The 57,671-nt window shown below is 62.2% G+C and carries 48 protein-coding genes (2 of these 48 running past the window's edge); 21 read left to right on the plus strand and 27 right to left on the minus strand.

The genetic code is table 11. From position 1 onward, the window contains the following. Both V5F23_RS25700 and V5F23_RS25705 read left to right on the plus strand, forming a co-directional pair. Window positions 1-860: the 3' portion of an MFS transporter gene (locus V5F23_RS25700; protein ID WP_042729612.1), read on the plus strand. Its footprint begins 439 nt before the window's first position; 860 of the gene's 1,299 nt are visible here — the last part of the coding sequence; its start codon lies off the left edge, out of view; it ends in the stop codon at window positions 858-860. Window positions 861-957: 97 nt separating this feature from the next. Next, a complete protein-coding gene (locus V5F23_RS25705; RefSeq protein WP_042729611.1) occupies window positions 958-1,587 on the plus strand; it encodes a glutathione S-transferase in 630 nt (209 codons plus the stop codon). 193 nt (window positions 1,588-1,780) lie between these two features. On the opposite strand, the gene creD is transcribed toward V5F23_RS25705, so the two are convergent. The 4 genes from creD to V5F23_RS25725 form a co-directional block, all read right to left on the minus strand. After that, window positions 1,781-3,154 (minus strand): cell envelope integrity protein CreD, encoded by a 1,374-nt coding sequence (gene creD, locus V5F23_RS25710; RefSeq protein WP_042729609.1) that lies wholly within the window; start codon window positions 3,152-3,154, stop codon window positions 1,781-1,783. Window positions 3,155-3,293: 139 nt separating this feature from the next. Then, entirely contained in the window at window positions 3,294-4,712 is a 1,419-nt protein-coding gene (creC, locus tag V5F23_RS25715) for a two-component system sensor histidine kinase CreC (protein ID WP_042729608.1), read from the minus strand. Further along, window positions 4,712-5,392, minus strand: coding sequence for a two-component system response regulator CreB (creB, locus tag V5F23_RS25720; protein WP_042729607.1), 681 nt, complete (start codon window positions 5,390-5,392; stop codon window positions 4,712-4,714). The genes creC and creB overlap by 1 nt, the downstream gene beginning before the upstream one ends. 69 nt (window positions 5,393-5,461) lie before the next feature. After that, entirely contained in the window at window positions 5,462-5,968 is a 507-nt protein-coding gene (locus V5F23_RS25725) for an ATP-dependent zinc protease (RefSeq protein WP_042729606.1), read from the minus strand. Window positions 5,969-6,276: 308 nt separating this feature from the next. Here V5F23_RS25725 and V5F23_RS25730 point away from each other — a divergent pair, with 308 nt between their 5' ends. After that, window positions 6,277-7,170 carry an acyltransferase gene (locus V5F23_RS25730; RefSeq protein WP_042729605.1) on the plus strand — a complete coding sequence of 298 codons (894 nt, stop codon included), beginning with the start codon at window positions 6,277-6,279 and terminating at the stop codon, window positions 7,168-7,170. A gap of 136 nt (window positions 7,171-7,306) precedes the next feature. Here V5F23_RS25730 and V5F23_RS25735 read toward each other — a convergent pair whose 3' ends face one another. Continuing rightward, entirely contained in the window at window positions 7,307-7,885 is a 579-nt protein-coding gene (locus V5F23_RS25735) for a DUF2780 domain-containing protein (protein WP_042729604.1), read from the minus strand. A 181-nt stretch (window positions 7,886-8,066) separates the two neighbouring features. Between V5F23_RS25735 and V5F23_RS25740 the strand changes: the two genes are divergently transcribed. Both V5F23_RS25740 and V5F23_RS25745 read left to right on the plus strand, forming a co-directional pair. Further along, a complete protein-coding gene (locus V5F23_RS25740; protein WP_212803106.1) occupies window positions 8,067-8,645 on the plus strand; it encodes a hypothetical protein in 579 nt (192 codons plus the stop codon). Window positions 8,646-8,982: 337 nt separating this feature from the next. Then, window positions 8,983-9,195, plus strand: a complete 213-nt coding sequence (locus V5F23_RS25745) for a cold shock domain-containing protein (RefSeq protein WP_042729602.1) — start codon at window positions 8,983-8,985, stop codon at window positions 9,193-9,195. A 174-nt stretch (window positions 9,196-9,369) separates the two neighbouring features. Here the strand turns inward: V5F23_RS25745 and fdhA are convergent, their stop codons facing one another. The 8 genes from fdhA to V5F23_RS25785 all read right to left on the minus strand — a co-directional run bounded on the left by fdhA (window position 9,370) and on the right by V5F23_RS25785 (window position 19,567). Further along, window positions 9,370-10,569, minus strand: coding sequence for a formaldehyde dehydrogenase, glutathione-independent (gene fdhA, locus V5F23_RS25750; RefSeq protein ID WP_042729601.1), 1,200 nt, complete (start codon window positions 10,567-10,569; stop codon window positions 9,370-9,372). Window positions 10,570-10,775: 206 nt separating this feature from the next. Further along, window positions 10,776-11,633, minus strand: a complete 858-nt coding sequence (gene purU / locus V5F23_RS25755) for a formyltetrahydrofolate deformylase (protein ID WP_042729600.1) — start codon at window positions 11,631-11,633, stop codon at window positions 10,776-10,778. A 206-nt stretch (window positions 11,634-11,839) separates the two neighbouring features. Then, the gene (soxG, locus tag V5F23_RS25760) at window positions 11,840-12,472 is read right to left on the minus strand and encodes a sarcosine oxidase subunit gamma family protein (protein ID WP_042732033.1); all 633 of its coding nucleotides are present in this window, start codon (window positions 12,470-12,472) and stop codon (window positions 11,840-11,842) included. 190 nt (window positions 12,473-12,662) lie between these two features. Then, entirely contained in the window at window positions 12,663-15,680 is a 3,018-nt protein-coding gene (locus V5F23_RS25765; RefSeq protein WP_047735910.1) for a sarcosine oxidase subunit alpha, read from the minus strand. Continuing rightward, window positions 15,677-16,006 carry a sarcosine oxidase subunit delta gene (locus V5F23_RS25770; RefSeq protein ID WP_042732031.1) on the minus strand — a complete coding sequence of 110 codons (330 nt, stop codon included), beginning with the start codon at window positions 16,004-16,006 and terminating at the stop codon, window positions 15,677-15,679. The genes V5F23_RS25765 and V5F23_RS25770 overlap by 4 nt, the downstream gene beginning before the upstream one ends. Before the next feature lie 18 nt (window positions 16,007-16,024). Continuing rightward, on the minus strand, window positions 16,025-17,275 hold the full coding sequence (locus tag V5F23_RS25775; RefSeq protein ID WP_024779446.1) for a sarcosine oxidase subunit beta family protein: 1,251 nt from the start codon (window positions 17,273-17,275) through the stop codon (window positions 16,025-16,027). A gap of 21 nt (window positions 17,276-17,296) precedes the next feature. Next, entirely contained in the window at window positions 17,297-18,550 is a 1,254-nt protein-coding gene (gene glyA, locus V5F23_RS25780) for a serine hydroxymethyltransferase (RefSeq protein WP_042732030.1), read from the minus strand. Between the two features lie 300 nt (window positions 18,551-18,850). Beyond that, the gene (locus tag V5F23_RS25785; RefSeq protein ID WP_212803109.1) at window positions 18,851-19,567 is read right to left on the minus strand and encodes a TraX family protein; all 717 of its coding nucleotides are present in this window, start codon (window positions 19,565-19,567) and stop codon (window positions 18,851-18,853) included. Between the two features lie 196 nt (window positions 19,568-19,763). Between V5F23_RS25785 and V5F23_RS25790 the strand changes: the two genes are divergently transcribed. After that, window positions 19,764-20,804 (plus strand): low specificity L-threonine aldolase, encoded by a 1,041-nt coding sequence (locus V5F23_RS25790; protein WP_047735908.1) that lies wholly within the window; start codon window positions 19,764-19,766, stop codon window positions 20,802-20,804. A 220-nt stretch (window positions 20,805-21,024) separates the two neighbouring features. On the opposite strand, the gene gbcB is transcribed toward V5F23_RS25790, so the two are convergent. Then, a complete protein-coding gene (gbcB, locus tag V5F23_RS25795) occupies window positions 21,025-22,125 on the minus strand; it encodes a glycine-betaine demethylase subunit GbcB (protein WP_042730734.1) in 1,101 nt (366 codons plus the stop codon). 281 nt (window positions 22,126-22,406) lie between these two features. Here gbcB and gbcA point away from each other — a divergent pair, with 281 nt between their 5' ends. Next, window positions 22,407-23,702 carry a glycine-betaine demethylase subunit GbcA gene (gbcA, locus tag V5F23_RS25800; protein WP_042730735.1) on the plus strand — a complete coding sequence of 432 codons (1,296 nt, stop codon included), beginning with the start codon at window positions 22,407-22,409 and terminating at the stop codon, window positions 23,700-23,702. Window positions 23,703-23,804: 102 nt separating this feature from the next. Here gbcA and V5F23_RS25805 read toward each other — a convergent pair whose 3' ends face one another. From V5F23_RS25805 to V5F23_RS25815, 3 genes are all read right to left on the minus strand, one after another. Next, the gene (locus tag V5F23_RS25805) at window positions 23,805-25,049 is read right to left on the minus strand and encodes a metallophosphoesterase (RefSeq protein ID WP_123579705.1); all 1,245 of its coding nucleotides are present in this window, start codon (window positions 25,047-25,049) and stop codon (window positions 23,805-23,807) included. A gap of 27 nt (window positions 25,050-25,076) precedes the next feature. Further along, complete coding sequence (locus V5F23_RS25810) at window positions 25,077-26,945, minus strand: hypothetical protein (protein WP_042730740.1); 1,869 nt, start codon at window positions 26,943-26,945, stop codon at window positions 25,077-25,079. A gap of 138 nt (window positions 26,946-27,083) precedes the next feature. Next, window positions 27,084-30,536, minus strand: a complete 3,453-nt coding sequence (locus V5F23_RS25815) for an alpha/beta fold hydrolase (RefSeq protein WP_338496962.1) — start codon at window positions 30,534-30,536, stop codon at window positions 27,084-27,086. 1,104 nt (window positions 30,537-31,640) lie between these two features. Between V5F23_RS25815 and V5F23_RS25820 the strand changes: the two genes are divergently transcribed. Then, entirely contained in the window at window positions 31,641-33,044 is a 1,404-nt protein-coding gene (locus tag V5F23_RS25820) for a hypothetical protein (RefSeq protein ID WP_052497384.1), read from the plus strand. Between the two features lie 149 nt (window positions 33,045-33,193). Here V5F23_RS25820 and V5F23_RS25825 read toward each other — a convergent pair whose 3' ends face one another. The 6 genes from V5F23_RS25825 to V5F23_RS25850 all read right to left on the minus strand — a co-directional run bounded on the left by V5F23_RS25825 (window position 33,194) and on the right by V5F23_RS25850 (window position 41,109). Beyond that, complete coding sequence (locus V5F23_RS25825; RefSeq protein WP_123579709.1) at window positions 33,194-33,964, minus strand: electron transfer flavoprotein subunit beta; 771 nt, start codon at window positions 33,962-33,964, stop codon at window positions 33,194-33,196. Between the two features lie 15 nt (window positions 33,965-33,979). Beyond that, window positions 33,980-35,200 carry an electron transfer flavoprotein subunit alpha/FixB family protein gene (locus tag V5F23_RS25830; protein ID WP_047735903.1) on the minus strand — a complete coding sequence of 407 codons (1,221 nt, stop codon included), beginning with the start codon at window positions 35,198-35,200 and terminating at the stop codon, window positions 33,980-33,982. Further along, a complete protein-coding gene (gene dgcB, locus V5F23_RS25835; protein ID WP_338496965.1) occupies window positions 35,200-37,149 on the minus strand; it encodes a dimethylglycine demethylation protein DgcB in 1,950 nt (649 codons plus the stop codon). Before dgcB ends, V5F23_RS25830 begins: the two co-directional genes overlap by 1 nt. 163 nt (window positions 37,150-37,312) lie before the next feature. Next, complete coding sequence (dgcA, locus tag V5F23_RS25840; RefSeq protein WP_042732529.1) at window positions 37,313-39,373, minus strand: dimethylglycine demethylation protein DgcA; 2,061 nt, start codon at window positions 39,371-39,373, stop codon at window positions 37,313-37,315. 15 nt (window positions 39,374-39,388) lie between these two features. Beyond that, window positions 39,389-39,919 (minus strand): DUF5943 domain-containing protein, encoded by a 531-nt coding sequence (locus tag V5F23_RS25845; RefSeq protein ID WP_030139308.1) that lies wholly within the window; start codon window positions 39,917-39,919, stop codon window positions 39,389-39,391. A gap of 212 nt (window positions 39,920-40,131) precedes the next feature. Next, entirely contained in the window at window positions 40,132-41,109 is a 978-nt protein-coding gene (locus V5F23_RS25850) for a dipeptidase (protein WP_042732528.1), read from the minus strand. A gap of 236 nt (window positions 41,110-41,345) precedes the next feature. Here V5F23_RS25850 and V5F23_RS25855 point away from each other — a divergent pair, with 236 nt between their 5' ends. Together V5F23_RS25855 and V5F23_RS25860 are read left to right on the plus strand one after the other, a co-directional pair. Beyond that, window positions 41,346-41,747, plus strand: a complete 402-nt coding sequence (locus tag V5F23_RS25855; RefSeq protein ID WP_042732527.1) for a lysozyme inhibitor LprI family protein — start codon at window positions 41,346-41,348, stop codon at window positions 41,745-41,747. A 58-nt stretch (window positions 41,748-41,805) separates the two neighbouring features. Further along, window positions 41,806-42,222 carry a DUF3010 family protein gene (locus tag V5F23_RS25860; RefSeq protein WP_047735901.1) on the plus strand — a complete coding sequence of 139 codons (417 nt, stop codon included), beginning with the start codon at window positions 41,806-41,808 and terminating at the stop codon, window positions 42,220-42,222. Between the two features lie 146 nt (window positions 42,223-42,368). Here the strand turns inward: V5F23_RS25860 and V5F23_RS25865 are convergent, their stop codons facing one another. Together V5F23_RS25865 and V5F23_RS25870 are read right to left on the minus strand one after the other, a co-directional pair. Then, window positions 42,369-43,544, minus strand: coding sequence for an AAA family ATPase (locus V5F23_RS25865; protein WP_338496969.1), 1,176 nt, complete (start codon window positions 43,542-43,544; stop codon window positions 42,369-42,371). Between the two features lie 68 nt (window positions 43,545-43,612). After that, window positions 43,613-44,572 (minus strand): GlxA family transcriptional regulator, encoded by a 960-nt coding sequence (locus V5F23_RS25870; protein WP_042732675.1) that lies wholly within the window; start codon window positions 44,570-44,572, stop codon window positions 43,613-43,615. A gap of 167 nt (window positions 44,573-44,739) precedes the next feature. On the opposite strand from V5F23_RS25870, the gene V5F23_RS25875 reads away from it, so the two are divergent. From V5F23_RS25875 to V5F23_RS25900, 6 genes are all read left to right on the plus strand, one after another. Next, complete coding sequence (locus tag V5F23_RS25875) at window positions 44,740-45,684, plus strand: choline ABC transporter substrate-binding protein (RefSeq protein WP_338496971.1); 945 nt, start codon at window positions 44,740-44,742, stop codon at window positions 45,682-45,684. A gap of 70 nt (window positions 45,685-45,754) precedes the next feature. Continuing rightward, window positions 45,755-46,642: a 3-keto-5-aminohexanoate cleavage protein gene (locus V5F23_RS25880; protein ID WP_338496972.1), complete on the plus strand. Its 888-nt coding sequence runs from the start codon at window positions 45,755-45,757 to the stop codon at window positions 46,640-46,642. 139 nt (window positions 46,643-46,781) lie between these two features. Beyond that, window positions 46,782-47,747, plus strand: coding sequence for an L-carnitine dehydrogenase (locus V5F23_RS25885; protein WP_047735899.1), 966 nt, complete (start codon window positions 46,782-46,784; stop codon window positions 47,745-47,747). Window positions 47,748-47,923: 176 nt separating this feature from the next. Further along, window positions 47,924-48,400 (plus strand): thioesterase family protein, encoded by a 477-nt coding sequence (locus V5F23_RS25890; RefSeq protein WP_042731610.1) that lies wholly within the window; start codon window positions 47,924-47,926, stop codon window positions 48,398-48,400. Window positions 48,401-48,419: 19 nt separating this feature from the next. Then, window positions 48,420-49,583: a gamma-butyrobetaine dioxygenase gene (locus V5F23_RS25895; RefSeq protein WP_338496976.1), complete on the plus strand. Its 1,164-nt coding sequence runs from the start codon at window positions 48,420-48,422 to the stop codon at window positions 49,581-49,583. A 299-nt stretch (window positions 49,584-49,882) separates the two neighbouring features. Further along, window positions 49,883-50,146, plus strand: a complete 264-nt coding sequence (locus tag V5F23_RS25900) for a hypothetical protein (protein ID WP_042731608.1) — start codon at window positions 49,883-49,885, stop codon at window positions 50,144-50,146. 44 nt (window positions 50,147-50,190) lie between these two features. Here V5F23_RS25900 and V5F23_RS25905 read toward each other — a convergent pair whose 3' ends face one another. Both V5F23_RS25905 and V5F23_RS25910 read right to left on the minus strand, forming a co-directional pair. Next, a complete protein-coding gene (locus tag V5F23_RS25905; RefSeq protein ID WP_042731607.1) occupies window positions 50,191-51,294 on the minus strand; it encodes a GlxA family transcriptional regulator in 1,104 nt (367 codons plus the stop codon). Window positions 51,295-51,885: 591 nt separating this feature from the next. Then, window positions 51,886-53,262, minus strand: a complete 1,377-nt coding sequence (locus V5F23_RS25910; protein ID WP_042731606.1) for an L-serine ammonia-lyase — start codon at window positions 53,260-53,262, stop codon at window positions 51,886-51,888. 424 nt (window positions 53,263-53,686) lie between these two features. Between V5F23_RS25910 and V5F23_RS25915 the strand changes: the two genes are divergently transcribed. The 5 genes from V5F23_RS25915 to betB all read left to right on the plus strand — a co-directional run. After that, on the plus strand, window positions 53,687-54,634 hold the full coding sequence (locus V5F23_RS25915; RefSeq protein WP_042731605.1) for a choline ABC transporter substrate-binding protein: 948 nt from the start codon (window positions 53,687-53,689) through the stop codon (window positions 54,632-54,634). 70 nt (window positions 54,635-54,704) lie between these two features. Beyond that, window positions 54,705-55,550 carry a choline ABC transporter permease subunit gene (gene choW, locus V5F23_RS25920; RefSeq protein WP_042731604.1) on the plus strand — a complete coding sequence of 282 codons (846 nt, stop codon included), beginning with the start codon at window positions 54,705-54,707 and terminating at the stop codon, window positions 55,548-55,550. Beyond that, window positions 55,547-56,725: a choline ABC transporter ATP-binding protein gene (choV, locus tag V5F23_RS25925; RefSeq protein WP_042731603.1), complete on the plus strand. Its 1,179-nt coding sequence runs from the start codon at window positions 55,547-55,549 to the stop codon at window positions 56,723-56,725. The genes choW and choV overlap by 4 nt, the downstream gene beginning before the upstream one ends. Before the next feature lie 222 nt (window positions 56,726-56,947). Next, window positions 56,948-57,568 carry a transcriptional regulator BetI gene (betI, locus tag V5F23_RS25930; protein ID WP_042731602.1) on the plus strand — a complete coding sequence of 207 codons (621 nt, stop codon included), beginning with the start codon at window positions 56,948-56,950 and terminating at the stop codon, window positions 57,566-57,568. Between the two features lie 80 nt (window positions 57,569-57,648). Next, window positions 57,649-57,671: the 5' portion of a betaine-aldehyde dehydrogenase gene (gene betB, locus V5F23_RS25935; protein WP_123579715.1), read on the plus strand. The gene runs 1,450 nt beyond the window's last position; 23 of the gene's 1,473 nt are visible here — the first part of the coding sequence; the start codon lies at window positions 57,649-57,651; the stop codon falls past the right edge of the window.

Consider the following 57,671-nt stretch of genomic DNA (forward strand, 5'->3'; position numbering starts at 1 on the left):
TCCTGGCCCCGCCGCTGGTCGTCTGGGCGATCCTGAACAGTGGCTGGGAACTGGCCTTCCTGATCGTCGGCGGCCTGGGCATCGCCTGGACGTTCCTGTGGCTGATCCTCTACAAGCACCCACGTGACCAGAAGCGCCTGAGCGACACCGAGCGCGACTACATCCTCAACGGCCAGGAAGCCCACTTCAAGGACCAGGCGCCGAAAAAAGGCAGCTGGAAGACGATCATTGCCAGCCGCAACTTCTACGCCATCGCCAGCGCGCGGATTCTCTCCGAGCCGGCCTGGCAGACCTTCAATGCCTGGATCCCGCTGTACCTGATGACCGAGCGGCATATGAACATCAAGGAAATCGCGATGTTCGCCTGGCTGCCGTTCCTGGCCGCGGACCTTGGTTGCGTGCTGGGCGGTTACCTGAGTCCGTTCTTCCACAAGTATTGCAAGGTGTCGCTGTTCACCTCCCGCAAGATGGTCTTGCTGTTCGGCGCGTCCTGCATGATCGGCCCGGCCTGCATCGGCCTGGTCGAGAGCCCGTACACCGCCATCGCCCTGCTGTGCATCGGCGGCTTCGCCCACCAAACCTTGTCCGGCGCGCTGTACGCCATCACGTCCGACTCGTTCGGCAAGCATGAAGTCGCCACCGCCACCGGCATGGGCGGGATGTTCGGCTACCTCGGCGCTGCGGCCTTCACCCTGGTGTTTGGCGTGATGGTGACCAAAATCGGCTACAGCCCGCTGTTCGTGATGCTGGCGATCTTCGACGTGGTCGCGGCGTTTATCGTCTGGACCGTCGCCCGGGAACTCAAGCCACAACCGACGACACCGTCAGCGCAACCCCAGGCGCTGCAACCGGCCGCTTGACCCGCGACGACCGGGCCACCACGGCCCGGTCGCACTGCCTTGGGCACGGATGACGCGCTATGCTGCGCAACACGTGCCACTGACCCGAGACGTTGCCATGTCCACCCCCAGCATGACGCTGTTCCACAACCCCGCTTCACCTTTCGTTCGCAAGGTCCTGGTGCTGCTGCACGAAACCGGCCAGCAGGACCGCGTGGCGTTGCAGCTCAGCCAGCTCACACCGGTCAAGCCGGACCGGGCGCTCATCGACGACAACCCGTTGAGCAAGATCCCGGCCCTGCGCCTGGCCAACGGGACGGTGATCCATGACAGTCGCGTGATCCTCGATTACCTCGACCACCAGCATGTCGGCAATCCACTGATCCCCCGGGACGGCGCGGCCCGCTGGCGACGCCTGACCCTGGCCTCCATGGCCGATGGCATCATGGATGCGGCAGTCATGATTCGTTATGAAACCGCCCTGCGCCCGGTGGAAAAGCACTGGGACGAATGGCTCGATGCGCAACGGGACAAGATCCGCCGTGCCGTGGGCGTGCTTGAAGCCGAGGCCATTGCTGAGTTGGCCAGTCATTTCGACGTAGCGTCCATCAGCGTGGCCTGTGCCTTGGGCTATCTCGACCTGCGCCACCCGGACCTGGAATGGCGCAAGGCCAACCCGCAATTGGCGGCGTGGTTTGCCGAGGTGAGCTTGCGGCCTTCAATGATTGAAACAGTGCCCAAAGTCTAGTTCTGCCCTGGCTGCACCGGCCCCATCGCGAGCAAGCTCCCACATTTGGCTTCGTTGCCTGGGTAAACGAGGTCTCCTGTGGGCGCGAGCTTGCTCGCGATAAGGCCAATGCGACCCATCGGAAACAACCCGGCAATCCGCGTCACCAGCACCTCTGCCAATCGCTGATCCTCCCGCAACCCCAGCGACCGGCTCATTTCACCTCTCCCAGCTCGAAGGACATGGCCGCTGCCGGCTTCGCCCCCACCCCGTACCAGTCCAGCTTGCGGGTCAGCACCATGAACACACCGAGCAGGGCGAACAGCAACAACGAGCCCATCAGCAAGGCGTAGTCCTCAGCGCTCAGCAAACCGTAGAGCAGGCCATACAACGCTGCCAGCCCCACCGAAAAGGCCACGCCATGGCTCACGCTGCGCAACACATGGCACACATAGAAACCGATCAACACCACGCAGGCACTGGCGGATGCCAGGTAGGCCAGGGCGAAGCCGATGTGCTCGGATAACGACAACAACAGCAGGTAGAAGAACGCCAGCGCCACGCCTACCAATGCGTATTGCACCGGGTGCACCGCCAGGCTCTTGAGCACCTCGAACAGGAAGAAGCCGGCGAAGGTCAACGCGACGAACAGCAGCGCATATTTGATCGCCCGGTCGGTCTTGAGGTACTGGTCCACCGGATCGATGAAACTCACGCCGAAAGCCCGGCTGCGGAACGCCTCGCAGCTGTCGCTGGTTTCACAGCTTTGCAGCGCTTCTTCGAGGTTGGTGGAAAAAAACGACGTCTGCCAGTCAGCACTGAAGCCTTGCTCATTGATGTCACGCTGGACCGGCAGGTAATTGCCGATGAAACTCGGGTGTGGCCAGTCGGCCGACAGATGCACCTTGGTAGACTTGCCCACCGGCAGGATCTGCAGCTCGCCGGTGCCTTGCAGGCGCAGGTCGAAACCAAAGGTCAGGTCGGCACTGCCCTGGGCAGTGATCATCGGCAGCGGCACGTGCACGCCCTGCCCCAGCCAGCCGACTCGCGAGCCGGGCAGGAAATCGACGGTTTGCTGATTGAGCGTCAGGGTCAGCGCATTCTCGATGCCACGGATGTCACTGATACCGACCGTCAGGTACGGCTGGTCGAAACGGTAGTCGGCCAGGTCCTTGGTCGCGACGCCATAGTGTTCAGGCACCTTGAAGCGGCCGTCGATACGATTATCGGCGTGGAACAGCCGCGCCTCGTAGATTCCCCGGGCGCGGGTCTCGGTGCGGACCTGGCCGTCGAGTTCGAACTGCTCTGGCAAGAAATACAACTCGCCGCTTTGCTCGACGGTTTCCAGGAAACGCACGCCGGTCTTCTCGTTGGTGTTCCAGACCCGCACGTCCTTGCGAAACGGCACGACGATCATCGGCCCAATGAGTTGCTGGCTACGGCTGGAACTGCGGGCAATGTCTTGCAGCACACCGTCACGCAGTTCCTGGCGCTCGTCGATGAGGCCGTTGATCATCAGCAAGGGGATCATCAGCAGGAGGATCAAGAGGGCAATCATGCCCAGTTTTATAGCGAGGCTGCGGTTCATGTGGGGCTCTCCCTGTTCGAATGAGGGAGAGTCTGGGGGGGCTGTGTGGGGCGTTCATGGGGGCAATGTGGAGATTGTGTGGAGACTCGACCGCTCTTGCCCTCGCCACAACGGTATTCCTTCAGGGAGAACTCGCTCTTCAGGGCAACCGCAGCACTACTTCCACCCCACCCTCGACATTGCCGATGGTGAACGCCCCGGCATGCAACTGCACCACTTCCTCCACGAAGTTGAGCCCCAGGCCCGTGCTCTTGCGGCCGGTGCCAGGGCGCGGCAGGGAATAGAAACGCTCACTCAGGCGTGGCAGCGCATAGTCGGGGATCGGCTCGGCCTGATTGAACAGGCGGATCTCCACCCGCTGGCCGGTACGCTCGGCGCTGAGGCGCAGCAGCCCTTCGGCCGGGGTGAAGTCCAAGGCGTTCTCCAGCAGGTTGCCCAGCGCCTGGCGCAGCAGGAACGGCTCGCCCATCAACACCAGGTCGGCCGCGATGTGCCGTTCGATTCGCAACTGACGGCCCTCGATCCAACCGCTGCGCGCCTCCAGCAGTTGATCGAACAACGCCGCCAGCGGGACCGCGATGACTTCCTCCAGGCCCTGGCGCTGTTCGACCTGGGCCAGGTTGAGCAGGCGTTCGATCAACTGCTGCATGCGCACGCTTTCGCTGTCGATGTTGCTGACGAAGCGCTGGTGCTGGGCCGCGGGCATGTCGCTTTGCAGCAGCTCGGCGGCGCCGCGAATCGCCGCCAGGGGGCTCTTGAGTTCATGCGTCAGCGTGTGCACGTAGCGCTCGACATAGGCCTTGCCTTCCAACTGCGTGCGCATGTGCTCCACGGCGCCCGCCAGTTGCTCGAACTCGCCGCCGCGATAATGCGGCACTTCCACCCTTTGCCCCTGGCTGACGGCCTGGGCATAACGGGTCAGGCGACGCAGCGCCGAACTGAGCCACCACGACAGCGCAGCACCGAGCAGCAGGCCCAGGCCGATCAAGCCAGCGCCATACAACAGCAGGCGCCGCTCCGTGCGGTCGATATAGGGCTGCAGCGAGCTGTTGGGCTTGGCGACGGTGACCACGCCGATGATCCGGCCGTTGTCGCGAATGGGCGCGCCGACGTGCATCACCGAGGACGCCGGGTCATCCGGATCGCTGCGGCTCGAACGGGCGCCGTAATGGCCGCGCAAGGTCAGGTACACGTCGTTCCAGCGCGAATAATCCTGGCCCACCGCCACCCCACTGGAGTCGAGCACCACGATCCCGTTGGCATCGGTGACGTAGATCCGATGGTTGACCTGGTTCTTCGGCAAGCCCCAGATCGACGCCGCCGGCTGGCGCTCGCCGTAGGCCTTGAGCAGTTGCGGCCAGCGATTCTGGTTGAGGGTACCGGCCTTGAAATCGTCCCGCAGGATCTCGGCCATCAGGTTGGCCGTGTCCACCAGGGTTTCTTCGGTGGACTGGCGCACGCCAGGGCGGATCTGCTCGATCACCGTGCCGAGCACGAAATACCCGGTCAGGCCGATAAACAGCACGTAGACCAGGAAAATCCGGATCCCCAGCGACATCAGCTGTGCCCCGGGCTGTAGCTGTAGCCGAGGCCGCGATGGGTCTGGATCGGCTCGGCCTCGGCCCTGACCAGGCGCAACTTGGCGCGCACGCTCTTGATGTGGCTGTCGATGCTGCGCTCGTAGCCGGCATCGCTGGCGACACCCAGGGCGTCGAGCAACTGTTCGCGGCTGAAGACCCGCTCCGGCTGCTCCAGCAGGCAGTTAAGCAGGCGGAACTCGTGGCGGGTCAGGTTCAGCGGCTTGCCGCGATAGCTGATCTGCACCCGGTCGTTGTCCACCTGGAACAGCGCCGTGCCCAACTCCGGCGCCGGGCGCGGGGCCACGCGCTTGAGAATCGCGCGGACCCTGGCCGCCACTTCCCGGGGGCTGAAGGGCTTGACCACGTAATCGTCGGCGCCGATCTCCAGGCCCACGACCCGGTCGATCTCGCCATCCCGAGCTGTCAGAAAAATGACCGGAACGTCGCTGAAACGTCTGAGATTCTTGCAGGTTTCAAATCCACTGATATCCGGCAGGCCCACATCGAGGATGATCAGGTCCGCCGGCGTGTGCTTCTGGTGTTCGAGGGCCGCCGCGCCGAGGCTCAGCCAGGTGGTGTCGAAACCCTCTCCTTGCAGCGCAAACACCAGCGTATCGGCGATGGCGGCTTCGTCTTCGACAATCAGAATATGAGGCATGTCTTGCGCGCCCGACAGTAAAGTTGCCGGAACGGTGCCCCAACCCCAGGGGCACGTCAATCGGGGAAATCAGCAGTCCGGCTTGTCAGCCGTATAACGCCGAGCCGGGTTCACCGCTGCACCAAACTCGCGCAGGGCCTTGGCGCCGATCAGCAACGGGTAGTTGAAGCTGCTGCGGTCGGTCAGGTTGACCTCCACGGTACGCTTGACGTTACCCAGGCACATTTCCAGGTCCACCACCGGGCGCTTGCTCGGGGCGATGGTTTCGTTGTCGTCGTCATCTTCTTCGGAGCGGGTCTTGATCTTGCTGATGCGCGCGATCTTGTGCTCGTAGACCTTGTTGCTCGCATCCTTGGTGGCCAGGCGGAAGCGCACCCAGTCATCGCCGTCGCGGGTGAAGGTCTCGATGTCCTTGGCCGACAGCGAAGCGGTCAGCGCGCCGGTGTCCATCTTGGCCTTGAGCACTTCACCGCCGATTTCCGGCAGCGCGATGTATTCATAGCGCCCGTACAGGGTCGGCTCGGCGGCCAGCACTGGAAGGGCCACCAGGGAGAGCAGGGCGAGAATGGATTTCATGCGATAGGGCTTCCTGTGTGGGTTGGGATTTTAGACCGTTGCCGATAAATTCGTTCGGTTGCCCTCGACACCACTGTGCTGCCTTTGTGGCGAGGGGATTTATCCCCGTTCGAGTGCGAAGCGCTCGCCATGGTGCTGGATCGCTGCACAGCATTCGGGCAGCTGCGCTGCCCAACGGGGATAAATCCCCTCGCCACAGAAGCAAACCCAGCATACCGGCCAAAAAGTGAAACATTCGTCCACGCCTATTTGGCCTGCCGCCCGAAGCTGCTTATCATGGCCCGCCCATCTGTCTGCAAGAGTCATTTATGCGCCGCTTGCTCACCGGCTGTCTCGTCACGCTGCTGCTGTTGCTCAACACCCTGGTGCTGTTCGGCCCATTGATGGTGTTCGCCCTGCTCAAGCTGATCCTGCCCGGACGCTTTCGTGACTACGCCTCCTGGGCGGTGATGTGGATCGCCGAGACCTGGGCCGAAATCGACAAGCTGATCTTCGCCCTGTGCATCCCCACCCGTTGGGACATCCGCGGCGGTGCCGACCTGCGTGGCGACACGTCCTACCTGGTCATCAGCAATCACCAATCCTGGGTGGACATCCCCGCCCTGATCCAGACCCTCAACCGCCGCACGCCGTTCTTCAAGTTCTTCCTCAAGAAGGAGCTGATCTGGGTGCCGTTCCTCGGCCTGGCCTGGTGGGCGCTGGACTACCCCTTCATGAAGCGCTACACCAAGGCCTTCCTGGCCAAGAATCCGGAACTGGCCGGCAAGGACCTGGAAATCACCAAGGCCGCCTGCGAGCTGTTCAAGCGCCAACCGGTCACCGTGGTCAATTACCTCGAAGGCACCCGCTTCACCACCGCCAAAAGCCAGCAGCAACAATCGCCCTTCACCCACCTGCTCAAGCCCAAGGCCGGTGGCGTGGCGTTCGTACTGGCGGCGATGGGCGAACAACTGGACGCGATCCTGGACGTCACGGTGGTCTATCCCCAAGACCGGATCCCCGGGTTCTGGGACCTGATCAGCGGCGCCGTGCCCCGGGTCATCATCGACATCCAGACCCGCGAGCTGGACCCGGCGCTGTGGCAGGGCGACTACGAAAACGACCCGGTATTTCGCCAACAAGTGCAGGACTGGGTGAATCAGCTGTGGACCGACAAGGATCGGCGGATTGCAGTTTTGCGTGACGAAAGGCAAAGCGACTGACACTTCTGATTAGTAGGCAGCGCCTGGAAAGCCGCCGATGCAAGGTCCTGATGACTGGACCTTTCATCGAACCTGGGGACAAGCCGGCCGCATCCTCACAGAACCGTGTGCATGGCCTTATAGCGAAAACCACTGATCAGACACCCGTTCCACCGCCCCAGATGCCACCCAAATTCTGCAACAACGAACTCCCCACTCCCTGCTGCCCAAGATACTCAAGAATCACCGGCGCAAACTGGCCAATCATCCCGGTGTCCATGCCCAGCGCACTGAAAGCGTTGTTCAAGTCCCGAGTATCCTTGACGTTACCCAGCAAACCATCGAGCAAGGCACTCTTGTCCGAGCCACCACCCAGCAACCCACCCAAACCATTGAGCCCACCCAGGGCATGGTTACCGGCGATCTGATCAAGGCCCGGCACGCTTCTGCTCAACTCGGAAAACTGCGGCTCGCTAAGTCGGTTCTTCGCCAGCCCGAGCATTGCACCGGCACCGCCAATGGCCTGTTCCGGGGTGATCTTGAGTTCCGAACCGAGCGTATTGAGCAATCCGGCGGCTTTTGGCGCCGCGGCCACCGCGCCCTCCCCTTGCCCATTCTGATTGCCCTGCATCGCCGACAACACGTTGGCCGCATCATCGAGGCTGAATTGGGCGAAGGCCGGGCTCGCCGCGAACGAGAGCAGGCAAGACAGGGCGAAACCGCGTGAAACCTTCATTTGGGGGAACCTCTCGGGGCAATGAAAAACCGCCTGGGGTCGGCGGTATGAAATCGGGCGTTGGACTGGGCCCCAAGGCGATTGTTCCACGTATGGATGTCGACGACCGATCACGCCTCGCCCCACTGTCAACGCCCGCCGGGTTACCGTACAGTGCGCCTCCCTCTCGCGAGTTTTGCTTATGAATATAAAAATCGGTGGAGCGACGCTCGCGGTCATCCTGACGGGCATGCTCATTGCCTTGGGCGTCAGCGAATGCCAACGCGGCCCGCTCAACCCTGAAGTGGCCGACGGCACCAGCGACGAGCAAAAGACCTGGTTGACCATTGAACACCGTATCAAGCGCTACGACCCGGCCCTGACCGAAGTCATCCGCAACGACCCGCAAACGCTGACGGTGCGCTATCGTCCCGCTGTACCCCCGGAAAGCGACGACGCCTGGGTGGGAGACCTGCTGCGCGTGGTCGGCCACGGCCTGGCGGCGCTCAATAACGCGCCGGGCGGCAAGCAGTACACCCACGTGACGGTCCAGGCCCGACGGCTGGCCGACGACGATGTGGAGCTGGCCTACGACATGCAGGGTTTCGACGCCATCAAGACCCAACAGGACGGCTACACCACCTTCGCCAGCCAACCCCGTAGCCTGACATTGAGCCGTGCCGCCCTGGCCCAGGTTCAAGACGACTGTCGCAACCCGAGTACACAGGGTTTCTACCCTGAATTCTGCGAGCGGGTCAGGACGGCAACCGCCCGCGACTGACCGTGGCGAGCGAGCTTGCTCGCGCTCAAGTGCGCAGCGCTCGCCCCTGGCTTCTGAAAAGCGAGGGCTGCTTCGCACCCCAGCGGGAGCAAGCTCCCTCGCCACAATGGTGTTTGGTCAGTGGGGTACAGGCAGCCGCGCTGCGGCATGACCGCTTCGTGACAGTCATCTGAATATCACCGGCAAACGGTTATTTCCTTTCGGCATGGCCGACTGTCAGCTCTGACAGTAGGCACTCGTTCTGCCCGAAATTAAGCTCCCATTGTGTCAACGGAAACGAGGCGGACGAGCCTTCAGCTCCCTGCGCCTTTATTCATTCGGGCATAGGACAATAAAAATGAGCGACCGAATCAAAGGAACCGTTAAATGGTTTAACGATGCAAAAGGCTATGGCTTCATTACCTGCGGCAAAGGGGGTGAAGAACTGTTCGTTCATTACTCAGCGATAGACGGCGAGGGTTACAAGACATTGAAAGAGCGACAAGCCGTCTCGTTTGAAATCGAGCAGGGTGTGAAGGGCAAGCAGGCGACGAGAGTGGCGCCCGAATAACGAGGTCTCTTTGAGGGATTACCGTCATACCGCTCAACGCAATAACCTGCGTCTTTCCCTCCAGCAAAATCGCCAATCCGTCGCACCACTTCGACGGAGCCTACTGTTGTACCGATGATTGATCCAAAATAAAAAGGGCGACATATAGTCGCCCTTCCTGTTTTCAAACCAACCTCAAGCCGCACTAAACATCTTATGCGGATCAATCACAAACTTCTTAGGCACACCCGCATCGAACTCGCCATACCCCTTCGGCGCATCATCCAGGCTAATCACCTGCACACCGACGATTTCGGCAATGTTGATGCGGTCCCACATGATCGCTTGCATCAACGCGCGGTTGTACTTCATGACCGGGGTCTGGCCGGTGTGGAAGCTGTGGGATTTGGCCCAGCCCAGGCCGAAGCGGATGCTCAGGGCACCGATCTTGGCGGCGGCATCGACGGCGCCCGGGTCTTCGGTCACGTACAGGCCGGGGATACCGATCTTGCCGGCAACGCGGGTCACTTGCATCAGTGAGTTGAGTACGGTGGCCGGGGCTTCGTGCTTGACGCCGTCGTGGCCATGGCCGCGGGCTTCGAAGCCGACGCAGTCAACGGCGCAATCAACCTCTGGCTCGCCCAGCAATGCGGCGATTTGCTCGTGCAGTGGGGTGTCGGTGGACAGGTCGACGATTTCAAAGCCCTGCGCCTTGGCGTGAGCCAGGCGGATGGAGTTGACGTCACCGATGATCACCACGGCCGCACCCAGCAGGCGCGCCGAAGCAGCGGCCGCGAGGCCAACCGGGCCGGCGCCAGCGATGTACACGGTGCTGCCTGGGCCGACGCCAGCAGTGACGGCACCGTGGTAGCCGGTTGGCAGGATGTCGGAGAGGCAGGTCAGGTCACGGATTTTTTCCATGGCCTTGTCGCGGTCCGGCAGTTTCAACAGGTTGAAATCAGCGTACGGCACCAGCACGTATTCGGCCTGGCCGCCGGTCCAGTCGCCCATGTCGACGTAACCGTAGGCACCGCCGGCACGTGCCGGGTTGACGGTCAGGCAGACACCGGTGTGTTGCTCTTTGCAGGAACGGCAGCGGCCGCAGGCCACGTTGAACGGCACCGACACCAGGTCACCGATCTTCAGGTTCTCGACGTCGCTGCCCTTCTCGATCACTTCACCGGTGATCTCGTGCCCCAGGACCAGGCCGGTCTGGGCGGTGGTACGGCCACGCACCATGTGTTGGTCGGAGCCGCAGATGTTGGTGGAGACTACGCGCAGGATGACGCCGTGCTCGATCTTCCTGCCGCGCGGGTCCTGCATTTTGGGATAGTCGATTTTCTGCACTTCGACCTTGCCTTGGCCGAGATACACGACACCACGATTACCGGACATGCTTTCACCTCGCTGTTGTTTTTATGAAACTGCGTTGCCTAGACAGGCAGCGCGTTGATTGCTCGGGTTAGTGCTTGTGTCTTTGTTTCTTTGTTGTCTGTAAGGGCCTCATCGCGAGCAAGCTCGCTCCCACATGTTTTTCGGTGTAACTAATATTTGTATACCGACACAAATCCTGTGGGAGCGGGCTTGCTCGCGATGTCGGCTTAGAGAACGACCGTTCTGTTGGCGTTGAGGAACACCCGCCGTTCAATGTGATACCCCACCGCCCGGGCCAGCGTCAGCCCTTCGATATCCCGCCCCTTGGCGATCAGGTCCTCGGGGTAGTGGCTGTGATCCACCACCTCCACGCCCTGGGCGATGATCGGGCCTTCGTCCAGGTCGTTGTTGATGTAGTGCGCCGTCGCGCCCACCAGTTTCACGCCCTTGTTGTAGGCCTGGTGATACGGCTTGGCGCCCTTGAAGCCCGGCAGCAGGGAGTGATGGATGTTGATCGCCTTGCCATCGAGCTTGCGGCACAGCTCCGGCGACAGCACCTGCATGTAGCGGGCGAGGATCACCAGTTCAGCGCCGGTGTCTTCGATCACCTGCCACACCTGGCGCTCCTGGGCCGGTTTGTCGTTCGGGTCCAGGGGGAAATGGTAGTAGGGGATCTGGTGCCAGTCGGCCAGCGGCTTGAGGTCCGGGTGGTTGGACACCACGGCCACCACGTCCATGGACAACTGGCCGATGCGCTGGCGGTAGAGCAAGTCGTTGAGGCAGTGATCGGCCTTGGAGACCATGATCACCACTTTGGGCCGGTAGTTCGGCGCAGTCAGCTCGAAGACCATGCCAAAGGCTTGGGCACGTTCGGCCAGGCCGGCACGGAAACCCTGTTCGTCGAAGCCCTCGGGCTGGCGGAATTCCACGCGAATGAAGAACCGCGCCGAAAGACGGTCGTCGAAGGAATGGTGTTCAGTGACGTAGCAGCCCTGCTCGAACAGAAAGCGGGTCACCGCGTCCACCGTGCCGAGCACGCTGGGGCAATCGGCAGTCAAGATCCATGTGTCTGGGGCGCGGCTCATTGCGGTGACTCCTGTTTGTTATGGCTAATCCCCGAACACACAACCTGTGGCGAGGGGATTTATCCCCGCTGGGCTGCGAAGCAGCCCCAATAAAGCTAAATACAATCCAACCAGATACACCGCGGCGACTGGTTTAGGGCTGCTGCGCAGCCCAACGGGGATAAATCCCCTCGCCACAAAAATGTTCGGATTTAGACCGTGGTATCTCAGGCCTGAACACTCAAGCCATACTCAGCCGAAGCGTCCTGCAACCACAGCCACCAGTAATCCGAGAAGCTGCGGCGGATCAGCAGCTCCCAGGTGTCTTCGCCGGTGTGGCGGATCACCAGTTGCGACTTGGCGAACACCGTGCCCACGGCCTTGCCCACCGGGAAATTGCTCGGGTGGACGTCGTAGCTGGTGGATTTCATCAGCACGTCGCGCACGTTCGGGCCCGACAGTTCGAGGATCTGCTGGCCGCCGCTGACGTTGACGATCTGGATGTGCAGGTCGCCCAGGGCTTCACGCAGTTTTTGCTCGGCGGCGAACTCTTCACCGGTCGGTACGACCAGCAACCATTCATCCGGGCCCATCCATTGCAGACTGGTTTCGCCCTTGACGATGATGCTCAGCGCGCCCGGCAACTCGATGCCCAGGGCCTTGTGCACACCCGCGGCGAAGGCCGCGTCGTGGCCGTCGCCACGAATCGTCAGGTGGCCGAGCAGTTTTTTCTCGCGCACGGTCACGCCGGCGTTCTTGCGGCCCTTGCCCACCAGGCTGGCGAGGTCGGCATGGTGCAGCGACGACTCGGCTTTGGCCCCGGTGGTCGGGCGTTGTTGGTAAACATTGGCTGCTGTCATATAGCACCTGTCTTGAATTCAGTAGTGCGCTGGGCTCAACCCTTGTAGTGACTGTGCTGCCGTCTTCGCGAGCAAGCCCGCTCCCACATTGGATTGATGCCTGGCCTAAATTTCTTCAACCCCTTCGATCCTGTGGGAGCGGGCTTGCTCGCGAATGCGGCAGCCCTGCCTCCACAGAATCTGACGGTCATCAGATATTCTGCCGATCCCCCTTCGGATCGAAGAACACCGAAGAAACAATCTCTGCCTCGATCACGCTGCCGTCGGCTTGCGGCGAGAACACTCGCTCACCGATGCGCTTCAGACCGCCCTTGACCACACCCATGGCAAACGAATAGCCCAGGGAGTTGTGCGCGTAGCTGGAGGTCACGTGACCGACCATGGTCATCGGGATCGCCTGCTTGGGGTTGAAGACCAATTGCGCGCCTTCCGGCAGCCAGACATTCGGGTCGATCGGCTTGAGGCCCACCAGTTGCTTGCGGTTCTCACGCACGCAATCTTCACGGTTCATGCCGCGCCAGCCGATCCACGAGAACGGTTTGGTACGGCCCACGCACCAACCCATGTTCAGGTCGTCCGGGGTCATCGAGCCGTCGGTATCCTGGCCGACGATGATGAAGCCCTTCTCGGCCCGCAGTACGTGCATGGTTTCTGTGCCGTACGGGGTCAGGTTGTACTTCTTGCCCGCCTCGACAATCTTCTCGAGCACGCCCATGGCGTAGTCGGCCTGCACGTTGACTTCGTACGACAGCTCACCGGTGAACGAGATCCGGAACACCCGGGCCGGCACGCCGCCCACCAGGCCTTCCTTCCAGGTCATGAACGGGAAGCCGTCACGGTCCAGGTCGATGTCGGTGACTTCGCTCAGCAGCTTGCGGCTGTTGGGCCCCGACAGGGTCATGGTCGCCCAGTGGTCGGTGACCGAGGTGAAGTACACTTTCAGGTCCGGCCATTCGGTCTGCTGGTAGATCTCCAGCCATTGCAGCACACGGGCCGCACCGCCGGTGGTGGTGGTCATGATGAAATGGTTGTCGGCGACGCAGGCGGTGACCCCGTCGTCGAAGACCATGCCGTCTTCCTTGCACATCAGGCCGTAGCGAGCCTTGCCCACGTCGAGCTTGGTCCAGGCGTTGGTGTAGATGCGGTTGAGGAACTCGCGGGCATCCGGGCCCTGGATGTCGATCTTGCCCAGGGTCGAGGCGTCCAGCAGGCCGACGCTGTCACGCACGGCCTTGCATTCGCGCTTGACCGCAGCGTGCAGGTCTTCGCCGTTCCTTGGGAAATACCAAGGGCGTTTCCATTGGCCGACGTCTTCGAATTCGGCACCGTTCTTCACGTGCCAGGCGTGCAGCGCGGTGAAGCGAACCGGTTCGAAGATGTGCCCGCAATGCCGGCCGGCCACCGCGCCGAAGGTCACCGGCGTGTAGTTCGGACGGAACATCGTGGTGCCCATCTGCGGGATGCTCACGTTCAGCGAACGCGCCGCGATGGCCAGGCCGTTGACGTTGCCCAGCTTGCCTTGGTCGGTGCCGAAGCCCAGGGCGGTGTAGCGCTTGACGTGCTCGACCGACTCGAAGCCTTCGCGGGTGGCGAGTTCGATCGCGGCGGCAGTGACGTCGTTCTGCAGGTCGACGAATTGCTTCGGCGCCCGTGCAGTGGCTTTTTCGTGAGGCACCTGGAACAGCGCCAGGGTCGGCTCTTCGTGGCGGCTCAAGGCTTTGGGCAACACGCCCTCTACCGCCTTGAAGCCGGCTTCGCTGGCCGCACGCACGCCGCCTTCGAAACCATCGGCCAGGGAATCGCCCAGGCCGTAGACGCCATTCACGCCGCCGACGCACACGCGCTTCTGCGGTGCTTCGCCCGGTACGAAACCGAGGATGTCTTCACGCCAGATCGGCTTGCCGCCCAGGTGCGAAGCCAGGTGGACCACCGGGCTGTAGCCGCCGGAACTGGCGACCAGGTCGCAGTCCAGCCATTCGCCTGGGCTGGTGACTTTTTGTGCACGCACGTCGATCGCGGCGACACGGGCACCGGTCACGCGCTTGCTGCCACGGGCCTCGATCACGGCGCTGCCGGTGAGGATGCGGATGCCCTTGGCACGCGCCTCTTCCACCAGCGCACCCCGTGGGTTGCTACGGGCATCGGCGACGGCGACCACTTGCAGGCCGGCGTCGAACCAGTCCAGCGCCACGCGATAGGCGTGGTCGTTGTTGGTGCTCAGTACCAGTTTCTTGCCCGGTGCCACGCCGTAGCGACGTACGTAGGTGGACACCGCACCGGCCAGCATGTTGCCCGGCACGTCGTTGTTGCCGTAGACCAGCGGCCGCTCGCAGGCGCCGGTGGCCAACACCACGCGCTTGGCGCGGACACGGTTGATGCGCTGGCGCACCTGGCCGATCGGCGCACGGTCACCGAGGTGGTCGGTGAGGCGCTCGTGGATGGTCAGGAAGTTATGGTCGTGGTAGCCGTTGACGGTGGCGCGCGGCAACAGCACGACTTCCGGCATCGAACGCAGCTCGGCGATCACCGCCGCCACCCATTCGGTGGCCGGCTTGCCGTCCAGGCTCTCGCGGGAATCGAGCAGGCTACCGCCGAACTCTTCCTGCTCGTCTGCCAGGATCACTCGCGCACCGCTGCGGGCCGCTGCCAGCGCGGCAGCCAGGCCGGCAGGACCGGCACCGACCACCAGCACGTCGCAGTGACGGTTCATGTAGTCGTAGGTGTCCGGATCGTTCTCGGTCGGCGAGCGACCCAAGCCCGCGGCCTTGCGGATGTACTTCTCGTACGTCATCCAGAACGACTGTGGATACATGAAGGTCTTGTAGTAGAAGCCCGGCGGCATCAGCTTGCCGCCGACCTTGCCGAGGATGCCCATCATGTCGTTGTTCACGTTCGGCCAGCCGTTGGTGCTGGTGGCGACCAGGCCCTGGTACAGCGCCTGTTGCGTGGCCCGCACGTTAGGGATCTGGGTGGCTTCGGTGGCACCGATCTGCAACACGGCGTTTGGCTCTTCCGCACCGGCGGCGAAGATGCCGCGCGGACGGGAATACTTGAAGCTGCGGCCAATGATATCGACACCGTTGGCCAGCAATGCGGCGGCCAGGGTGTCGCCTTCGAAGCCTTTGTAGGTCTGGCCGTTGAAGGTGAAGCTCAGCACTTTATTGCGGTCGATCCGTCCGCCGTTGGACAGGCGATTGATCTGGCTCATACCTTCTCTCCCAGAGCCTGTGCGGCCGCTTTCGGACTGTCAGCCTTGTCGGTGAATTGCGGCTTTTGGCCGATCTTGTAGGTTTCCAGGATTTCGTAGCTCACCGTGTCACGGGTCGCGTTGAAGTACTGGCGGCAACCGGCCGCGTGGATCCACAACTCATGGTGCAGGCCGCGCGGGTTGTCGCGGAAGAACATGTAGTCGCCCCACTGCTCGTCGGTGCAGGCATTCGGGTCCAGTGGACGGGGGATGTGCGCCTGGCCGGACGAATGGAATTCCTCTTCGGAGCGCAGTTCGCCGCAGTGAGGACAGAAGATGTGCAACATAGGGATTTCTCCTTCCTGTTAGTGGGCGACGGCAGCAGCGCCGTGTTCGTCGATCAATGCGCCGTTGTGGAAACGGTCGATGGAAAACGGCGCGGCCAGTGGGTGCATCTCACCCTTGGCCAGGCTGGCGGCAAACACGTTGCCCGAGCCCGGGGTGGCCTTGAAGCCGCCGGTGCCCCAACCGCAGTTGAAGAACATGTTCGGCACCGGGGTCTTGGAGATGATCGGGCAGGCGTCCGGCGTGGTGTCGACGATGCCGCCCCACTGGCGGTTCATGCGCACCCGCGAGAGCACCGGGAACATCTCGACGATGGCCTGGATGGTGTGTTCGATCACCGGGTACGAACCGCGCTGGCCGTAGCCGACCCAGCCGTCGATACCGGCACCGATCACCAGGTCGCCCTTGTCGGACTGGCTGATGTAGCCGTGCACGGCGTTGGACATGATCACGCTGTCGATGATCGGCTTGATCGGCTCGGACACCAGCGCTTGCAGCGGATGGGATTCGACCGGCAGGCGGAAACCGGCCAGCTTGGCCATGTGCCCGGAGTTACCGGCGGTCACCACGCCGACGCGCTTGGCGCCGATGAAGCCCTTGTTGGTTTCCACGCCGATGCACACGCCGTTTTCCTTGCGGAAACCGATCACTTCGGTCTGCTGGATCAGGTCCACGCCCAAGGCGTCGGCGGCACGGGCAAAGCCCCAGGCCACGGCATCGTGACGGGCCACGCCGCCGCGACGCTGGACAGTGGCGCCCAGCACCGGGTAACGGGTGTTCTTCGAGCAATCCAGGTACGGGATCTCGTCGGCCACTTGCTTGGCGTTGAGCAGTTCGCCGTCCACGCCGTTGAGGCGGTTGGCGTTGACCCGGCGCTCGGAATCACGGATGTCCTGCAGGGTGTGGCACAGGTTGTACACACCGCGCTGGGAGAACATGACGTTGTAGTTCAGGTCTTGGGACAGGCCTTCCCAGAGCTTCATGGCGTGCTCGTACAGGTGGGCCGATTCGTCCCACAGGTAGTTGGAGCGCACGATGGTGGTGTTGCGCGCGGTGTTACCGCCGCCCAGCCAACCCTTCTCGACCACGGCCACGTTGGTGATGCCGTGTTCCTTGGCCAGGTAGTAGGCGGTCGCCAGGCCATGCCCGCCACCGCCGACGATCACCACGTCGTAGACTTTCTTCGGGGTCGGCGTGCGCCACATCCGCTGCCAGTTTTCGTGATGGCTGAGAGAGTGTTTGAAGAGGCCGAAGCCCGAATAGCGTTGCATAGTCATTACTCCAAAACCGACTCAGCGATAAACCGGGAAGTCCGCGCACAGGGCCGACACTTGCTGGGCGACGTTGGCTTCGACATCGGCGTCGCCGAGGTTGTCGAGGATGTCGCAGATCCAGCCGGCCAGCGTCACGCACTGGGAAACCTTGAAACCGCGAGTGGTCACCGCCGGAGTACCGATGCGCAGGCCCGAGGTCACGAATGGCGACTGCGGGTCGTTCGGCACGGCGTTCTTGTTGACGGTGATGTGGGCGCGGCCCAGGGCGGCATCGGCGTCCTTGCCGGTCAGGCCCTGACGAATCAGGCTGACCAGGAACAGGTGGTTATCGGTGCCGCCGGACACTACATCGTAGCCGCGCTTGATGAACACGCCAGCCATGGCCTGGGCATTCTCGATCACTTGCTGCTGGTAGGCCTTGAAGCCGGGCTCCAGCGCTTCCTTGAAGCACACGGCCTTACCGGCGATCACGTGCATCAGCGGACCGCCCTGGGCGCCGGGGAATACCGCGGCGTTGAGCTTCTTCTCGATCTCTTCGTTGGACTTGGCCAGGATCAGGCCGCCACGTGGACCGCGCAGGGTCTTGTGGGTGGTGGTGGTGACCACGTCGGCATAAGGCAGAGGGTTCGGGTACAGGCCGGCGGCGACCAGGCCCGCCACGTGGGCCATGTCGACGAACAGCAGCGCACCGACCTTGTCGGCGATCTGGCGGAAACGCGGGAAGTCGAGGGTCTTGGAGTAGGCCGAGAAACCGGCAACGATCATTTTCGGCTTGTGCTCGACCGCCAGGCGCTCGACTTCGTCGTAGTCGATCAGGCCGGTGGTGGTGTCGATGCCGTACTGCACCGCGTTATAGAGCTTGCCCGAGGACGACACCTTGGCGCCGTGGGTCAGGTGACCACCGTGGGCCAGGCTCATGCCCAGGATGGTGTCGCCGGCTTGCAGCAGGGCCAGGTACACGGCGCTGTTGGCCGAAGAACCGGAGTGCGGCTGGACGTTGGCGTAGTCGGCACCGAACAGTTGCTTGGCGCGCTCGATGGCCAGGGCTTCGACCTTGTCGACGTGCTCGCAGCCACCGTAGTAGCGCTTGCCTGGATAGCCTTCGGCGTATTTGTTGGTCAGGCCACTGCCCTGGGCCTGCATCACACGCTTGCTGGTGTAGTTTTCCGACGCGATCAGCTCGATGTGATCTTCCTGGCGTTGCTCTTCGGCATTCATCGCCGCCAGCAGTGCATCGTCATAGCCTTGGATTTGGTCTTGCTTGCTGAACATCGCGTCTCTCCCAGCGGCGGCGGTGCGCCTTTTCGTCTCGGTGAGGCACGGACCCTTTGGTCGTGCCCTTTGGAAGCGATGGTATGGCTGGCGCAGACAGGTCAAATGCCTATGGACGCCACACAAAGGCGCGTTTACGACATGGCGTATGACGCGATCACTGTGGCGAGGGGATTTATCCCCGCTGGGGCGCGAAGCGGCCCCCAAGCCTGCGGGTGCGGTGTATCAGAATGACCGGATTGACTGATTCAGGGAGCTGCTTCGCAGCTCAACGGGGATAAATCCCCTCGCCACAGGCCTTCATCTCATTGCTTGGGTAATGACCTGCCGAACCACGAGCAGAACCAGAAAATGCGCTGGATAAAGTGCATAAGCCCAACGCCGCATCGCCGGCGGATGAATACGACCAGCCTGTCGCAACAGCAACAGCCCAAGCACTGGCGCCAGCAGGCAAGCCACCAACCCCCACAGCGCCACGGCATTGCCCAGCCACGCCGCGCCGTAAAGCGCCCGCCACTGATTGGCCGCCACGCACACCACCCCCGGCAACACGGCGAAGTACCAGGGCCGGCGAATCACCAGCAGCAACGCCAGTGGCAGCAACACGCCGAAGAAGCCGAACATCAGTTGCGCAGAGAACCACGCCGACAACAACAGCGCCCCCACCGCCAGGCCGCGCGCCTCCAGGGTCGGCGTCTGCCAACTGCGCGCCACCAGCAAGCCCAGGGTCAGGGTCGGCAGCACATTGAGCGTCGCCCCCTCAGGAAAGAACAGCCGATAAGGCACTTCACTCACCGCGCCGAACAACAGCAACCAGCCCAGGTAACGCCACGGCAGGGCGCTGGCGCCGATGCGCGCCAGGTTTGCCGCCATCGCCAGACAGAACCAGGGAAATGCCAGGCGCCCCGGTACGTACAGCCAATCGGCGGAGAAACCGACATATCGCAGATGATCGAGCACCATCGTCAACAGAGCCAGCCACTTGAGCAGATCCAGCGCCCCGTCACGTCGGCTCATGGGCAAGGCGACGCAATGACATTGTGATTTCCTGACAGAAACATCCGGTGTGTTCCCCCGCTAATCTTGGGTAAAGTGCGCACCAACATCGAACACGGCGTCGTGGACCCAAGCGCGCCGACCCCGGAACGCCCCCACCCGGGACGTCCACTCAGGGAACTCTTTATCCAGGACTCTCTACCTCAGGAGCAAGGCCATGACCGACAAGAGTCAACAGTTTGCCAGCGACAACTATTCCGGTATTTGCCCCGAAGCCTGGGCCGCCATGGAAGAAGCCAACCAGGGCCACCAACGCGCCTACGGCGACGATGAGTGGACCCACCGGGCCGCCGATGATTTCCGCGCCTTGTTTGAAACCGACTGCGAAGTGTTCTTCGCGTTCAACGGCACCGCGGCCAACTCCCTGGCACTGTCCTCGCTATGCCAGAGTTACCACAGCGTGATCTGCTCGGAAACTGCCCACGTCGAAACCGACGAGTGCGGGGCGCCGGAGTTCTTCTCCAACGGTTCCAAACTGCTGGTGGCCCGCACCGAAAACGGCAAACTGACCCCCGACTCGATCCGCGAGATCGCCCTCAAGCGCCAGGACATCCATTATCCCAAACCGCGCGTCGTGACCCTGACCCAGGCCACGGAAGTCGGCAGCGTCTATACCCCGGAAGAAATCCGCGCCATCAGCATCACCTGCAAGGAATTGGGGCTGAACCTGCACATGGACGGCGCGCGCTTTTCCAACGCCTGCGCTTTCCTCGGCTGCTCCCCGGCCGACCTGACCTGGAAAGCCGGCGTGGACGTGCTGTGCTTCGGCGGGACGAAAAACGGCATGGCGGTGGGCGAGGCGATCCTGTTCTTCAATCACGACCTGGCCGAAGACTTCGACTACCGCTGCAAGCAGGCGGGGCAACTGGCCTCGAAGATGCGCTTTCTCTCCGCGCCCTGGGTCGGCCTGCTGCAGGACGACGCCTGGCTCAAGCACGCCCGCCACGCCAACCACTGCGCCCAGCTCCTGGCGCAACTGGTGAGTGACATTCCTGGCGTGGAACTGATGTTCCCGGTCCAGGCCAATGGCGTGTTCCTGCAACTCTCGGAAGCCGCCATCACCACCCTCACCGCCCGCGGCTGGCGGTTCTACACGTTCATCGGCAAGGGCGGCGCCCGCTTCATGTGCTCGTGGGACACCGAAGAGGCGCGGGTAAGGGAACTGGCGGCGGACATCCGGGAAGTGATGGCGGGCTAAGTAAAGATTCACCCAAGGCCGGGCCGGACCACTGTTTGGCCCGGGGACATGGTTACCCTGTGGCGAGGGGATTTATCCCCGATGGGCTGCGAAGCAGCCCTAAAACCTGTGGACGCGGTGTATCCGGTTAACCGAGTTGGCTGTTTGGGGGCTGCTTCGCAGCCCAGCGGGGATAAATCCCCTCGCCACAAGGAACCACGTTCTGCCTGAGAGATGCGGATCAGAACTCGATCCGCACGTCCCCCTTCGGCACGCTGCAGCACGACAGGATGTAGCCTTCGGCTTCGTCGTCCTCGGTGATGCCGCCGTTGTGGTCCATCTCCACTTCCCCACCCAGCTTCAACACCTTGCAGGTTCCGCAGATGCCCATGCCACAGGCCTTGGGAATCATCATGCCGAGCTTGGCGGCGGCGGCATGGACGGTTTCGCCCGGTGCCACGCGAATGCTCTTGCCCGAGGAGGTGAACTCCACCAGGTGCAGGTCCGCGGCATCGACTTCGGGCGCTTCGGCGGCCTGCTCGGCTTGCTCCACGGCGTCGGCCCGGGCTTCCGGCGGCGTGGCGCCGAAGGATTCCTCGTGATAACGCTTCATGTCGAAGCCGGCACTCTCCAGCAAGCGCTTGACCGCGTTCATGTACGGCGTCGGGCCGCAGCAGAAGACCTCGCGCTCCATGAAGTCCGGCGCCATCAGCTCCAGCATCTTGTGGTTCAGGTAACCGCGATAACCGGCCCAAGGCTCGCCCAGGCCATGCTTCTCACAGATCAGGTGCAGGCTGAAGTTGTCGATCCGCGACGCCATGTGCTCCAGCTCGCGGTGGTAGATGATGTCCTTGGGCGAGCGGGCACTGTGGATGAACACCATGTCGACGTTGGCATTGGTGTCGTAGTACCAGCGTGCCATGGACATCACCGGGGTAATGCCGACGCCGCCGCTGAGGTAGAGGACTTTCGGGGCGGAGAAGTCGATGGCATTGAACAGCCCCACCGGCCCGTGCACCGCCAGCTCCTGGCCCTCATGCAGGGTGTCATGCAGCCAGTTCGAGACCTTGCCGCCCGGCACGCGCTTGATGGTCACCGAGAAACTGTAGGGCACCGACGGCGAACTGGAGATGGTGTAGGAGCGCATGACCGGCTGGCCTTCGATCTCCAGCTCCAGGGTGACGAACTGCCCCGGCTTGAAAAAGAACATGATCGGCTGGTCGGCCATGAAACAGAACGTACGCACATCCCAGGTTTCCTGGATGACTTTGACGCACCGCACGATATGTCGGCCATTGGCCCAGGTCTGGGTGGTGACCGGGTTCAGGAAATTATTGGACATGCTCATCTCCACGGCCGACTGCCGGCCTTCATGTTGGCGATTGTGCGCAGGCCCCGGCACCGCCGTTTACCTATTCGCGACATTGACATACTTATCGCGACCAGCCCCCAACCACCGGGGCTTGCGCGTCGGGAACAGATTGGGCCATGTCGCCCATGGATAAGGTTCGCCCCCTGCGCGGCCCCACACTCGCCCCAACAGACAAACAACGTTTTCTGCCTTGCGTAGCACAACCGATTAGTCATTTCGCCGGCCACACAGATGGCCATGAGGATACAACGATGGACGTGACCACAACCCTGAGCCTGGGCGATCCGCTGGAACCCGCACGCAAGGCCACCGCACAGATGCTGCAGGAGCGCGAGCGCACGTTCTCGTTGCCCCAGCCGTTCTACAGCGACGAGCGCCTGTTCGACATCGACATGCAGGAGATCTTCCAGAAGGAATGGTTGATCGCCGGCATGACCTGCGAGATCCCGACCAAGGGCAACTACCTGACCCTGCAGGTCGGCAAGAACCCGATCATCGTGATTCGCGGCGCCGACGGCGTGGTGCATGCCTTCCACAACGTCTGCCGCCACCGCGGTTCACGCCTGTGCACCAGCGACAAAGGCAAGGTGGCCAAGCTGGTCTGCCATTATCACCAGTGGACCTACGAGCTGGACGGTCGCCTGCTGTTCGCCGGCACCGAGATGGGCGCCGACTTCGACATGAAGCAGTACGGCCTCAAGCCAGTGAACGTGAAGACCGCCGGCGGCTACATCTTCATCAGCCTGGCGGAGAATCCACCGGCCATCGATGACTTCCTGTCGACGCTCAGCCACTACATGGAACCGTACGACATGGAAAACACCAAGGTGGCGGTGCAAACCACCTTGATGGAAAAGGCCAACTGGAAGCTGGTGCTGGAAAACAACCGCGAGTGCTACCACTGCGGCGGTTCGCACCCGGAACTGCTCAAGACCCTGCTGGAATGGGACGATGTCACCGACCCGCGGGCCGACCAGGCGTTCAAGGACCACGTGGCCGCGTCCGCCGCCGCATGGGAAGCCGAGAAGATCCCTTACGCCCACGCCAGCTTTGGCCTGCGCAATCGTATCGTGCGCATGCCGCTGCTCAAGGGCACCGTGTCGATGACCCTGGACGGCAAGCAAGGCTGCGCCAAGCTGATGGGTCGCATCAAGAACCCGGACCTGGGCTCGATGCGCATCCTGCACCTGCCGCATTCGTGGAACCACTGCATGGGCGACCACATCATCGTGTTCACCGTGTGGCCGATCAGCGCCCAGGAAACCATGGTCACCACCAAGTGGCTGGTGCACAAGGACGCCGTCGAAGGCGTGGACTATGACGTGGCGCGCATGCGCGAAGTCTGGGACGCCACCAACGACCAGGACCGTCGCCTGGCCGAGGAAAACCAGCGCGGCATCAACTCCACCGCCTACCAGCCTGGCCCGTACTCCAAGACCTATGAGTTCGGCGTGGTGAACTTCGTCGACTGGTACAGCGAGCGCATGCTCAACAACCTGGGAGCCGAGCCGGCGCCGTACCTCAAGGGTGTGCCGGTCCAGGGCTAAGTCAGAAGCATCGCGAGCAAGCTCGCTCCCACAGGGGTTCTGTGTCGTTCACAAACCTGTGGGAGCGAGCTTGCTCGCGATAGCGGCCTGACATTCACCTGATTACTTCGAAGACCAGCGCACCGACCCATCCTCCCCATAGAACGTCTCGACAATCGCCTCCCCGCTCAACTGCACCTTCACATACCCGTTCAACACCCGCTCCGGATACGCCTCATCCCCCGCCAGTTGCGTCTCCGACCACAGCACCCGGGCATGCCCGTTCAACTCGCTGGTGGTGCCATAGGGAATCGCCCCATGCCCGGCGCATCGCGCATGCAAGCCGCCCTGGGTGGCGTAGCAAATGCCGTTGTGCAAATGCCCCCAATACCAATAATCCGGCTCACGGCCCAAGGCGTCGCACACCGGCTGGTACAGCGCGGTCTTGTGGTGCCCGGAAATATCAAAGCCCTGGTGGTGACTGAGCACCATCAACTTCTTGCGTTTGGGCAGGCCCTTCATCCAGTCGATCTGCTGGGTGTTGAGGGTGCCGTCCATGTACAGGTTCATGGCGTCCGAGGCGTAGGCGCTGTCGAGGCCGACCACCAGCCAATCGTCGTTGTACAAGGCGAAATAACTGGTGCCCTGCTGCACCGGGAAACGCTTGGCCAGCTCCTTGAAGTAACCGTGGGCGCCGCTGTACATCTCATGGTTGGAGTTGAGGGTGAACGAACCGTGCTTGCCCTGGGGCCAGCCGACCATGTCGACGTCTTCCTGGGAATGGGTGCCGGCGTAGTACACATCCCCCAGGTGGATGGTGAAATCGGCCTGGGCCAGTTGCATCTGGTTGGCGACCGCGACCGCCGGCGCGTGGCTGTCGAACGGCCCGGTGCCCCAGTCTCCGGCGATCGCCAACACCACGTCGCGGTCCATCTTCACCAGCGCCGGGGTGGTGGCGAACGTCGCGTGATGGCGCAGGTTCTCGATCCACTTGAGCAGCGCCTCGCTCCATAACAGGTCCAGCAGTTCCCATTTGCGACAGCCCAGCAAGGTGCCGTCCTTGAGTACCCGGGTCGGCAATTCGTCCTCGCTCTGCGGCAAGGGCTCGGCGTTGCCGAGCTTCAGGATCGACAGGCCGTGGGACAGCTCCCACGGCACGGCCGGTTCGTCATCCGGCAGGTCGCCGTGCTCGATCACGTGTCGCGCCTGGTCGTGGCCGCGTTGCAACAGCTTGACGATGGCTTGGAACTCCTCGGGCTCCAGGTCGTTGACCAGTTTTTTCCAGGACATTTCCAGCCGCGTGACCAACCCATGCAGGCGGACCTTGACCTTGTCGAACTCATGTTCCCAATGATGCAGTAATGACATGTGGACGCTCCTTCGCAATGCCCTGGGCTACAGGGTCTTCATGAACTCGATCAGGGCCCGCTTATCGACGTCCGACAACTGCGTGCCGTACAGGTGGCCGCCGTTGTGGTTGCCTTCCAGGCGGGTGTCGTACTTGAAGTCCGCCGACGCTTTCATCTGCGCGCCGCTGGTGACGAAGCCGACCTTCTGCGGGTCGTAGATGTCGGAGCCGGTGTAGAACACCTGCGGGCGCTGCTCCGGCGGCAGCAGCAGGTCCCACAAGGTCGGCACCGAGCCGTTGTGCAGGTACGGCGCGCGCAGCCAGATGCCGTCGGTCGGTGTGTTGCTGTAGCTCTGGGTCTTGCGGTAGGCGTTGAAGTCGAACGGTGGTTTCTTGAACCCGTGGAACGCCGTCACCAGGCCCGTGGTGAAGGAGTTCAGACGATGGGGATCGGTGCCCAGTTGGTCGATGTTGGTGGTGACCTGGCCCGTGTCAGTGCGGCCGAAATCATGACAACCGGCGCAGTTCTTCTCCCAGATCGGCTGGCCCTGGGCGACTTTCGCCGAGTCCAGGGCGAACGGCCAGGCCGGCGCCTTGTGGCCCAGCAGCCAGTTGGTCACGCGGTTGAAACTGGGCGGCAGCACCGATTCAGGCGTCGCCCCCACCGCCATCGCCGCGGCGTAGTTGCGCTCATGGATCTTGTTGTTATTGCCGTCCCAATGCAGGTACATCGACTCGCGGGGTTTCTGGTTCCAGACCTGGGGCAGGTCCACGGTGCCGATGGTGGAATCATCCGGGAAGCCGAACACCACCATCTTGGTCGGGTTGAAGGTGTCGGTGCGCCCCGGCCCCTGGGCGGGACGCAGTTTCTGCCAGGCATAGGCCTGTTTCTGCTTGAGCAGCGCGCTCTTGGCCATCGGGATGATCAGGTAGCGGTTGTACAGCTTCTCGAAGAAGCCCAACTGGAACTTGCCGTTGATCGCGGCCATGACCGCATCCGGGGTGAATTTCGGGTCGCTGGCGCAATCGTAGGCGAACCACTGGAAGGCTTGCAGTTGCAGGGTATTGGCCGGCGCGGCGGCAACCGGCACCGCGACGTCAGAGGCACTGGCCCGGTAGGAGCCGGTGTGGCACAGGGCGCAGTTGGGTTCCACGGTGGGGTAGCCCAGTTGTCGCTTGGCCATGCCGATGGGCAGGTCGTTGCCGTTCTCGTACAGGAAACCGAACACTTCGTAGCCGCCAGGCTTGGGCAGTTTTTCCGGGCACATCTGCGGCAGCACGGCGAACAGGTAGTACGGGATCCGCGCCTCGATGCCCAGGCCGATGGCGGCGTACTTGTAGTGATCCTCGTCGGAGGCGAAGTCCGGCTGCGGCACCTCGCGGATCATCTGGTACCAAGTCTGGTAACCGATGAACCCCAGCACCAGCACCACCACCAACGCACCGGTCTTGAAGCCGGGCCTGTGCCAGCGTCGCGCCCAGCCTTCGCGCCACGCCCGCCAACCGTCACAGAGCAACGCCAACGGACGATTGGCCACCGGGCTGCCCAGGTACAGCAGCCCGCCCAGGATCAGGAACATGCTCAGGTCGCCCATCAGCATCGGTACGAACAGTGGCCCCTGGGCGTTGGTGTTGATCAGGTAGATCCAGAACACCACTGCCACCAGGCGCGAGAGCACGCACAGCCAGGAATTCACCACGAAGCGCGGCGCGGCGAACCCCGACGGCATGTAGAACAGGCTGATACCCACCAGCAACATGCCGGCGTTCTCCAGCCAGGGATCGGACAACACGGGCGGCAGGCCAAGCATGGACGTCAGCAACGCCGGCGCAAACAGCGCCGGGATGGCGAAGCACATGTTCATGACGATCCCGACCCAGATGATGCGTTGGAACCAGCGGATGTAAGTGTTCATGGGCATCCTTTTTCCTTGAGCGTAATCACTAAATGCAGCGCTCTTCAGTGCGCTTTCGCGAGCAAGCCCGCTCCCACAGGAGATCGCGTACCCCTGTGGGAGCGGGCTTGCTCGCGAAGAAGTCGACTCGATCCGACGTCAACCCAACGCAGTCTTCTCCAGGTGTTCGAGGATGATTGGATACACATCCACCACCGCATCCTTGCCGAACATGCAGTCGATATGCCCGTAGCCCGGCACCTCGTGGCGGCTGAACAGTTGTGGACCGTGCAGGTCGCACAGACGCTGGTAGGTCTTGAGGGTGCTTTGCGGCAGGTAGCACTGGTTGTCGGCGCCGCTGATGAAGCAGATCGGCAACTTCAGCCGATCGAAATGCGGCATGTAGACGTCATTGCCCTTGAAGTCCACCAGGTGGCCCTTGCGAACGATCAGCGCCAGGTGCTCGAAGGTGTGCATGTTCGACTCACCGAACAGTTCATGCAGGTTGTCGTGCAGGGTCTCGTTGAGGGTGTCGTGGCGATACAGCGATGCGTACATGAAGGTGATGCGGTGGCAGACCGGATTGGTGCAATAGCCTTGGGCCTCGATCCGCGCATAGCCGTTGAGGGCCTTGTCGTAGAGCTTGTTGAACCAATTCTCCTTGTTGTCAGCGTAGGCCGTCAGGGACTTGATGCCGATGGCGTCGAGCATGCCCGGCAAGTGCAGGCCGGCCTTCAGCCCGGTGGCCGTGGCGACCACCGTGTCGGCGGCGATCTGCGAGCAGACCACCGAGCGCACCCCTTGCAGGCCCGCCAGCAGCGACATGAAGAACGTCGTCGCACCGTAGCAATGCACCACGCACTGCACGTCACGGGCCAGGGTCGCCTGCTGGATCTGCTCGATGGCCGCCTTGAAATCATACTGGGCCACCTGGTCGCCGTTCCATTCGCGCTTGCTGGCCGGCAGCAGGATGCTCACCCGCAGGTCCAGTAGCCAGACGTCATATTCGTGCTTGCACAGGTACTCCAGCAGGTTGGTGTGGATGGTGTCGGTGGAAAAGATGTTCGACCCCACGCCCAGGCCGTGCACCAGCATGACCGGGCCCTTCGTGCCGGCCTGGTAACGGGTCAGGCGCAGCTCGACATTGTCCTCGGTCTGGAAGAAATGCACGGTCGGCGCCGGTGCATCCAGCGGCCGCTTGATACGCGGCGGCGCGTCCGGGTTGAAGTAGACATCGCCGGCAAATACCCCACCGTAGCTCTCCCACAGGATCCCGGCGAAGAACTTGCCGAACCGCGCCAAGGCCTCGACACGCTCACGTTCATTGCGGGCGTTGAGCACCTTCATGGTGGTCATCTGCTTGGCGAAATCGGTCGGCAGGATGTGCATCACCCCCGAGCCGAGCACCGCGCCGGTCTTGTCCGGTCCACGATACAAGGTGACGTACAGCGTGCTGGTGTCGTGCCAGATGTTCAGCACGCCATTGTCCTCGGGCACGGTCTTGAACGCGCTGAAGTAGTAATCGGTGCCGTCCTCGGCGGTTAGCTTCATGTCGTAGTTCATGTGCCGCACGCCAACCTGTTGCTGATACACCTCGAACAGGTTGAACACCCCATTGCTGGCGACCAGCGGCTTGGGCGAGAGCATCGGCGCATCCAGCGTGCCCACCAGCGTCGCGGCGTGTTCAGGCTCCTTGATCAGGCGATTGAGGTCGTCGGCGGTAATGGTCAGGGTGAATTCGATGGGCGAGTTATCGGCCTTGCCGCGCTTGGCCGCCGCTTCGTAGAGCGTCAGGTCGGTGCCCTGGGCCTGGGCGAAGGCGGTGGAAAAATAGCCCTTCATGGTCTCGGTGAATTGCACACCCAGGGTCGGCGCCGCCACCGGTTTGCTCGGGGCCGACGGCAGCGTGTAGTCGATGGTCCACCCCCGATCCGCTGCCAGCAGGCCCATGTTGCGCTCGCTCACCGCCGAAATGGTCAGCAGCGGATTGACCGCCAGGGAGGTCGGGATCACCGCCCCGTCGGCCACGTACAACCCGGGGTAGACATCCGTGCCGCTGGCGCCGCTGAACACCTGGCCCTTGTGGTTGACCACGCCTTGCGTCGCGTCTTCGCCCATCACGCAACCGCCCAGGGGATGGACCGACACGATGCTGTGCCTGAGCAACTTGGTCCAGATCGGGTTCTCGACCCAGATCCCGCCCAGGGCCTTGGTGCTCTGGTGCAGGCGCTCGTTGCCGAGGGTGACGTTCTCCTGCTCGCCGACACCGGGCCAGTCGATGCGCAACTGGTCCTGGCGGTCGAGCACCATGCGCCCCTTGCCGTTGTCATGGCTCATGATCAGGTACGTCTGCATGTTATGCAGCGCGCCGTAGTAAGGCCCGCGCAGGAAGCTCTCGGCCTCGCGCCCCTTGTACTTGAGGCTGGCACCGAAACCGGTGTCGGTGGGCACACCGATCATGCCGGCGAATGCCGCCATGCTCGGCACCATGGCCCGGCCGAGCGCACCGGGGATCGAGCCCTCTTCGATGACCATGCGGCTGCGCCAGTCGCCTTCGGTGCGCATGTCGATGATTGACGTGATGCATGGCCCCACCGGCTCCAGCTCCTTGGCCGAATGAGCGCCGAAGCCGATGCCGTTGATGGTCTGGTCGCAGTTGTGACCGAACCCGAGGATGTCGCCGTTGCCGCTCATGTTCTCGCCCAGCTGACTGGACATCGACAGGCCCTTGTCCCGCGAGCGCAGCATGATTTCAGTCGAGCCCAAGGTCCCGGCGGACACCACCACGATGTCGGCACGCACAAACAGAGTCGGCGCCGAGAACAACTCACGACCACTGTCCAGGTATTGGAAGTGCACGATCCAGCCATCGCCGTCGCGCTCCAGGTGCCGCACCTCCGCCTGGCAGAAAATCTCTGCGCCGTGGTTCCAGGCATCCGGCAGGTAGTTCATCAGGGTGGTGTTCTTGGCCTTGTTGTTACAGCCGGAGACGCAATCGCCGCAGCCGTTGCACGGCAATTGCTCGACCCCGACGTGGTTGAGGTTGTTGGCCAGCTTGTCGAACGTGACGTTGATCGGCGGCTTGTAGAAATGCGCCCCCTGCTTGAGGTAGTCGGCCGACTGCTTGTGGGCGTCGAGCTTGGGCAGGTTCGGCGACGAGTCCGGGTAGGCGTTGGGCTTAAGCATCTCCCGGGCCCGCGCATAACCGTCCTTGAGCAACGTGTCGCGGTGTTCACGCACCGCTTGCGGCCAGCGCAGGTCTTCGAACACCCCGGGCTCGGGCTCCAGCGAAACGTTGGCATTGATCAGCGAAGTGCCGCCCAGGCCGCAGCCCACCACCACGTTCTGCTGGGCGTTGACGTGCAAGTCGAACAGGCCGGTGCGCGAGCCGATGTGGCCGTCCGGGTCGTGCACCTGCAACTCCTCGGTGGCGGCGAGCAGGGTGTTGGGGTACTCGCCGGGCTGTATCTCCCGGCCCCGCTCCAGCAAACATACCTTGCGCCCGGCCCGGGACAGGCGCGAGGCCGCAATGCCACCGCCGTAGCCCGAACCGATGACCACGACGTCGTAGTGCTCCTGGATTTGGCTGATGGGGGTCGAGATCCGTGTCATGTTCAAGTCCTCTCAGGCAGATGGGGCAACTCTGCGGTTGCCTGTAAATCGAAGGCGTGCGAACGCCTGGCCACCGACCCGTAGGGGTTCGAGCGGCAGTCAGCGGTGTGGCGGGGAATCAGTCGGACAACGGCGCGCTATAGCCGCGCGCGCTGATTGGCGGCGCGACGACGGGTCCGTCTAGGTAATGCGCCAAGAAGCGGCGCAACGCACACCGTGGGGGAAAACCGATGCATGCAGGGGAGCGGGCTATCCATCATGCGTTCTCCCTGAACCTGATCTGGATAAAGAAGCGGTGTCCTTGTGCCATGAGTGAAGACAGGTGACCGACCTGCGTCAAGGCAGCCACTTAGAACTGTATGAAATTTGATCTATCGCGATTTGGACTATAGCCGCCGGGCCCTGCGGCCATTCGCAAACAAGTTATCCACATGACCACCCACAGCAAATGGGGACAAGTGAGGATCATCTGGGATCGTCTTGGGATAAAAACACGGGAAAATCGCCTGTTATGCACAGCAAACGCGCCCGTGCATTATCGGTTATTTTTTGATCAAACGTTTGAAAGCCTTGTATTCACTAGCCTGTAGCGGTAAGCAAACACCTTATCCACAGAAGCGCCAACAGTGTTCGGGGATAAATTGACGTTTCTGTGGAAAACCACGGAGACAGCGGTTAACCACGGGTTTTTCCGGTATTTTTCCAATGGCCCAACGGAATTGATCATTTAATGATCAACTGCATGAAAGGCACGATCTGCCTGGCTTGCAGACGATAGCGAACATCTTATCCACAGAAGCACCAACAGAGATTGGGGGCAATTGTGGACACTCATATGCCCAGAGGTAACGGGAAAAGCCAATAAAAACCGTGAGTTAGACTGATCGTTTTTTGATCGAAGGCTGGAAGGGCTTGATTGGCGTGGGGTGTAGCGATGGGCGAACAGGTTATCCACAAGTGGACGCACAGGGATTGTGAGTAAATCACAACGCCATTGACGCAGCCGAGGTGATTGGGAGTACTTCTCAACTAAATACTTTGTCATCGATTAGCTTGAAAGCACTTTGACAAATCAATTGCCGGACCGATAGATGATGTGACCGCGTGTCGACTACCGTCTATAGGGATATAGCAGTGTTCATAAAAAGCCGTCTATTCATCATCGCCCTGACACTGGCCTTGCTTCAACAAATAAGCCTCGCACTCTCAACCTACTTCATTGCCCAAGCGGGTGAGGCGCTAACGCTGCAAACCTACGCATCGATCAAGATGTACATTGTTTATTTCTTTGCCTTCGCGCTACTGGCTTACTTGATCAGTTCAGCAGGTGAATTAGTACGTGTACGGTTACAGAACCAGACATGGAAACATTACACCCTTCAGACATTTTCATTGCTCAGGAAAGACATAAGGCTTTCCTCCAGCAAAAACAGCAAGCTTACGACAAATTGGTTGACCGGCGAAGCCGCAGGCACCATAGAACACGCCGCCGCTTTTTACATTGGAATGGCCTCGACCTACTTCAACATCATTTTCACGCTTATCGTTTTCTACCTGACGCTTGGTCACTTGATATCCAGTGTGCTTCTCGCCTCATTGATGGTCTCAGCCATATTCGTCATGCTCATGAAAACCAAAATAGATGAATATGCAACCCGTCTCCAAAAAACAAAACTTCAAGCATTACTTGAAATCGAGCCGCTCTGGCACAATAGCCACTTCGCGAGCTCGCCTATGTTCAACAACAGAAAACTTCGATACTCGGATCAATCAGAGCATTATTTTAGAACCACCGAAAAATATGTGTTGCTTGAGCAGATGATCGCTTGCCTACCCATCTGCGTAGCGGTGCTCATCATGATAGTCGCCTTGTACCTTCCTGCCGAAGTAACGGCTGTGCCGCTGGGCACCCTGGTTGCTGTATTGCCACGAACACTGCAGTTATTCGGAAGCGTCCATGCACTGAGTATGTATGGCAGTCAGTTCGTCATCGTCAGGCGCAAAGTCAAAAACCTCGTCACATTCACTCAGACGCTTGAGCAACAGAATTTCAACGAGCAGATAAGTGCTCAGAAAATAACCATCAGGGAAATCACCACCCAGCAAAGGTATGCGTTAGCCGAGTTTCAGCAGGCGCTGGTGTGTCAAGCGCTAAAACCAGGACGCTATCTCGTGCAAGGCGACAACGGCTCAGGAAAGTCCTCAGTTCTAAAATGGATCAAGTCCCTTTCTGAAGACGCCGTGCTGATATCTCCCGACATCAGTTTTTCGGAACCCGACGAAAACCTATCGACAGGGCAGCGCCAAATGAAGCAACTATCAGGCTTATTACAGCAGCCCGTTGAGATTTTCCTGCTGGATGAATGGGATGCGAATCTGGACACATTAAACAGGCATATATTAAACGCGCAAATTGACAATATCTCGGCTGAGAAGGTTGTCATTGAAGTGAGACATTCAAATACTGAACACCCTGCAGCGTTTCCGTTGCCCACGACGGAAACCTGATACAAGCGCGCGAGAGCCTGGGGATAAAACCACACAGCACCGTGAGAGCGAACCGGCTAGCGAAAGCGGTATCCCACGACAACCCTGTCGCCTGACACACAGCCCTCGCGAGCAGGCTCGCACCCACAGGGGAGTAGGTCGTTTCCGCCTTAGCGGACGACCCCTTCTTCGACCAGCAACTTGAGAATCGCCTCGGCGCCCGCTTCCGGGCTGACGCCCTTGAGCACTTGCCCGCCTCCGCCGCTGGCCTTGGCCGTGGCGGCTTTCATGCGGTCGGCGCCGCTCTTGGCCTTGATCACCTTCAGGCGTTTGGGGCGTGGCTTGGCCGGTTGCAGGGTCGCCACCGCCAGCAAGGCGTCATCGACCACTTCGACCTCTTCGGCGTGCAGGGCACCCCGTCGCGCAGGGCCGTAGGCGCTCTGCCGAGGCTTGGGCGCGGCGTTATCCACAGTCGCCAGGAACGGCAGGCGCACTTTCAAGCGGCGCCGTTGCCCGCGAGGCAGGGCTTGCAGCACCAGGGCGACGCCGCTATCGATGGATTCGACCTGGGCCAGCCCGACCACCAGCGGCCAGCCGAGGTTTTCCGCCAGCAGGAATGGCAACATCCCAGAACCTTCGCCGGTTTCCGCCTGGCTGCCGGTGAGCACCACTTGGGCGCCGGCATCACGCAGGTAGTCGGTCAGGGCCGGCAGCGCGTCGGCGCCTTCGGGGTTGTCCAGGACGTGGAGTTCGTCCAGGCCCATGCCCAGGTAGGCGCGCAGGGCCGGCTCGGCCACGTCGCCGGCGTGCAGCACTTGCAGGTCGTTGCCAGCCAGTTGCAGGCCCAGTTCCACGGCGCGGGCGTCCTGTTCGGCGCGACGGGGCCGGCCGGAGGTCGGGTGGGCACCGATGGAGACGAGGCTGATCACTTGAGTACTCATGGTTGAATCCTTAGCTTAAGCCGCATCGCGCCTGGCTTCGTTGCGGTAGGCCTCTACCGCCGCGATCAGGGCCTTGAGAATCGCCGCGCTGTCACCAATCACCGACAGGTCCGCCCGCTTGATCATGTCGCAGCCCGGGTCGAGGTTGATCGCTACCACCTTGTCGCAGGCACCGATGCCTTGCAGGTGCTGGATCGCCCCGGAAATTCCCACGGCCACATAGACCCGCGCGGTGACCCAGGTGCCACTGGCGCCCACCTGACGGTCCCGCGCCATGAAACCATCGTCCACGGCTACCCGCGAAGCCCCCTCGGTGGCGCCCAGGGCCGCCGCGGTCTGGTGGAAAAGCGCCCAGTCCTTGACCCCGTTACCGCCGGAGAAAATGAATTCGGCTTCGGCCATCGGAATCGCCCCCGGGTCCACTGCCACCGCGCCCAGGTCTTCGATGCGCGACAGGCTGCGGGCCACGCTTGTGGATAACTCCACCGGCAGCGCTTCATGACGGGTTTCGCTGACCGGTTCGGCGCATTCGGCGGCGGCCAGGATCAAGCGCGCCAAGGGTCGAGCCAGGTCTTGCAGGCCGGCACCGGCGCGGCCGATGCACTCCTCGCCTTTGACCTGCCAGACCCGCGTGGCCGGGCGCTCACCCAGCGCGGCGGCAAAGCGCCGGCCCAGTTCGCCACCGCCACTGCGGCTGTCCGGCAGCAACCAGTGACGAGGGCTGAATTGGTTATCCACAGCCCGCAGGCCCTGCACCCGTTGTTCCGGTGCATAACCATTGAAGGCTTCGCCTTCGAGCACCAGCAAGCGGTCGACGCCGGCCGTGGCGAAGGTGGTTTCCTTGTGTTCGCCAAAGACCACCGCCAGCACCGCGCCGTCGCTGCCGGCCAGTTGATGGGCCAGGCCGAGCAAGTCCCGGTCGTGGGCGCTGAGACGCCCCCCGACCATGTCCGGCACCACGCTGATGTAGAACGCCGGCTGCGCCACCTGATGCAGCGGCAATTGCACTTCAGTGGCCGCGGCGCGCTTGGTCGCGCCGCCTTGCTGGGCACCGCTGCGGTCGATACGCTTGATGCCGTTGGGGCCAATGAAACCCACGCCGTGGACATGCTTGCGGATGATCCCGTTAGGGCCCATCCAGCTGTGTTGCACCGGCTGCATGGCCGCGTGCAGCGGGTGCAGGCGGTTGCGGGCGATCCACTCGGCGCGAGGGTCGCGGCGGATGATGTCGCTCATTAATGCACCTCCGCAGGTTCACGTTTGGCCGGGGCCGCGGTTTTACCCGACGCCACGTCTTCAAGCAGGGCATCGGCCACCAGTTCGGCGATGTCCTTGATCATCGGCCGCGGCTCGACCACGCCTTCCAGCATCGCCGTGCACTGTGGACAACCCACCGCCACCAGCTCGGCACCGGTTTCGCGGATGTCTTCCATGCGCATGTCAGGGATCCGCTGCTTGCCCGGGATGTCGGTGATCGGCGCACCGCCGCCACCGCCGCAGCAGCGCGAACGGAAACCCGAACGCTGCATTTCCTTGACCTCGATGCCCAGTGCGCGCAGCACCTGGCGGGGGGCCTCGTACTCGCCGTTGTAGCGACCCAGGTAGCACGGGTCGTGGTACGTCACGCTGTCACCCTTGTGCTGGCCGAGATTGAGGGCGCCAGCGCCGATGATCTCCGCCAGGTAAGTGCTGTGGTGCTGCACCAGGTAGTTGCCATCGAAGGCACCGTACTCGTTTTTCAGCACGTGGAAGCTGTGAGGGTCGCAAGTGACGATGCGGTTGAAGCTGTATTTGGCCAGGGTCTGGATGTTGCGCTTGGCCAACAACTGGAACGTCGCCTCGTCACCCAGGCGCCGGGCCACGTCACCGCTGTCGCGTTCTTCGAGGCCGAGCACGGCAAAATCGATCTTCGCCGCCTTGAGCACTTTGACGAACGCACGCAGGGTGCGCTGGTTGCGCATGTCGAAGGCGCCGTCGCCGACCCAGAAGAGCACGTCGGTGGATTTCTTCTCGCTGAGCAGGTTCAGGTTCAAGTCCGCCGCCCAGTTCATCCGCCCGCCCGGGGCGAAGCCGCCAGGGTTGTCGGTGGCGATGAGGTTTTCCAGCACCTCGGCGCCCTTGTTCGGGGTGGCGCCTTTTTCCAGGGTCAGGTGCCGGCGCATGTCGACGATGGCATCGACGTGCTCGATCATCATCGGGCATTCCTCGACGCAGGCACGGCAGGTGGTGCACGACCACAGCGTCTCGGCGTCCACCAGGCCATTGACGATCGGCTGGTGCGGATTACCACCGTGCTCACCCACCGGCTTGCCGGGATACGGGCTGCCGGCGAACTTCGCATCGGTGCCGCCGGCCAGGCCAACGACCATGTCCTGGATGAGTTTTTTCGGGTTCAGCGGCTGGCCGGCGGCAAAGGCCGGGCACGCGGCTTCGCATTTACCGCACTGCACGCAGGCGTCGAAGCCAAGCAACTGGTTCCAAGTGAAGTCCTTGGGCTTTTCCACCCCCAACGGTGCCGCCGGGTCAGTCAAGTCCAGCGGTTTCAGGCCGGTGGAACGGCCGCCGCCAAAGCGTTCGGCGCGACGGTGCCAGGCCAGGTGCAGGGCACCGGCGAAGGCGTGCTTCATCGGCCCGCCCCAGGTCATGCCGAAGAACAGCTCCGAGACGCCCCACAACACACCGATCCCGAGGATCGCCGCCAGTACCCAGCCGCCGAAGTTTTCCGGCAGGATGCCCGCTACCGGCAGGGTCACCAGGAAGAACGACACCGAGAATGCCAGCAGGCTCTTCGGCAGGCGCATCCACGGGCCTTTCGACAGCCGTGCCGGCGGGTTGCGACGACGCAGGTAGACGAAGATCGCGCCGACGAACATCACTGCCGTCATCAACAGCAGCGCATAGCCCAGGAAACGGTTATGCAGGCCGAAGCCGTGCACCAGGATCGCCAGCACGATCGACGCCACCGCACCACCGGCCGTGGCGACGTGGGTGTTGGCGATGTATTTGTCCCGCGCCACCACGTGGTGCAGGTCCACCATGTAGCGCTTGGGCATGGCGAAGAGACCGCCGATCAGGTCAACCCTGGACGGTCGTCCCCGGCGCCACATGTTCACCCGCCGCAAGGCGCCAAGGACCGCCAGGCCCAGGGCTGCGAACAGCAGGATGGGAAGAAGGGTGTTCAACATAGGTGTTGCTCCCAAAGACTCCAGGGTCTTGCAGGTCGAGATGCCTTACTCGGTTCCTGTGGGAGCGGGCTTGCCCGCGAATGCAATCTGCCAGTCACATTTGGATTGACTGATCCACCGCTTTCGCGAGCAAGCCCGCTCCCACAGGGCTATGTGCAAGCCGTTAGAAATCCTTGCACAACCGCAGGGCGTCATAGATGGCGGCGTGTGTATTACGCTGGGCCACGCAGTCGCCGATACGGAACAGCAGGTAGCCATCGCCGCTCTGTTCCAGGCACGGCTGGGGCTTGATCGCGAACAGGGCTTCGACGTCGATCTGGCCCTTGTTGCGCGAACCTTCCTTCAGCGCGTAGTAGATTTCTTCGTCCGGCCGCACGCCGTTCTCTACCACCACCTGGTCCACCACGCGCTCTTCCTTGGCACCGGTGTATTCGTTCTCCAGCACCGCCACCAGCTTGTCGCCTTCGCGGTAGACCTTCTCGAGCATCATGTCCCCGGTCATGATCACTTCCTTGGGGTACATGCTGCGGTAGTAGGTGGGGAACGATGTCCCGCCAATGGCCACGCCCGGCTTGATGTCATCGGTGACGATCTCGACCTGGCTGCCCTTGTCGGCGAGGAAGTCGGCCACCGACATGCCGGTGAACTCGCAGATGGTGTCGTAGACCAACACGTTCTTGCCCGGCGCGACCTTGCCGTCGAGCACGTCCCAACTGCTGACCACCAGCCCTTCGGCGGCGCCCCAGTGCTCGTTCTGCTCCACGTTCGGATGCCCGCCGACGGCCAGCACCACCACGTCCGGACGCAGGTCCATGATGGTCGCCGCGTCAGCCGCCACGCCCAGGCGCAGGTCGACTTTCAGCCGCGCCAGCTCCAGTTGGAACCAGCGGGTGATACCGGCGATCTGGTCCCGCTGCGGGGCTTTCGAGGCGGTGGTGATCTGCCCGCCGATGAATTCCTTCTTCTCGAACAGGGTCACGTCATGGCCACGTTCAGCCGCCACGCGCGCCGCTTCCATGCCCGCGGGGCCTGCACCGACCACCACCACCTTGCGTTTCGGCCCGGTGGACTTCTCGATGATGTGCGGCACGCCCATGTATTCACGGGACGTCGCGGCGTTCTGGATGCACAGCACGTCCAGGCCCTGGTACTGGCGGTCGATGCAATAGTTGGCGCCGACGCACTGCTTGATCTGGTCGACCTGGCCCATCTTGATCTTGGCGATCAGGTGCGGGTCGGCGATGTGGGCACGGGTCATGCCGACCATGTCGACGTAGCCGCCCTCCAGGATCCGCGTGGCCTGGTTCGGGTCCTTGATGTTCTGCGCGTGCAGCACCGGGACCTTGACCACTTCCTTGATACCGGCGGCCAGGTGCAGGAACGGCTCCGGTGGATAACTCATGTTCGGGATAACGTTGGCCAGAGTGTTGTGGGTGTCGCAACCCGAGCCCACGACGCCGATGAAGTCCAGCATGCCGGTGTCGTCGTAGTACTTGGCGATCTGCTTCATGTCCTCGTGGGACAAGCCGTCCGGGTGGAACTCGTCACCGCACAGGCGCATGCCCACGCAGAAGTCGTCGCCCACTTCGGCGCGCACGGCCTTGAGTACTTCAAGGCCGAATTTCATGCGGCCTTCGAAGCTGCCGCCCCACTCGTCGGTACGCTTGTTGACTCGCGGGCTCCAGAATTGGTCGATCATGTGCTGGTGCACGGCCGACAGCTCGACACCGTCCAGGCCACCGGCCTTGGCCCGGCGCGCCGCCTGGGCGTAGTTGCCGATCACCCGCCAGATTTCTTCCGGCTCGATGGTCTTGCAGGTGGCACGGTGCACCGGCTCACGCACGCCGGACGGCGACATCAGGGTCGGCCAGTTGAAGCCGTCCCAACGCGAGCGACGGCCCATGTGGGTAATCTGGATCATGATCTTGGCGCCATGCTTGTGCATGGCGTCGGCCAGGTTCTGGAAGTGCGGGATGATGCGGTCGGTGGACAGGTTCACCGAGCTCCACCATTCCTGCGGGCTGTCGATGGCCACCACCGAGGAGCCGCCGCAGATCGCCAGGCCGATGCCGCCCTTGGCCTTCTCTTCGTAATACTTCACGTACCGGTCGGTGGTCATCCCGCCGTCGGTGGCGTAGACCTCGGCGTGAGCGGTGCTGAGCACGCGGTTGCGGATGGTCAGCTTGCCGATCTGGATCGGCTGGAACATTGCTTCAAAAGCCATGGCGCAATCCTCGACTTACAACGGCTTGACGATGAACAGGCCGTCGTCGTGGCCTTCTTCGGAACCGCCGTAGACCTGCTCGGCCACGGTGCGGATCGAACTGCCACGCGCGGCGAGGATCTGGTCCATGGCACCGGCGAACCAGCCAGTGAACATGTAGTCGACCTTGCGCCCGACCTTGCCGTACACATAGACGAACGCCGAGTGTTCGAGCTTGACGCTGGCCGTGCCTTTGTCGAGGTCGATGTCCTGGATCTTGAACAGGCCCCAGCCGCGCTGCGACAGGCGCTTCATGTAGTGCTCGAACACCGCGACGCCTTCCAGGCCGTGGCATTCGGCTTCTTTCTCACACCAGTGCCAGGCGGACTTGTAGCCGGCCTTGTAGAGAATCTCGGCATAGGCGTCGGCGCCCAGCACTTCCTCGATCCCCATGTGGTTGTTGACGAAGAAGTGACGCGGCACGTAGAGCATCGGCAGGGCGTCGGAGGTCCAGACACCGGTTTCGCTGTCGACTTCGATAGGCAGTTGTGGGGCGATTTTGGCCATGAAAACGTAACTCCGGAAATTCGTAATCATTACTGAGCGAAGCGTTTGCTTTTGCTCTTATAAAAAAATGGTGTGGATGCCTTTGGGGCCGTAGCGAGCACGTCGAGAGCAAGGAAGGACCGGAGCGACAAGCGAGACAGTACGCATGTACGGCGAGCTTGGCGCGAGGACCTGACGCAGCTATCGGCGAGCGGAGTAGGCTCCAGAGGTATTCACTCGCCCCAGACGTCTTTCAGGACGTTCACCCAGTTCTCGCCCATGATCTTGCGCACCACCCGCTCGGAGTGACCGCGCTTGAGCAGCGTCTCGGTGAGGTTCGGGAACTCGCCCACGGTGCGGATGCCCAGGGGGTTGATGATCTTGCCGAAGCTGGTCAGACGACGGGCGTAGCCCTTGTCGTGGGTCAGCATCTCGAAGAACGCCTGGTCATGGCCCTGGGTGAAGTCGGTGCCGATGCCGATGGCGTCTTCACCGACGATGTTCATGGTGTATTCGATGGCTTCGGCATAGTCGTCGATGGTCGAGTCGATGCCCTTGGCCAGGAACGGCGCGAACATGGTCACGCCCACGAAGCCACCGTGGTCGGCGATGAACTTCAGCTCTTCATCGGACTTGTTGCGCGGGTGCTCTTTGAGGCCGGACGGCAGGCAGTGGGAGTAGCAGACCGGCTTCTTCGATTCGAGGATGACTTCCTCGGACGTCTTGGAACCGACGTGGGACAGGTCGCACATGACGCCCACCCGGTTCATCTCGGCCACGATCTCGCGACCGAAGCCCGACAGGCCGCCGTCACGCTCGTAGCAGCCGGTGCCCACCAGGTTCTGAGTGTTGTAGCACATCTGTACCACACCGACGCCGAGCTGCTTGAAGATCTCGACATAGCCGAGCTGGTCTTCGAAGGCGTGGGCGTTCTGGAAACCGAAGATGATGCCGGTCTTGCCCTGTTCCTTGGCGCGACGGATGTCGGCGGTGGTCTTCACCGGGATCACCAGGTCGCTGTTCTCGCGGATCAGTTTCTGGCTGGCGACGATGTTGTTGACGGTGGCCTGGAAACCTTCCCACACCGACACGGTGCAGTTGGCTGCGGTCAGGCCGCCCTTGCGCATGTCTTCGAACAGGTCGCGGTTCCACTTGGCAATGATCAGCCCGTCGATAACGATGCTGTCGGCGTGCAATTCGGCTGGGCTCATCAGGCAGTCCCCTTTTTGTCAGCGATTCATGCGCCGAATCGTGTGCCGGCGCTTTGGGGCCAGCATATGCCTGAGGGCCGCGGCGACCGGGTGCAAAAACGACAGGGGAATTGCCGAAAGCGTCAATCACCGACATTGGGCCGCGGCAGGCCCACCCTGCCCGTCTGTTCTTTAGCCGACGCTTGCGCCAGAATCCGCGGCATCACTGGCTTTCACCGGACTCGAGCGGCAACGCAATGAAATCAATCTTCCTGGCTTTGGCACTGATCAGCACCGCCGCCCACGCGGCTGAAGACACCGAACAGAACCCCTGCGATGCCGTCGAAAACGACGTCCAGACCCTCGCCTGCTCGGCCTATGGCAAAAACGCCGCCGAACAGTTGCTGAGCGAAAACCTGCAGAGCCTCAACGAGCGCCTGCAAACCCGCTACGCCAGCGACAAGGCCCAACTGAGCGACATCACCGCCAAGATCAAGGCCGCCCAGCAACTGTGGCAAAAACAGCGGGACGCCGACTGCGCCATCGCCGCCTTCCCGGCCAAACCCGGCAGCGAAGCCTACAAGATTGCCGAGAACGACTGCATGGCCCAGGTGAGCGACGATCGGTCGGAGTTTCTGGAGTCGATTGGGCAGGACTGAAAGGCCCGCGTGGAATTGGCGCTGTAAGCTGTACACCCCCTCGCTCAAAAGGATCGACATGAAAACCTGCGGCATCGAAATCAAAGGCAGCGAAGCGATCATCGCCGTTGCCTCGCTGGATCAACAGGCGTTGACCCACATTGCCCTGAATACCAAGAAAATCGCCCTGGACGACGATGACGAAGCCGCCAACGTCAAGGCCTTCGCCGCGCAGGTACGGGCATTCGTCGCCGAAAACGCTATCGAACGCATCGCCATCAAGAAGCGCAGCAAGAAAGGCGAGTTCGCCGGCGGCCCGACGACGTTCAAGATCGAAGGGGTCTTCCAGTTGCTGGACGGTTGCGACGTGACGCTGCTGTCGCCGCAGACCATCAATGCGCAGAGCAAGAAGCATGACTTCGCTTTGCCGGCGACGCTGAACAAGTATCAGCATGAAGCCTATAAGGCGGCGTGCGCGGCGCTGATGAAGAAGTAACTCCGATCCACCTGACGAAATGCCTGCCCTGTGGCGAGGGAGCTTGCTCCCGCTGGACTGCGCGGCAGGCCAAAAAACAGGGCCGCTTCGCGCCACGGCGGGAGCAAGCTCCCTCGCCACAATGCGCACCCTAGGTACATGCAGGTTCACTGCCGCTTGCGATACCCCTTCAACCAATCGGCAAACGCTTTGTCCTCCAATGCGTAGCCACCGCGATTGGACTTCCATACCAATTCCTTTTCACGAAGCGCGTCGATGCAGGATTGGATGGTCTGGGTGCCTGGCACGACCTCGCTTCCCATACTCGCAAGCACCTTGCTCACGGCCTCCAGCGTCGCATCCGTAAAGGGCGCAAAGGGTTCGTTGTTTTGCGAGCGCTCGGCCATGACCTGGAGAACGGCGCGTTGGGGCACCGTCAGGGCGTTCCAGGCGCTTTCAAACTCGGTCCAGACACCGGCACGCAGCATTTCGGCGCTGTTGCGCAGCAACTCGCCCAAATGGCTCGCCTCACCCAACTCCAAGGCAATCTCGCCGATGACGGCACGCAACATTTCAGGGCGACGTCCGACCAACTCAAACGCTTGATCGAGCTCGTCGGCATTGAATTGGTTGGTCTGGGCCAGATGCGCGTTCAAATGGGCAGCGTAGGCCTTGGTGAACTCCTTGCCCAACAATGGGAAAGACGTGATACCGGAGCCGTAGAAAGGCTGATTGCGGCTGAGTACCAGATGAGCCAGTTTGTCTCGATTGGACCCCGTAAACACCAGGCGAAGGCCACTGGCATCATCCTCACGGCCCTGGTTGAGCTGGTCACGGGCGGCCTTGAGCGCGAACATCGCATTGACCCCGGCTTCGGTGGTCAGCGCGTGTTGGGCTTCGTCGATCACCAACACCACGGTTTTACCAGCAGCACGATGCAACAACTCCAGCGCCTGGGTCAGCGTTGCGCCGTCAGGCAGTTGCGGCCGGCTGAAATCCCAGGACAGCGTGCGCAAGAAACTGAGTTTGTCGATGCCCATGGACTTGGCAAGCTTACGGATACCCTTTTCATAAGACACCAATGCCGCAGCGATAGCCGAGGCAATCAGATCGGCAGGGTCCTTCTCCTTGTTGGCCCATAGATCGACGTAGACCGCCAGCCAGCCACGGGTTTCGCATTCGGGAATCAAGTCTTCACGCAAGAAGGTGCTTTTTCCGGTGCGTCTAGGCGCCGCCAGGAACAGGCCAGAGGTGTAGTCCTGAATCCCAGCCCCCACCAGCCCATCGACAATGCTGCGGGCCAGATCGGGGCGCCGGAAGACAAAACCAGTGGGCTTGGACATGGTTTTATACTCATTTATGGCGACAGGTATAATTTATAGTCGCGAGTATAATTGAGTATAAAAACCTGTCAAACCACCTCCCGCCCATCCCCCTGCCGTCGCCGATCCTCCCGCGGGCAGCGTTCGAACCGGGCCCGGTAGCTGCGGGTAAAGTACGACGGTGATTCAAACCCGCAGGCGATGCTCACTTCCAGCACGCTCATATCAGTCTGGCGCAGCAGTTGCCGGGCCTTCTCCAGGCGCAGGCGCAGGTAGAAGTTGCTCGGGGTGTCGTTCAGGTGCAGGCGGAACAGGCGTTCGAGCTGGCGTCGCGTCACGCTGATCGATTGCGCCAGCGCCAGGGTACTCAAGGGCGGTTCGCTGTGGGTTTCCATCTCCCCGATGACCTGCACCAGTTTCTTGTTGCGAATGCCGTAGCGGCTGGCGATTTCCATGCGCTGGTGGTCTTTGCGCGGACGGATGCGACCGAGCACGAATTGCTCGCTTACCTGGATCGCCAGTGCCGCACCGTGGGCCTGGCCGATCAGGTCGAGCATCAGGTCAATCGAAGCGGTGCCGCCCGCGCAGGTGATGCGGCGGCGGTCGATCTCGAACAGTTCCTGGGTCACGCCAAGGTGAGGATAAGACTCCTTGAACGCCTCGATCGCCTCCCAGTGCAAGGTCACCCGATGCCCGTCCAGCAACCCCGCCTCGGCGAGCACCACGCTGCCGGTGTCGATACCGCCCAGGGTCACGCCGTCCTTGTCCAGGCGATGCAGCCAGCGCTCCAGTGCCGGCGTGGAGAACTTCAGCGGCTCGAACCCCGCTACCACCCAGAGGGTTGCGCCTTTCTTCAGGGGTTCCAGTGCCGCATCGGCGTTGACCGACATGCCATTGCTCGCCAGCACCGGCCCGCCATCGACACTCAATACGTGCCAGCGGTACAGCCCGCCGCGAAAGCGATTGGCCACCCGCAGCGGCTCGATGGCCGAAATGAAACCGATGGCCGAGAAACCCGGCATCAACAAAAAGTAGAAATCCTGGGACATGGCGCGCACTCGGTTGGCGGGTAGCGTGGCACCTTGATACGCCACAGGTCGCCGCAGTGCAAGAGCACGTCGCCGCAGGGCGCTTTGCGCAGCGTCCGGCTACGTAACGTGGCATCACCGGCGCACAGACGCCGGACCCCATAACAATAAGCTGCCGAGGACCCGCCATGAAACGATTGATCAGCTCCTGCGTTCTTGCTCTCAGCGGTACCGTTTTGCTCAGCTCAGCCACCTTTGCCGCCGAGCCTGCCGCATGCCAGAACGTGCGCCTGGGCGTGGTCAACTGGACCGATGTCATCGCCACCAGTGCCCTGACCCAAGTGATGCTCGATGGCCTCGGCTACAAGACCAAACAGACCAGCGCCTCCCAGCAGATTATCTTCGCCGGCATCCGCGACCAGCGCCTGGACCTGTTCCTGGGTTACTGGAACCCGCTGATGACCCAGACGATCACCCCGTTCGTCGAGGCCAAGCAGGTCAAAGTCCTGGAGCAGCCCAGCCTCAAGGATGCCCGCGCCACCCTCGCCGTGCCGACCTACCTGGCCGACAAGGGCCTGAAGACGTTCGCCGACATCGCCAGGTTTGAAAAAGAGCTGGGCGGCAAGATCTACGGCATCGAGCCCGGCTCCGGCGCCAACACCCAGATCAAGGCGATGATCGCCAAGAACCAGTTCGGCCTGGGTAAATTCCAACTGGTGGAGTCCAGCGAGGCCGGCATGCTCGCCGCCGTTGACCGTGCGGTACGGCGCAAGGAAGCCGTGGTGTTCTTCGGCTGGGCGCCGCACCCGATGAACGTCAACGTGCAGATGACCTACCTTACCGGCAGCGAAGACGCCCTCGGCCCGAACGAAGGCATGGCCACCGTGTGGACCGTCACCGCGCCGGACTACGCCCGCCAGTGCCCGAACGTCAGCCGCCTGCTGAGCAACCTGACGTTCACCGCCGAAGACGAAAGCCGGATGATGCAGCCGCTGCTCGACCACAAGGACCCGCTCGAATCGGCCCGGCAATGGCTCAAGGACCATCCGCAAGACAAGCAGCGCTGGCTCGAAGGCGTCACCACCTTCGATGGCAAACCGGCCGCCGACAACCTGCAACTGACCACCAACTGACCCACGCCATCGTTCTGCGCAGCGCCGCCGGCCTGCGCAGTGATTCACCTCGCCTGAAGGAAGCCGCACCATGAACCACGACGTCATCATCACCTGCGCACTCACCGGTGCTGGCGACACGACCGCCAAGAGCCCCCACGTACCGGTGTCCCCGAAACAGATCGCCGAGGCGGCCGTCGAGGCGGCCAAGGCCGGCGCCACGGTGGTCCATTGCCACGTGCGCGACCCGCAGACCGGCAAGTTCAGCCGCGACGTGGCGCTGTACCGCGAAGTGATGGAGCGCATCCGCGAGGCGGACGTGGACATCATCGTCAACCTCACCGCCGGCATGGGCGGCGACCTGGAGATCGGGGCCGGCGAGCGGCCGATGGAATTCGGCCCCAACACCGACCTGGTGGGCCCGCTGACCCGCCTGGCCCACGTCGAAGAGCTGCTGCCGGAAATCTGCACGCTCGATTGCGGCACCCTGAACTTCGGTGACGGCGACACCATTTACGTGTCCACCCCGGCGCAACTGCGAGCCGGGGCCAAGCGCATCACTGAACTGGGGGTCAAGGCCGAGTTGGAAATCTTCGACACCGGCCACCTGTGGTTCGCCAAGCAACTGATCAAGGAAGGCCTGCTGGACAACCCGCTGTTCCAGCTTTGCCTGGGCATTCCCTGGGGGGCGCCCGCCGACACCACCACCATGAAGGCGATGGTCGACAACCTGCCAGCGGACGCCGTATGGGCCGGCTTCGGCATCGGCCGCATGCAGATGCCGATGGCCGCCCAAGCCATGCTGCTGGGGGGCAACGTGCGGGTCGGGCTGGAAGACAACCTCTGGCTGGACAAAGGCGTGCTCGCCACCAACGGTCAACTGGTGGAACGCGCCGGGGAAATTCTCACTCGCCTCGGCGCCCGCGTCCTGACCCCGGCCGAGGGCCGCAGGAAGATGGGCCTGACCCCGCGCGGCTGACCCGAGCTTATGCACAACCCTGTGGGAGCGAGCTTGCTCGCGATAGCGGTACAACAGCTATCGATGTGCCGACTGATATTCAGCCATCGCGAGCAAGCTCGCTCCCACAGGTGGCCCTCAACAACTTCAGGAAATCACCATGAGCTTTATCACCGACATCAAAACCTTCGCCGCCCTGGGCAGCGGAGTCATCGGCAGCGGCTGGGTCAGCCGAGCCCTGGCCCACGGGCTGGACGTCGTGGCCTGGGACCCGGCGCCCGGGGCTGAAGCGGCGTTGCGCAAGCGCGTCGCCAGTGCTTGGGGTGCGCTGGAGAAACAAGGCCTGGCGCCGGGTGCATCCCAGGATCGGCTGCGCTTTGTCGCCACCGTCGAGGAATGCGTGCGCGACGCCGACTTCATCCAGGAAAGCGCTCCCGAGCGCCTGGAGCTGAAACTCGACCTGCACAGCCGCATCAGCGCCGCCGCCAAGCCCGACGCACTGATCGGCTCCAGCACGTCGGGGTTGCTGCCCAGCGAGTTCTACGAGGGCGCCACTCACCCGGAACGTTGCGTGGTCGGGCATCCGTTCAACCCGGTCTACCTGCTGCCGCTGGTGGAAGTGGTGGGCGGCCGGAACACCGCGCCGGAAGCGGTGCAGGCCGCGATACAGGTGTACACGTTCCTGGGCATGCGACCGCTGCACGTGCGCAAGGAAGTGCCCGGCTTCATCGCCGACCGGCTGCTCGAAGCGCTGTGGCGCGAAGCCCTGCACCTGGTCAACGACGGCGTGGCGACCACCGGCGAAATCGACGATGCCATCCGCTTCGGTGCCGGCTTGCGCTGGTCGTTCATGGGCACGTTTTTAACCTACACCCTGGCAGGCGGCGACGCCGGGATGCGTCACTTCATGAACCAGTTCGGCCCGGCGCTGCAACTGCCGTGGACCTACCTGCCGGCGCCGGAACTGACCGAGAAGCTGATCGACGACGTGGTCGAGGGCACGAGCGCGCAACTGGGCAACCACAGCATCTCGGCACTGGAACGTTATCGCGATGACTGCCTGCTGGCGGTGCTGGAGGCGGTGAAGACCACCAAAGCGAAACATGGGATGGCGTTTACTGACTGAACGCGATCCCTGTGGCGAGGGAGCTTGCTCCCGCTCGGCCGCGAAGCGGTCGCCAATCAGCAGACGCGGTGTTTCTGAAACACCGCGATATCAGGTTTTGGGGGGCTCCGCCCCCAGCGGGAGCAAGCTCCCTCGCCACACACGTGTACACCTGCACCCATCTGTGGAGTTTTGCCATGCCCACCCTCACCACCTACCAAACCCACATCCGCCCCGAATGGGTCGACTACAACGGCCACTTGCGCGATGCCTACTACCTGCTGATTTTCAGCTACGCCACCGACGTGCTGATGGACAGGCTCGGCATGGACAGCCAGAACCGCGACGCCAGCGGCCACTCACTGTTCACCCTCGAACTGCACCTCAACTACCTGCACGAAGTGAAGGTCGACGCCAACGTCGAGGTGCATACGCAAATCATCGGCCATGACGCCAAGCGCCTGCATATCTATCACAGCCTGCACCTGGCCGGCGGTGACAAGGCGCTGGCGGGCAATGAGCAGATGCTATTGCACGTCGACCTGGCCGGCCCACGCTCGGCGCCCTTCCCGGAACAGACCCTGGGCAAACTCCGGGCTCTGCTGGATGAACAATCCGACCTGCCGCCCCCAGACTGCATCGGCCGGGTCATCGCCTTGCCGCCCGCCCGCTAGACGTCGAACAGGAGCCGTCATGAAAACCGCCGCCGCTTTTGCCGATTTTCGCAGCTACCCGCTGGTGTGCGCACTGGACACCGTGAAGCCTCTGGCCGATCAGGTGCTGGTCACCTGGGCCGACGGCCGGGTCAGCCCATTCCATCATCAGTGGTTGCGGGACAACTGCCCGTGCCCCCAATGCGTCTACAGTGTTACCCGCGAGCAGGTGCTGGAGATCGTCGACGTGCCTGAAGACCTGACACCCGACACGACCTGGCTCGACGACGAAGGCTGCCTGTGCGTGGGCTGGCAGGACGGCCATCAGAGCCGCTTCGACCCCGGCTGGTTGCGCGCCCACGCCTACGATGAGCCGTCCAGGGCCGAGCGCCTGGCGAGCAAGCCCCAGCGCCGGCTGTGGCAACACGACCTGCCCTTGCCGGTGTTCGACTACCAGGCGGTGATGGAAGACGCCGACGCGTTGCTGCAATGGTTGCTGGCCGTACGAGACATCGGCCTGACCCAGGTGCGCGGCGTGCCCACCGAGCCCGGCTCGCTGCAACGGCTTGCCCAGCGGATCTCGTTCATCCGCGAAAGCAACTTCGGCGTGCTGTTCAATGTGCAATCCAAGGCCGACGCCGACAGCAACGCCTACACCGCCTTCAACCTGCCGCTGCACAGCGACCTGCCGACCCGTGAATTGCAACCGGGCCTGCAGTTCCTGCATTGCCTGGTCAATGACGCCCAGGGTGGCGAAAGCATCTTCGTCGATGGTTTTGCGGTGGCCGAGGCCCTGCGCCAGGAAGCCCCCGACGACTTCGAGGCGTTGTGCCGCATACCGGTGGAATTTCGCAACAAGGACCGCCACAGCGACTACCGCTGCCTGGCACCGATCATCGCCCTGGATGCCCTCGGGCACGTGGCGGAAATCCGTATGGCGAACTTTCTGCGGGGGCCGTTCGACACCTCGGCCGAACAGATGCCCGGCCTTTACCGCGCCTATCGGCGCTTGATCGCCCTGACCCGCGAGCCGCGGTTGCGCCTGGTCCGGCGGCTCGAACCCGGCCAGCTCTGGTGCTTCGACAACCGTCGCACCCTCCACGCCCGCAACGCGTTCGACCCGGCCACCGGGGCCCGGCACTTCCAGGGCTGCTATGTGGACCGGGATGAGTTGTTGTCGCGCATCCGGGTGTTGCAGCGCTAGCGCGCGATGCGGCCTGTCCAACACCCCATCACGCCTGATTCACACAGGCAAAAAAATCCCCGATCAAGCCGTGACAGGATCGGGGCAGGTGCGTTACTGGAGGAGCCGTCGCGCGAGGGTGACCAAACCATCGTGATTCAGCTTGGAGCTCAGTGTGCCCAGTCCCGATCCGGCTCAATTAGCCGAAAACGACACGCTCATAGCCATCCGGGCCATTGCGACAATTTGCCCTTGCCGCCATTCCGGGTGGCTACCAGAATCGAGTCACGACCCCACTCCCGGAACAAGGAAAAAGCGTCATGATGCACGCCGATTTGATCGACCAGGAAGACCTGTTGGGCCAGCTCAAGGCCCTGGGGCTCCAGATACCCAGCGGCGCCACCGCCGAACAGGCGTGCGAGTGCGCCGTGCGAGGCCTGGACAGGGAACGCGCCAATGAATTGCGACGGATGGTCAAGGACATGTACACCAGCAGCGCAACCATCCTGCCGGCGGTGCGCCAGGCCATCGACAAGCAGCTGTTGCCGGCGCTGACGGAGTATCAGCAAAACCACAGCGCCTGACCTGTGGCGAGGGAGCTTGCTCCCTCACCAAAAAAGCCCTCGGCTCAGAGCCTTACGCTGGCAAACGTCGACTCGTTGCGCGCCTGGCTCAGCGCCGACAGCGGACCGGACAGCGGCGACAGGACCAGGGCCTGCGGCAGCGGCATCATCGCCACCTGTTGCGTGGTGTTGGAACCGACGCGCTCGTCGCGCGGTGGAATGCCGAAGTATTCGCGGTAGCACTTGGAGAAGTGCGGCGTGGAGACGAAGCCACACACCGACGCCACTTCGATGATCGACATCGGCGTCTGCTTGAGCAGTTGCCGCGCACGAATCAGCCGCAGCTTGAGGTAGTAACGCGACGGCGAGCAGTGCAGGTACTTCTGGAACAACCGCTCCAACTGGCGCCGGGACACGGCGACATACACCGCCAGTTCATCCAGGTCGATCGGCTCTTCGAGATTGGCCTCCATCAGCGCGACGATTTCCTGCAACTTCGGCTGGTTGGTGCCGAGCATGTGCTTGAGCGGCACACGCTGGTGATCCTGCTCGTTGCGGATGCGCTCATAGACGAACATTTCCGAGATCGCCGCCGACAGTTCGCGACCGTGATCGCGGCTGATCAAGTGCAGCATCATGTCCAGTGGCGCCGTGCCGCCGGAGCTGGTGAAACGGTTGCGGTCGAGGGTGAACAGCCGGGTGCTCATCGAGACCCGCGGGAAGGCTTCCTGCATCGCGGCCAGGCATTCCCAGTGCACGCTGCAATCGAAACCATCCAGCAGGCCGGCGCAGGCCAGGGCCCAACTGCCAGTGCAGACGGCACCGAGGCGTCGGGATTGACGGGCCTGGCCTTGCAGCCATGACACGTGTTCGCGGGTCACGGTGCGCTGGATGCCGATGCCGCCACAGACGATGACGGTGTCCAGCGGTGGTGCCTTGTGCATCGAGGCGTCCGGGGTGATCTGCAGGCCGTCACTGGCCCAGACTTGCCCGCCATCGACGGTGAGGGTGGTCCAGCGATACAGCTCGCGACCGGACAACTGGTTGGCCATGCGCAGCGGTTCTACCGCGGACGCCAGGGAAATCAGCGTGAAATTGTCCAGCAGCAAAAAGCCGATGGATTGAGGCGCACGGTTCTGGGGTTGGGCCCCGGAGTTGGACGTCGTCATCGCGGTATCTCCTCACACAAAGCGGGTGATGGCCTCAGGCGGAGGCTCTTGTTATGGCCATCGTTCTCTGGCGAGAGACGGGCTTTATCGGGGTAGAGCAAATGCCGTGCCTAAAATTGAATATGCATTCAATAAATCCTGAAAACGACATCGCAACCCGTCTACACAGGGCACGCGTTCGGCATGGGTTATAGGCGCCATCAGTGGCGACAGTCGGCTGTCACAGCGAGCTGTGAGCAGTTCGGTAGCACTTGTGGGAACTGGGCTGCGCCGCTTGCGCGAGGGGTATCACCACAGGCGCGGATGACGAACGGTCGAGCGCGATGCAAGGGCCGGTTCGTCATGGGGTGTCTTGTCTGTTTGCGACGCGCTAAAAGGTGGCGCATTTCGTCCGACTGCTCATTTTTCGAGCGATTTGAGAACACTTGTGGCGAGGGGATTTATCCCCGTTGGGTCGCGAAGCGGCCCCTCGGTTTTTTCTAATACAGCGAGTCGTCTGAATCAGGGGCTGCTTCGCAGCCCAACGGGGCGGTGCGACGTTTCGCTAAATCCCCTCGCCACAGGAACAACAGGGGCAAGTACAGTGCCTGATCAGCACTCCACCGCGCTCACCGCCAAGCCACCGCGCGAAGTCTCTTTGTATTTGTCATGCATGTCGGCGCCGGTATCGCGCATGGTGCGGATCACCCGGTCCAGGGAAATGAAGTGCTGGCCGTCACCGCGCAGCGCCATTTGTGCGGCGTTGATGGCTTTCACCGCGGCGATTGCATTGCGCTCGATGCACGGCACCTGCACCAGGCCACCGACCGGGTCGCAGGTCAGGCCGAGGTTATGCTCCAGGCCGATTTCCGCGGCGTTGCACAATTGCTCCGGCGTGGCGCCGAGGATCTCTGCCAGGCCGGCCGCCGCCATGGCGCAAGCCGAACCCACTTCGCCCTGGCAGCCGACTTCGGCACCGGAGATCGAGGCATTCTTCTTACACAGGATCCCCACCGCCGCCGCCCCGAGGAAGTAATCGACCACGTTGGCGTCGGTGACGGCCTCGCTGAATTTCATGAAGTAATGCAGCACCGCCGGGATGATCCCCGCCGCGCCGTTGGTCGGCGCCGTGACCATGCGCCCACCGGCGGCATTTTCCTCGTTGACCGCCAGGGCGAACAGGTTGACCCATTCCATGGCACTGAGGGTCGAGCCGATGACGTTCGGCTTGTTCAACTCTTGCAGGCTGCGGTGCAGCTTGGCCGCGCGCCGGCGCACATTCAAACCACCCGGAAGAATGCCTTCATGCTTGAGGCCGTGCTCGACGCAATCCTGCATGGCGCGCCAGAGCTTCATCAGCCCGGTGCGAATCTCTTCCTCCGAGCGCCAGACCTTTTCGTTGGCCATCATCAATTCGGCCACCCGCAGGTTGTGGGTGCGACACAGTTCGAGCAACTCCTCGGCGCTGGAAAAATCGTAAGGCAGTTGCGTGGTGTCCAGGTCCACGACGCCACTGGACGCCTGGGCCTGGTCGACGACGAAGCCGCCGCCGACGGAATAATAGGTGTCACGGTGCAGCTCGCCGCTGTCGCCCTCGGCCACCAGCGTCATCGCGTTGGGGTGGAACGGCAGGTTCTCGTCGATCAGGCGCATGTCCCGCGACCAGATGAACGGCACCGGCAGGCGGCCGTCGAGCAGCAGGGTTTCGGTTTCCCGCAGCAGCGTGATGCGCGTACCGATTTGCGACGGATCGATCGCGTCGGGCCATTCGCCCATCAGCCCCATGATCACCGCGTTGTCGCTGCCGTGGCCGATGCCGGTGGCCGACAACGAACCGTACAACTGCACCTCGACCCGACGCACGTCGTGCAGCAAGGCCTTGGCCCGCAACGCCTCGACAAACAACGCCGCCGCCCGCATGGGCCCCACGGTGTGGGAACTGGACGGGCCGATACCGATTTTGAACAGGTCGAACACGCTGATTGCCATTGCCGAGAGTCTCCAGAACGGGCATGTGCGGGCGCCGAAGCGTCCGGTGACGGAGCTGCTACGCTCAACGCCGGGATGGCCGCATCATCCGGCTTTTGCCCAGGTGCCCGACGTCTGACACCGACGCAATCATGCCCGCCAACGCCGCCGCTCTTTTGCTCCGTTTTCGCCGTTTTTCTGCGTGTCAGACGGCTCCCTGGGGCGGAAAAAATCTGTAAACGACGTCACCGACACTGGATGCGACCATCCCTGTACTGGATACGACCCACCCTGTAGGCGTCAGATTTGCGCTGGTACATGATCAGTTACGGCTCGTTTGCAAGGCCGCGTGTCAGAGAGTGCCCACGCGCCGCCAACCGCAACATCCAAAAAGCGTGCGGCTGTCCTGACAGGACACCGCCGATAAAACACCAGGAGTCCACCCATGAAAGGTTCCACGCCGTTGTTGTTGGCCGCCATCCTGAGTCTTCCGATGCTGGCCAACGCTGCAGAACCCGCACAATGCAGCACCGTTAACTTTTCCGACGTCGGTTGGACCGACATCACCGTGACCACCGCCACCACCAGCGTGGTACTCGAAGCCCTGGGCTACAAGACCAAGACCACCATGATCTCCGTACCGGTGACCTACAAGTCCCTGGCCGACGGCAAGAACATGGACGTGTTCCTCGGCAACTGGATGCCGACCATGGAGAACGACATCAAGGCCTACCGCGATGCCGGCACCGTGGAGACCGTGCGCACCAACCTCAAGGGCGCCAAGTACACCCTCGCCGTCCCCCAGGGTCTGTATGACAAAGGCCTGCACGACTTCGCCGACATCCCCAAATTCAAGAAGGAACTGGACGGCAAGATCTACGGGATCGAACCCGGCAACGACGGCAACCGCCTGATCCAGAGCATGATCGACAAGAACGCCTTCGGCCTGAAGGACGCCGGTTTCAAAGTGGTCGAATCGAGCGAAGCCGGCATGCTTTCGCAGGTTGACCGCGCCTCCAAACGCGGCACCGACGTGGTGTTCCTGGGGTGGGCACCGCACCCGATGAACACCCGCTTCAAGATCCAGTACCTGACCGGCGGCGATGACTTCTTCGGCCCGGACTTCGGCGCCGCCACCGTGGCCACCAACACGCGCAAAGGCTACAGCCAGGAATGCAGCAACGTTGGGCAACTGCTGAAGAACCTCGAATTCACCGTCGACATGGAAAGCTCGCTGATGGGCAACGTCCTGGACGACAAGATGAAACCTGAAGCCGCGGCCAAGGCCTGGCTGAAGAAAAACCCACAGGTGCTCGATACCTGGCTCGCTGGCGTGACCACCATTGACGGTAAACCTGGCCTGGAGGCCGTGAAAGCCAAGCTCGCGCAGTAATCGCTCATGTTATGCCGGGCGAGTTCGCTCGCCCGTGCTGTTTATCCCTTGCATGCGGACGTTCACTACCATGCTCATTGATCAGAAAATACCTTTAGGCCAGTACATTGCGGGCTTTGTCGAATGGTTGACGCAAGTTGGCGCCAGCACCTTCGACTCCATCGCACTGTTCCTGGAAACGATGATTCACGGCGTGACGTTTGCGCTGACCTGGTTCAACCCTCTGGCCTTGATCGGCCTCATAGCCCTGCTGGCGCATTTCATCCAGCGCAAATGGGGCCTCACCGTATTCGTCATCGCCTCCTTTCTGCTGATCCTCAACCTGGGGTACTGGCAGGAAACCATGGAAACCCTGGCCCAGGTGCTCTTCGCCACCCTGGTCTGCGTCGTGATCGGTGTGCCGCTGGGCATTGTTGCCGCGCACAAGCCGATGTTCTACACCCTGATGCGTCCGGTACTCGATCTGATGCAGACCGTACCGACCTTCGTCTACCTCATTCCTACCCTGACCCTGTTCGGTCTGGGTGTGGTCCCGGGCCTGATCTCCACGGTGGTGTTCGCGATTGCCGCGCCCATCCGCCTGACTTACCTGGGCATCCGCGACGTTCCGGAAGAATTGATGGACGCGGGCAAGGCCTTTGGCTGCTCCCGTCGCCAGCTCTTGTCGCGTATCGAACTGCCCCATGCGATGCCGAGCATCGCGGCCGGTATCACCCAGTGCATCATGCTGTCGTTGTCGATGGTGGTGATCGCCGCACTGGTAGGTGCCGATGGCCTGGGCAAACCCGTGGTCAACGCACTGAACACCGCTGATATCGCCCTGGGCTTCGAAGCAGGCCTGGCGATCGTATTGCTGGCGATCATGCTCGACCGAATCTGCAAACAACCCGACGCCAAGGTAGGGGGTGACGCATGAGCATCATTCGTTTCGAAGACGTCGATGTTATTTTCTCCAGCCGTCCCAAGGCCGCGCTGGAACTCTTGGACAAGGGTTTTTCGCGCCCCGAGATCCTGCAGCAGACCGGCCTGATCGTCGGCGTGGAGAAGGCCAGCCTGTCCATCGAGAAGGGCGAAATCTGTGTCCTGATGGGTCTTTCTGGCTCAGGCAAATCCAGCCTGCTGCGCTGCATCAACGGCTTGAATACCGTCAGCCGCGGCAAGTTGTTCGTCGAGCACGAAGGGCGGCAGATCGACATCGCCTCCTGCTCCCCCGCCGAACTGAAAATGATGCGCACCAAGCGCATCGCCATGGTGTTCCAGAAGTTCGCCCTGATGCCTTGGCTGACCGTGCGCGAGAACATCAGCTTCGGCCTGGAAATGCAGGGCCGTCCCGAGAAGGAACGGCGCAAGCTGGTGGATGAAAAACTCGAGCTGGTGGGCCTGACCCAGTGGCGCAACAAGAAACCCGACGAGCTGTCCGGCGGTATGCAGCAACGGGTCGGCCTGGCCCGCGCCCTGGCGATGGACGCCGACATCCTGCTGATGGACGAACCGTTCTCGGCCCTCGACCCACTGATCCGCCAGGGTTTGCAGGACGAACTGCTGGAACTGCAACGCAAACTGCAAAAGACCATCGTGTTCGTCAGCCATGACCTGGACGAAGCCCTGAAACTGGGCACCCGGATCGCGATCATGAAGGACGGCAAGATCATCCAGTACAGCAAGCCGGAAGAAATTGTGCTGAACCCGGCGGACGACTATGTGCGCACCTTCGTTGCCCACACCAACCCGCTCAACGTGCTCTGCGGTCGCAGCCTGATGCGCACCCTGGACAACTGCAAGCGCATCAACGGTTCGGTCTGCCTGGACCCGGGCGGCGACTCCTGGCTCGACCTGGCCGAAGGCAACACCATCAAGGGCGCCCGACAGAACGGCGCGGCACTGGACCTGCAAAACTGGGCACCGGGCCAATCGGTGGAAGAACTGGGCCGCCGTCCGACCCTGGTGGACTCCAACATCGGCATGCGCGATGCCTTGCAGATCCGTTACCAGACCGGCAACAAACTGGTGCTTCACGATAACCAGAAAGTGGTCGGGATCCTCGGTGACAGCGAGCTGTACCACGCCCTGCTCGGCAAGAACCTGGGCTAAGCCTCAACCCTGTGGGAGCGGGCTTGCTCGCGAATGCGGTGTCTACGTCACGATTGGGTGGCGGCATAGCGCTTCGCGAGCAAGCCCGCTCCCACAGGGTTTTTGCTTTATGGACCGTGAGTGCTTGCTTCTCGAAAACCGCTCGTCTTTTTATTGATTGAACGTTCAATCAAAACAAAATAGACTCTTCCTCACCCATCAAGACCGAGGAGAAGTCACCCAATGCCCAAGGTCGGTATGCAACCCATCCGCCGCCAGCAATTGATCGAAGCCACGTTGCAGGCGGTCGATCAGGTGGGCATGGGGGACGCCAGCATCGCGCTGATCGCCCGTCTGGCGGGTGTCTCGAACGGCATCATCAGTCACTACTTTCAGGACAAGAACGGCCTGATCGCGGCTACGGCCCAGTACCTGATGACTGTCCTGAGCGAGAACGTCACCGCGCGACGCCAGGCGCTCGAGGATTCCAGCCCACGGGCCCACCTGCAGGTGATCATCGAAGGCAACTTCGACGCCAGCCAGGTCAATGGCCCGGCCATGAAAACCTGGCTGGCCTTCTGGGCCACCAGCATGCATCACCCGTCACTGCACAGGTTGCAGCGGATCAACGATCACCGTCTGTATTCCAACCTGTGTTGCCAGTTCCGCCGCGCATTGCCCCTCGATGAGGCCCGCAGTGCGGCGCGGGGCCTGGCCGCGCTGATTGACGGCTTGTGGCTGCGCGGGGCGTTGTCGGGAGACGCGTTCGATACCGCCCAGGCGCACCGGATCGCTTACGAATACATGGACTTCCAACTGGCCAAGGCAGGAACGTCAGAGCACACAGAATCGCTCGGTTCCTGAACCGTCACCGAACCGCGTAGTCAGCTGTAAACGACACGCTCCCGGTGGCAGCCAACCACTCATGCACTTGCGAGGATTTTATGGCCCGTTTCGAACTGCAAAA

This window comes from Pseudomonas sp. WP18 (genome assembly GCF_036689585.1).
GTDB classification, from domain to species: domain Bacteria; phylum Pseudomonadota; class Gammaproteobacteria; order Pseudomonadales; family Pseudomonadaceae; genus Aquipseudomonas; species Aquipseudomonas chlororaphis_E.

What these genes read in the sequence shown, in the direction of transcription:
- V5F23_RS25705 (WP_042729611.1), top strand. Translation starts at nt 958, where the DNA reads ATGTCCACCCCCAGCATGACGCTGTTCCACAACCCCGCTTCACCTTTC.
- gbcB (WP_042730734.1), bottom strand. Translation starts at nt 22,125, where the DNA reads ATGTCCAATAATTTCCTGAACCCGGTCACCACCCAGACCTGGGCCAAT.
- glyA (WP_042732030.1), bottom strand. Translation starts at nt 18,550, where the DNA reads ATGTTCAGCAAGCAAGACCAAATCCAAGGCTATGACGATGCACTGCTG.
- V5F23_RS25775 (WP_024779446.1), bottom strand. Translation starts at nt 17,275, where the DNA reads ATGCAACGCTATTCGGGCTTCGGCCTCTTCAAACACTCTCTCAGCCAT.
- V5F23_RS25905 (WP_042731607.1), bottom strand. Translation starts at nt 51,294, where the DNA reads ATGACGACGTCCAACTCCGGGGCCCAACCCCAGAACCGTGCGCCTCAA.
- choW (WP_042731604.1), top strand. Translation starts at nt 54,705, where the DNA reads ATGCTCATTGATCAGAAAATACCTTTAGGCCAGTACATTGCGGGCTTT.
- V5F23_RS25875 (WP_338496971.1), top strand. Translation starts at nt 44,740, where the DNA reads ATGAAACGATTGATCAGCTCCTGCGTTCTTGCTCTCAGCGGTACCGTT.
- V5F23_RS25880 (WP_338496972.1), top strand. Translation starts at nt 45,755, where the DNA reads ATGAACCACGACGTCATCATCACCTGCGCACTCACCGGTGCTGGCGAC.
- V5F23_RS25810 (WP_042730740.1), bottom strand. Translation starts at nt 26,945, where the DNA reads ATGAACACTTACATCCGCTGGTTCCAACGCATCATCTGGGTCGGGATC.
- choV (WP_042731603.1), top strand. Translation starts at nt 55,547, where the DNA reads ATGAGCATCATTCGTTTCGAAGACGTCGATGTTATTTTCTCCAGCCGT.
- gbcA (WP_042730735.1), top strand. Translation starts at nt 22,407, where the DNA reads ATGGACGTGACCACAACCCTGAGCCTGGGCGATCCGCTGGAACCCGCA.
- V5F23_RS25785 (WP_212803109.1), bottom strand. Translation starts at nt 19,567, where the DNA reads ATGAGCCGACGTGACGGGGCGCTGGATCTGCTCAAGTGGCTGGCTCTG.
- V5F23_RS25910 (WP_042731606.1), bottom strand. Translation starts at nt 53,262, where the DNA reads ATGGCAATCAGCGTGTTCGACCTGTTCAAAATCGGTATCGGCCCGTCC.
- V5F23_RS25855 (WP_042732527.1), top strand. Translation starts at nt 41,346, where the DNA reads ATGAAATCAATCTTCCTGGCTTTGGCACTGATCAGCACCGCCGCCCAC.
- V5F23_RS25860 (WP_047735901.1), top strand. Translation starts at nt 41,806, where the DNA reads ATGAAAACCTGCGGCATCGAAATCAAAGGCAGCGAAGCGATCATCGCC.
- V5F23_RS25845 (WP_030139308.1), bottom strand. Translation starts at nt 39,919, where the DNA reads ATGGCCAAAATCGCCCCACAACTGCCTATCGAAGTCGACAGCGAAACC.
- V5F23_RS25725 (WP_042729606.1), bottom strand. Translation starts at nt 5,968, where the DNA reads ATGAAATCCATTCTCGCCCTGCTCTCCCTGGTGGCCCTTCCAGTGCTG.
- V5F23_RS25915 (WP_042731605.1), top strand. Translation starts at nt 53,687, where the DNA reads ATGAAAGGTTCCACGCCGTTGTTGTTGGCCGCCATCCTGAGTCTTCCG.
- dgcB (WP_338496965.1), bottom strand. Translation starts at nt 37,149, where the DNA reads ATGTTGAACACCCTTCTTCCCATCCTGCTGTTCGCAGCCCTGGGCCTG.
- V5F23_RS25735 (WP_042729604.1), bottom strand. Translation starts at nt 7,885, where the DNA reads ATGAAGGTTTCACGCGGTTTCGCCCTGTCTTGCCTGCTCTCGTTCGCG.
- dgcA (WP_042732529.1), bottom strand. Translation starts at nt 39,373, where the DNA reads ATGGCTTTTGAAGCAATGTTCCAGCCGATCCAGATCGGCAAGCTGACC.
- fdhA (WP_042729601.1), bottom strand. Translation starts at nt 10,569, where the DNA reads ATGTCCGGTAATCGTGGTGTCGTGTATCTCGGCCAAGGCAAGGTCGAA.
- V5F23_RS25900 (WP_042731608.1), top strand. Translation starts at nt 49,883, where the DNA reads ATGATGCACGCCGATTTGATCGACCAGGAAGACCTGTTGGGCCAGCTC.
- V5F23_RS25790 (WP_047735908.1), top strand. Translation starts at nt 19,764, where the DNA reads ATGACCGACAAGAGTCAACAGTTTGCCAGCGACAACTATTCCGGTATT.
- creD (WP_042729609.1), bottom strand. Translation starts at nt 3,154, where the DNA reads ATGAACCGCAGCCTCGCTATAAAACTGGGCATGATTGCCCTCTTGATC.
- V5F23_RS25740 (WP_212803106.1), top strand. Translation starts at nt 8,067, where the DNA reads ATGAATATAAAAATCGGTGGAGCGACGCTCGCGGTCATCCTGACGGGC.
- soxG (WP_042732033.1), bottom strand. Translation starts at nt 12,472, where the DNA reads ATGACAGCAGCCAATGTTTACCAACAACGCCCGACCACCGGGGCCAAA.
- V5F23_RS25895 (WP_338496976.1), top strand. Translation starts at nt 48,420, where the DNA reads ATGAAAACCGCCGCCGCTTTTGCCGATTTTCGCAGCTACCCGCTGGTG.
- V5F23_RS25805 (WP_123579705.1), bottom strand. Translation starts at nt 25,049, where the DNA reads ATGTCATTACTGCATCATTGGGAACATGAGTTCGACAAGGTCAAGGTC.
- V5F23_RS25870 (WP_042732675.1), bottom strand. Translation starts at nt 44,572, where the DNA reads ATGTCCCAGGATTTCTACTTTTTGTTGATGCCGGGTTTCTCGGCCATC.
- V5F23_RS25745 (WP_042729602.1), top strand. Translation starts at nt 8,983, where the DNA reads ATGAGCGACCGAATCAAAGGAACCGTTAAATGGTTTAACGATGCAAAA.
- V5F23_RS25770 (WP_042732031.1), bottom strand. Translation starts at nt 16,006, where the DNA reads ATGTTGCACATCTTCTGTCCTCACTGCGGCGAACTGCGCTCCGAAGAG.
- V5F23_RS25815 (WP_338496962.1), bottom strand. Translation starts at nt 30,536, where the DNA reads ATGACACGGATCTCGACCCCCATCAGCCAAATCCAGGAGCACTACGAC.
- V5F23_RS25825 (WP_123579709.1), bottom strand. Translation starts at nt 33,964, where the DNA reads ATGAGTACTCAAGTGATCAGCCTCGTCTCCATCGGTGCCCACCCGACC.
- betI (WP_042731602.1), top strand. Translation starts at nt 56,948, where the DNA reads ATGCCCAAGGTCGGTATGCAACCCATCCGCCGCCAGCAATTGATCGAA.
- V5F23_RS25830 (WP_047735903.1), bottom strand. Translation starts at nt 35,200, where the DNA reads ATGAGCGACATCATCCGCCGCGACCCTCGCGCCGAGTGGATCGCCCGC.
- V5F23_RS25885 (WP_047735899.1), top strand. Translation starts at nt 46,782, where the DNA reads ATGAGCTTTATCACCGACATCAAAACCTTCGCCGCCCTGGGCAGCGGA.
- V5F23_RS25865 (WP_338496969.1), bottom strand. Translation starts at nt 43,544, where the DNA reads ATGTCCAAGCCCACTGGTTTTGTCTTCCGGCGCCCCGATCTGGCCCGC.
- purU (WP_042729600.1), bottom strand. Translation starts at nt 11,633, where the DNA reads ATGAGCCGCGCCCCAGACACATGGATCTTGACTGCCGATTGCCCCAGC.
- V5F23_RS25765 (WP_047735910.1), bottom strand. Translation starts at nt 15,680, where the DNA reads ATGAGCCAGATCAATCGCCTGTCCAACGGCGGACGGATCGACCGCAAT.
- V5F23_RS25730 (WP_042729605.1), top strand. Translation starts at nt 6,277, where the DNA reads ATGCGCCGCTTGCTCACCGGCTGTCTCGTCACGCTGCTGCTGTTGCTC.
- V5F23_RS25850 (WP_042732528.1), bottom strand. Translation starts at nt 41,109, where the DNA reads ATGAGCCCAGCCGAATTGCACGCCGACAGCATCGTTATCGACGGGCTG.
- creB (WP_042729607.1), bottom strand. Translation starts at nt 5,392, where the DNA reads ATGCCTCATATTCTGATTGTCGAAGACGAAGCCGCCATCGCCGATACG.
- V5F23_RS25890 (WP_042731610.1), top strand. Translation starts at nt 47,924, where the DNA reads ATGCCCACCCTCACCACCTACCAAACCCACATCCGCCCCGAATGGGTC.
- creC (WP_042729608.1), bottom strand. Translation starts at nt 4,712, where the DNA reads ATGTCGCTGGGGATCCGGATTTTCCTGGTCTACGTGCTGTTTATCGGC.